Annotated in this window: 58 protein-coding genes, 7 tRNA genes, 1 pseudogene and 1 riboswitch; of the genes and pseudogenes, 9 read left to right on the top strand and 57 right to left on the bottom strand. The window is 32.0% G+C overall.

Annotation, left to right across the window (positions count from 1 at the left end; translation table 11 throughout):
• The 3 genes and pseudogenes from istA to B5G32_RS05145 all read right to left on the bottom strand — a co-directional run.
• A partial coding sequence (istA, locus tag B5G32_RS05155) for an IS21 family transposase (protein ID WP_087936045.1) occupies window positions 1–1,454 on the bottom strand: 1,454 nt, incomplete at its 3' end.
• A gap of 391 nt (window positions 1,455–1,845) precedes the next feature.
• Window positions 1,846–2,022 (bottom strand): hypothetical protein, encoded by a 177-nt coding sequence (locus B5G32_RS13795; RefSeq protein WP_158093977.1) that lies wholly within the window; start codon window positions 2,020–2,022, stop codon window positions 1,846–1,848.
• 657 nt (window positions 2,023–2,679) lie between these two features.
• Window positions 2,680–3,072 (bottom strand): annotated as a pseudogene (locus B5G32_RS05145) (ATP-binding protein); the annotation flags it as partial.
• A gap of 37 nt (window positions 3,073–3,109) precedes the next feature.
• On the opposite strand from B5G32_RS05145, the gene B5G32_RS05140 reads away from it, so the two are divergent.
• Together B5G32_RS05140 and B5G32_RS13790 are read left to right on the top strand one after the other, a co-directional pair.
• Window positions 3,110–3,505 (top strand): ATP-binding protein, encoded by a 396-nt coding sequence (locus tag B5G32_RS05140; RefSeq protein WP_087936044.1) that lies wholly within the window; start codon window positions 3,110–3,112, stop codon window positions 3,503–3,505.
• A gap of 409 nt (window positions 3,506–3,914) precedes the next feature.
• Complete coding sequence (locus B5G32_RS13790; protein ID WP_158093976.1) at window positions 3,915–4,082, top strand: hypothetical protein; 168 nt, start codon at window positions 3,915–3,917, stop codon at window positions 4,080–4,082.
• A 232-nt stretch (window positions 4,083–4,314) separates the two neighbouring features.
• On the opposite strand, the gene B5G32_RS05135 is transcribed toward B5G32_RS13790, so the two are convergent.
• From B5G32_RS05135 to nrdD, 4 genes are all read right to left on the bottom strand, one after another.
• Window positions 4,315–5,019 carry an endonuclease/exonuclease/phosphatase family protein gene (locus B5G32_RS05135; RefSeq protein ID WP_087936043.1) on the bottom strand — a complete coding sequence of 235 codons (705 nt, stop codon included), beginning with the start codon at window positions 5,017–5,019 and terminating at the stop codon, window positions 4,315–4,317.
• 32 nt (window positions 5,020–5,051) lie between these two features.
• A complete protein-coding gene (locus B5G32_RS05130; RefSeq protein ID WP_087246116.1) occupies window positions 5,052–5,366 on the bottom strand; it encodes a YolD-like family protein in 315 nt (104 codons plus the stop codon).
• The gene (locus tag B5G32_RS05125) at window positions 5,356–6,609 is read right to left on the bottom strand and encodes a Y-family DNA polymerase (protein ID WP_087246118.1); all 1,254 of its coding nucleotides are present in this window, start codon (window positions 6,607–6,609) and stop codon (window positions 5,356–5,358) included. Before B5G32_RS05125 ends, B5G32_RS05130 begins: the two co-directional genes overlap by 11 nt.
• A gap of 94 nt (window positions 6,610–6,703) precedes the next feature.
• A complete protein-coding gene (gene nrdD, locus B5G32_RS05120; RefSeq protein ID WP_422879803.1) occupies window positions 6,704–6,940 on the bottom strand; it encodes an anaerobic ribonucleoside-triphosphate reductase in 237 nt (78 codons plus the stop codon).
• A 177-nt stretch (window positions 6,941–7,117) separates the two neighbouring features.
• Here nrdD and B5G32_RS05115 point away from each other — a divergent pair, with 177 nt between their 5' ends.
• Window positions 7,118–7,564 (top strand): S-ribosylhomocysteine lyase, encoded by a 447-nt coding sequence (locus B5G32_RS05115; protein ID WP_087936042.1) that lies wholly within the window; start codon window positions 7,118–7,120, stop codon window positions 7,562–7,564.
• Between the two features lie 87 nt (window positions 7,565–7,651).
• On the opposite strand, the gene B5G32_RS05110 is transcribed toward B5G32_RS05115, so the two are convergent.
• The 20 genes from B5G32_RS05110 to B5G32_RS05010 form a co-directional block, all read right to left on the bottom strand.
• A complete protein-coding gene (locus tag B5G32_RS05110; protein WP_087936041.1) occupies window positions 7,652–8,611 on the bottom strand; it encodes a Gfo/Idh/MocA family protein in 960 nt (319 codons plus the stop codon).
• A 96-nt stretch (window positions 8,612–8,707) separates the two neighbouring features.
• A complete protein-coding gene (locus B5G32_RS05105) occupies window positions 8,708–9,064 on the bottom strand; it encodes a hypothetical protein (RefSeq protein WP_087936040.1) in 357 nt (118 codons plus the stop codon).
• A complete protein-coding gene (locus B5G32_RS05100; RefSeq protein ID WP_087246102.1) occupies window positions 9,061–9,567 on the bottom strand; it encodes a LytTR family DNA-binding domain-containing protein in 507 nt (168 codons plus the stop codon). The genes B5G32_RS05105 and B5G32_RS05100 overlap by 4 nt, the downstream gene beginning before the upstream one ends.
• Window positions 9,564–10,934, bottom strand: coding sequence for a UbiA family prenyltransferase (locus B5G32_RS05095; protein ID WP_087936039.1), 1,371 nt, complete (start codon window positions 10,932–10,934; stop codon window positions 9,564–9,566). The genes B5G32_RS05100 and B5G32_RS05095 overlap by 4 nt, the downstream gene beginning before the upstream one ends.
• 118 nt (window positions 10,935–11,052) lie before the next feature.
• A complete protein-coding gene (locus B5G32_RS05090) occupies window positions 11,053–12,087 on the bottom strand; it encodes an NAD-dependent epimerase/dehydratase family protein (protein WP_158093975.1) in 1,035 nt (344 codons plus the stop codon).
• Between the two features lie 185 nt (window positions 12,088–12,272).
• Entirely contained in the window at window positions 12,273–13,094 is an 822-nt protein-coding gene (locus B5G32_RS05085) for an Mrp/NBP35 family ATP-binding protein (RefSeq protein ID WP_087296764.1), read from the bottom strand.
• 55 nt (window positions 13,095–13,149) lie between these two features.
• Complete coding sequence (locus B5G32_RS05080) at window positions 13,150–14,010, bottom strand: YitT family protein (protein WP_087936047.1); 861 nt, start codon at window positions 14,008–14,010, stop codon at window positions 13,150–13,152.
• Window positions 14,011–14,100: 90 nt separating this feature from the next.
• Window positions 14,101–15,975, bottom strand: a complete 1,875-nt coding sequence (locus tag B5G32_RS05075; RefSeq protein ID WP_087936037.1) for a heavy metal translocating P-type ATPase — start codon at window positions 15,973–15,975, stop codon at window positions 14,101–14,103.
• An 82-nt stretch (window positions 15,976–16,057) separates the two neighbouring features.
• A complete protein-coding gene (locus B5G32_RS05070; protein ID WP_087244546.1) occupies window positions 16,058–16,276 on the bottom strand; it encodes a cation transporter in 219 nt (72 codons plus the stop codon).
• Between the two features lie 17 nt (window positions 16,277–16,293).
• A complete protein-coding gene (locus B5G32_RS05065; RefSeq protein WP_087303987.1) occupies window positions 16,294–16,641 on the bottom strand; it encodes an ArsR/SmtB family transcription factor in 348 nt (115 codons plus the stop codon).
• A gap of 685 nt (window positions 16,642–17,326) precedes the next feature.
• Complete coding sequence (locus B5G32_RS05055; protein WP_087936035.1) at window positions 17,327–17,506, bottom strand: hypothetical protein; 180 nt, start codon at window positions 17,504–17,506, stop codon at window positions 17,327–17,329.
• A 140-nt stretch (window positions 17,507–17,646) separates the two neighbouring features.
• Window positions 17,647–17,720: transfer RNA gene (locus B5G32_RS05050), tRNA-Gly, on the bottom strand.
• Between the two features lie 5 nt (window positions 17,721–17,725).
• Window positions 17,726–17,808, bottom strand: a tRNA-Leu gene (locus B5G32_RS05045).
• Window positions 17,809–17,814: 6 nt separating this feature from the next.
• Window positions 17,815–17,890, bottom strand: a tRNA-Lys gene (locus tag B5G32_RS05040).
• Between the two features lie 7 nt (window positions 17,891–17,897).
• Window positions 17,898–17,973, bottom strand: a tRNA-Thr gene (locus B5G32_RS05035).
• A gap of 9 nt (window positions 17,974–17,982) precedes the next feature.
• Window positions 17,983–18,058: transfer RNA gene (locus B5G32_RS05030), tRNA-Val, on the bottom strand.
• A 3-nt stretch (window positions 18,059–18,061) separates the two neighbouring features.
• Window positions 18,062–18,137, bottom strand: a tRNA-Glu gene (locus tag B5G32_RS05025).
• 7 nt (window positions 18,138–18,144) lie between these two features.
• Window positions 18,145–18,220: transfer RNA gene (locus B5G32_RS05020), tRNA-Asn, on the bottom strand.
• An 83-nt stretch (window positions 18,221–18,303) separates the two neighbouring features.
• Complete coding sequence (locus B5G32_RS05015) at window positions 18,304–18,645, bottom strand: tautomerase family protein (RefSeq protein ID WP_087296717.1); 342 nt, start codon at window positions 18,643–18,645, stop codon at window positions 18,304–18,306.
• 47 nt (window positions 18,646–18,692) lie between these two features.
• Window positions 18,693–19,892 (bottom strand): aminotransferase-like domain-containing protein, encoded by a 1,200-nt coding sequence (locus B5G32_RS05010; RefSeq protein WP_087936034.1) that lies wholly within the window; start codon window positions 19,890–19,892, stop codon window positions 18,693–18,695.
• A 102-nt stretch (window positions 19,893–19,994) separates the two neighbouring features.
• On the opposite strand from B5G32_RS05010, the gene B5G32_RS05005 reads away from it, so the two are divergent.
• A complete protein-coding gene (locus B5G32_RS05005) occupies window positions 19,995–20,333 on the top strand; it encodes a hypothetical protein (protein WP_087244540.1) in 339 nt (112 codons plus the stop codon).
• Between the two features lie 10 nt (window positions 20,334–20,343).
• Here the strand turns inward: B5G32_RS05005 and B5G32_RS05000 are convergent, their stop codons facing one another.
• The 14 genes from B5G32_RS05000 to gap form a co-directional block, all read right to left on the bottom strand.
• Window positions 20,344–21,216, bottom strand: coding sequence for a MerR family transcriptional regulator (locus B5G32_RS05000; RefSeq protein WP_087936033.1), 873 nt, complete (start codon window positions 21,214–21,216; stop codon window positions 20,344–20,346).
• 79 nt (window positions 21,217–21,295) lie between these two features.
• Entirely contained in the window at window positions 21,296–22,039 is a 744-nt protein-coding gene (locus B5G32_RS04995) for an amino acid ABC transporter ATP-binding protein (protein ID WP_087303992.1), read from the bottom strand.
• 8 nt (window positions 22,040–22,047) lie between these two features.
• Window positions 22,048–22,770 (bottom strand): amino acid ABC transporter permease, encoded by a 723-nt coding sequence (locus B5G32_RS04990; protein WP_087244536.1) that lies wholly within the window; start codon window positions 22,768–22,770, stop codon window positions 22,048–22,050.
• Window positions 22,771–22,773: 3 nt separating this feature from the next.
• Window positions 22,774–23,601, bottom strand: a complete 828-nt coding sequence (locus B5G32_RS04985; protein ID WP_087244535.1) for a transporter substrate-binding domain-containing protein — start codon at window positions 23,599–23,601, stop codon at window positions 22,774–22,776.
• A 64-nt stretch (window positions 23,602–23,665) separates the two neighbouring features.
• Window positions 23,666–23,835: riboswitch (Lysine riboswitch) on the bottom strand.
• Window positions 23,836–23,926: 91 nt separating this feature from the next.
• Window positions 23,927–24,988, bottom strand: coding sequence for a GTP pyrophosphokinase (locus tag B5G32_RS04980; protein ID WP_087244534.1), 1,062 nt, complete (start codon window positions 24,986–24,988; stop codon window positions 23,927–23,929).
• A gap of 89 nt (window positions 24,989–25,077) precedes the next feature.
• On the bottom strand, window positions 25,078–25,887 hold the full coding sequence (lgt, locus tag B5G32_RS04975; RefSeq protein WP_087244533.1) for a prolipoprotein diacylglyceryl transferase: 810 nt from the start codon (window positions 25,885–25,887) through the stop codon (window positions 25,078–25,080).
• Window positions 25,884–26,819: an HPr(Ser) kinase/phosphatase gene (gene hprK / locus B5G32_RS04970; protein ID WP_087244532.1), complete on the bottom strand. Its 936-nt coding sequence runs from the start codon at window positions 26,817–26,819 to the stop codon at window positions 25,884–25,886. The genes lgt and hprK overlap by 4 nt, the downstream gene beginning before the upstream one ends.
• Window positions 26,820–26,829: 10 nt before the next feature.
• Complete coding sequence (gene uvrA / locus B5G32_RS04965) at window positions 26,830–29,655, bottom strand: excinuclease ABC subunit UvrA (protein WP_087296710.1); 2,826 nt, start codon at window positions 29,653–29,655, stop codon at window positions 26,830–26,832.
• Window positions 29,642–30,985, bottom strand: a complete 1,344-nt coding sequence (locus B5G32_RS04960) for a CCA tRNA nucleotidyltransferase (protein WP_087244530.1) — start codon at window positions 30,983–30,985, stop codon at window positions 29,642–29,644. The genes uvrA and B5G32_RS04960 overlap by 14 nt, the downstream gene beginning before the upstream one ends.
• The gene (gene uvrB / locus B5G32_RS04955; protein WP_087244529.1) at window positions 30,985–32,958 is read right to left on the bottom strand and encodes an excinuclease ABC subunit UvrB; all 1,974 of its coding nucleotides are present in this window, start codon (window positions 32,956–32,958) and stop codon (window positions 30,985–30,987) included. The genes B5G32_RS04960 and uvrB overlap by 1 nt, the downstream gene beginning before the upstream one ends.
• A gap of 12 nt (window positions 32,959–32,970) precedes the next feature.
• A complete protein-coding gene (locus tag B5G32_RS04950; RefSeq protein ID WP_087936032.1) occupies window positions 32,971–34,404 on the bottom strand; it encodes a S41 family peptidase in 1,434 nt (477 codons plus the stop codon).
• 88 nt (window positions 34,405–34,492) lie between these two features.
• The gene (locus B5G32_RS04945; protein WP_087244527.1) at window positions 34,493–34,861 is read right to left on the bottom strand and encodes a metal-dependent transcriptional regulator; all 369 of its coding nucleotides are present in this window, start codon (window positions 34,859–34,861) and stop codon (window positions 34,493–34,495) included.
• Window positions 34,862–34,904: 43 nt separating this feature from the next.
• A complete protein-coding gene (locus B5G32_RS04940; RefSeq protein WP_087936031.1) occupies window positions 34,905–35,684 on the bottom strand; it encodes a ZIP family metal transporter in 780 nt (259 codons plus the stop codon).
• Window positions 35,685–35,846: 162 nt separating this feature from the next.
• Complete coding sequence (gap, locus tag B5G32_RS04935) at window positions 35,847–36,863, bottom strand: type I glyceraldehyde-3-phosphate dehydrogenase (protein WP_087244524.1); 1,017 nt, start codon at window positions 36,861–36,863, stop codon at window positions 35,847–35,849.
• Window positions 36,864–37,084: 221 nt separating this feature from the next.
• On the opposite strand from gap, the gene B5G32_RS04930 reads away from it, so the two are divergent.
• Window positions 37,085–37,681, top strand: coding sequence for an ATP-dependent Clp protease proteolytic subunit (locus B5G32_RS04930; protein WP_087936030.1), 597 nt, complete (start codon window positions 37,085–37,087; stop codon window positions 37,679–37,681).
• On the opposite strand, the gene B5G32_RS04925 is transcribed toward B5G32_RS04930, so the two are convergent.
• The 6 genes from B5G32_RS04925 to B5G32_RS04905 form a co-directional block, all read right to left on the bottom strand.
• On the bottom strand, window positions 37,663–38,070 hold the full coding sequence (locus tag B5G32_RS04925) for a hypothetical protein (RefSeq protein WP_087936029.1): 408 nt from the start codon (window positions 38,068–38,070) through the stop codon (window positions 37,663–37,665). The genes B5G32_RS04930 and B5G32_RS04925 overlap by 19 nt on opposite strands.
• A gap of 41 nt (window positions 38,071–38,111) precedes the next feature.
• Window positions 38,112–38,456, bottom strand: coding sequence for a hypothetical protein (locus B5G32_RS14125; RefSeq protein ID WP_239386196.1), 345 nt, complete (start codon window positions 38,454–38,456; stop codon window positions 38,112–38,114).
• Complete coding sequence (locus tag B5G32_RS14120) at window positions 38,435–38,656, bottom strand: NACHT domain-containing protein (RefSeq protein WP_239386195.1); 222 nt, start codon at window positions 38,654–38,656, stop codon at window positions 38,435–38,437. The genes B5G32_RS14125 and B5G32_RS14120 overlap by 22 nt, the downstream gene beginning before the upstream one ends.
• Complete coding sequence (locus B5G32_RS04915) at window positions 38,657–39,532, bottom strand: DMT family transporter (protein ID WP_087936028.1); 876 nt, start codon at window positions 39,530–39,532, stop codon at window positions 38,657–38,659.
• A complete protein-coding gene (locus B5G32_RS04910; RefSeq protein ID WP_087936027.1) occupies window positions 39,522–40,502 on the bottom strand; it encodes an asparaginase in 981 nt (326 codons plus the stop codon). Before B5G32_RS04910 ends, B5G32_RS04915 begins: the two co-directional genes overlap by 11 nt.
• A gap of 73 nt (window positions 40,503–40,575) precedes the next feature.
• The gene (locus tag B5G32_RS04905; RefSeq protein WP_087304003.1) at window positions 40,576–40,842 is read right to left on the bottom strand and encodes a DUF2624 family protein; all 267 of its coding nucleotides are present in this window, start codon (window positions 40,840–40,842) and stop codon (window positions 40,576–40,578) included.
• Between the two features lie 164 nt (window positions 40,843–41,006).
• Between B5G32_RS04905 and B5G32_RS04900 the strand changes: the two genes are divergently transcribed.
• The 4 genes from B5G32_RS04900 to B5G32_RS04885 all read left to right on the top strand — a co-directional run bounded on the left by B5G32_RS04900 (window position 41,007) and on the right by B5G32_RS04885 (window position 45,318).
• Window positions 41,007–41,546, top strand: a complete 540-nt coding sequence (locus B5G32_RS04900) for a TetR/AcrR family transcriptional regulator (RefSeq protein ID WP_087936026.1) — start codon at window positions 41,007–41,009, stop codon at window positions 41,544–41,546.
• An 8-nt stretch (window positions 41,547–41,554) separates the two neighbouring features.
• Window positions 41,555–42,889, top strand: a complete 1,335-nt coding sequence (locus B5G32_RS04895) for an MATE family efflux transporter (RefSeq protein ID WP_087304004.1) — start codon at window positions 41,555–41,557, stop codon at window positions 42,887–42,889.
• Window positions 42,890–43,019: 130 nt separating this feature from the next.
• Window positions 43,020–43,568 carry a LemA family protein gene (locus B5G32_RS04890; protein ID WP_087296701.1) on the top strand — a complete coding sequence of 183 codons (549 nt, stop codon included), beginning with the start codon at window positions 43,020–43,022 and terminating at the stop codon, window positions 43,566–43,568.
• Window position 43,569: 1 nt separating this feature from the next.
• On the top strand, window positions 43,570–45,318 hold the full coding sequence (locus B5G32_RS04885; RefSeq protein ID WP_087936025.1) for a DUF2207 family protein: 1,749 nt from the start codon (window positions 43,570–43,572) through the stop codon (window positions 45,316–45,318).
• 78 nt (window positions 45,319–45,396) lie between these two features.
• Here the strand turns inward: B5G32_RS04885 and B5G32_RS04880 are convergent, their stop codons facing one another.
• From B5G32_RS04880 to B5G32_RS04835, 10 genes are all read right to left on the bottom strand, one after another.
• On the bottom strand, window positions 45,397–45,867 hold the full coding sequence (locus tag B5G32_RS04880) for an immunoglobulin-like domain-containing protein (RefSeq protein WP_087936024.1): 471 nt from the start codon (window positions 45,865–45,867) through the stop codon (window positions 45,397–45,399).
• 9 nt (window positions 45,868–45,876) lie between these two features.
• Window positions 45,877–47,361, bottom strand: coding sequence for a glycerol kinase GlpK (gene glpK, locus B5G32_RS04875; RefSeq protein WP_087936023.1), 1,485 nt, complete (start codon window positions 47,359–47,361; stop codon window positions 45,877–45,879).
• A 102-nt stretch (window positions 47,362–47,463) separates the two neighbouring features.
• Window positions 47,464–47,991, bottom strand: a complete 528-nt coding sequence (locus B5G32_RS04870) for a VanZ family protein (protein WP_158093974.1) — start codon at window positions 47,989–47,991, stop codon at window positions 47,464–47,466.
• 468 nt (window positions 47,992–48,459) lie between these two features.
• Complete coding sequence (locus tag B5G32_RS04865) at window positions 48,460–48,855, bottom strand: DUF2178 domain-containing protein (protein WP_087936021.1); 396 nt, start codon at window positions 48,853–48,855, stop codon at window positions 48,460–48,462.
• Window positions 48,842–49,066 (bottom strand): helix-turn-helix transcriptional regulator, encoded by a 225-nt coding sequence (locus tag B5G32_RS04860; RefSeq protein WP_479684537.1) that lies wholly within the window; start codon window positions 49,064–49,066, stop codon window positions 48,842–48,844. Before B5G32_RS04860 ends, B5G32_RS04865 begins: the two co-directional genes overlap by 14 nt.
• A 200-nt stretch (window positions 49,067–49,266) precedes the next feature.
• Window positions 49,267–49,776, bottom strand: coding sequence for a Gx transporter family protein (locus B5G32_RS04855; RefSeq protein ID WP_087245814.1), 510 nt, complete (start codon window positions 49,774–49,776; stop codon window positions 49,267–49,269).
• Window positions 49,773–50,549, bottom strand: coding sequence for an HD domain-containing protein (locus B5G32_RS04850; protein WP_087936020.1), 777 nt, complete (start codon window positions 50,547–50,549; stop codon window positions 49,773–49,775). The genes B5G32_RS04855 and B5G32_RS04850 overlap by 4 nt, the downstream gene beginning before the upstream one ends.
• On the bottom strand, window positions 50,542–51,294 hold the full coding sequence (gene aroD, locus B5G32_RS04845; protein ID WP_087936019.1) for a type I 3-dehydroquinate dehydratase: 753 nt from the start codon (window positions 51,292–51,294) through the stop codon (window positions 50,542–50,544). Before aroD ends, B5G32_RS04850 begins: the two co-directional genes overlap by 8 nt.
• Entirely contained in the window at window positions 51,257–51,985 is a 729-nt protein-coding gene (locus tag B5G32_RS04840) for an alpha/beta fold hydrolase (RefSeq protein WP_087936018.1), read from the bottom strand. Before B5G32_RS04840 ends, aroD begins: the two co-directional genes overlap by 38 nt.
• Window positions 51,986–52,177: 192 nt before the next feature.
• A partial coding sequence (locus tag B5G32_RS04835; RefSeq protein WP_143746594.1) for a transposase occupies window positions 52,178–52,963 on the bottom strand: 786 nt, incomplete at its 5' end.

Genomic DNA, 52,963 nt, shown 5'->3' with positions numbered 1-52,963 from the left:
TCTATATCTTGACCAGATTCTAAAATCAATCTAATATTTTTAAATGAAGGTTGTGTAATGTGTTCAAGCGCCAACTGACATGCATTTTCCAACCTTTCCGCACTGTATTTATCTGAAAGTTTCAGTAATGATATACAACTTTTATAAGACTGCTCCTCAACCTTATATCTACTGATAAGTCTATGAATGACTTCGTAAGTGTTTTTTCCAATCCCTTTTGCCCATTTTTCAAATCTTTCTTTATTCCATTCAAATAGCTTATGGTTTTCGGGCATATGATCATTGTTGGTTGAATATTGATTGGCACGACCATGAAGTCTTGCATGACTGCATATGCGTGTTCCTTTATAATAAATCTCGACAATGCTATTTGTCTGTCTGACTTCGACTCTCTTACCAACATACTCATAAGGAACAGAGTAGTTCATCTTATTAACCTGAATGTGATAGTTCATCTGGACTGTTGCCATTTTCCATTCGCTCAGTTCAAATGGTTCAGGTGGTAAAGGCATCATGAATTCTTTTTCTTCCTCTTCATATACACTCTTGCGTGATCCTTGTCTTTTTTGGAACGGGTTGTTGTTAAATTTATCCAGTTCTATGGAAATCGCCTTATTAAGAGAATAAAAGCTGAAGAATTTTCTGTTGCGTAATCTGCCTATAATATAATTGGTGACATTACCAACAGTTCCTTCGACCGCAGCCTTGTCTTTAGGCTTTTTTACTCTTGCAGGTACAATAGATGTATCATAATAATCTGCCATTTCCTGATATACTTTATTGATCACAGGGTCTTCATACTTTTTATGATGAGTCACACCTGTTTTTAAATTATCAGGTACTAAAAGCCTAGTCACACCATCAAAATAATTATACATTTGAATATGACATTGAATCCATTCCTCCTGTTTCATACTTTTACACGCATAAACATATGTATACATACTGAATGGTAAAGTTGCAACAAAAAGATATGCTTTTGTGACTTCACCTGTTAATCGATCATATACATTCATGGTGCTGCCACACCAGTCCACCATGACTCTATCACCAGGTTTATGATTAATGTGCATGGTCAATTTATGCTTCTTAACATAGTCATTGTACAGCTTATTGAATTGAGTGCGATGATAATAGGGAAGTTTTGCATCGGTACATGACATAACATATTCTTCCCATAATCCTTTAAGAGTTGTACCAGGTTTTAAAAGTTCCTTATGGACATATTCAAAATCTGGTATCTGTTGAACAGGAACATACTTTTTTTCAGGGAACAAAAGTTCATCAAGAGAGCTATCATCCATTGTTTGAAACTGAACCCAGCTCAACCCAGTCTGATCGGCAGCTTTAAACACTTTACTAACAGTATTGCGTGACAAATGTAACGAGGAAGCAATCGATCTTTGGCTTTCGCCTTTAAATCTCCTTTCTAAAATTCTTTTGATTTCTTGCATAAAAAACACCTCCTATAAGTTTGCAAGGTAGATAAAAATATCTACAAATTAATATTACAACTTATAGAAGGTGTTTTCGATTATTTAATTTTATTATCAAGTGGCTCTCATAGCGAAATAGGTGGCTCCGAAAAACGGACAGGGTGGCTCTCAACAGTGATCAGCATGGCTCTGTTGCACCGAAATATTCACCTCAGTATAAAAAATGATACCGAGATATACTTTTAAAACGGCTTAAACACAGTATTTTTTATTAACCTTTATACATTGATATACTTTTATCAATAGCTATAGAGTATGCAGCTGTAGTTCAATGATAAAACCTCAAACTTTCAAACTGATTGAATGAGTTCAATTCTCATCACTTGCACCATATGTAAATTTAAAATCTTTATTTCTTTGTAAAAATAATAAAAACAAGACCTAAAAATGAAGTAATTGTCAATGCCATATTCATTTGTAAAAGCGTAATAACATCTTTTGGCACTATATAATTCAAACCAAGAGCAATAACATAAAAAATTAACACTAAATAGAATATAAATAATAATACTTCTTGAATTTTCAATATATCCCCCCTCATTCATTGCATACATAGTATTATAGCAGATGTCCAGGAAATCACAAGACTCTCAAATGATATCAATTCTATATTACTTATAAGAAATAAAAATAGTAACATATACTCAACAATGAGCTATTGTTACTATTTTTTATATAATTTATGAGAAATTTTTGTCTTCAAAAGGATCAAAGGTATTCAATAAGTTCTAAAATATACGTTAACAATTTATTTCCTTTTGACACATATTACAAACCAATAGATAGCAAATAATATGATAGCCTCCAATTGTGTACAAGTATATATAGCAATCAATGTAAAATTATCCAATTTTCAAGACAACCTGTTTGATTACATACAAAAGACTCTATAACCAACAAAAGAACCCACAATGACAATAGTGCATTTATGATACTAGAAAAAATCTATTTTCTTTTCTAGTGTAAAGTATTTTTATTATAACAAAAATTAGAATAAGCAATATAATTTCTAATAAAATATATAAAATTATTAAAATCAACCTTTATTTGAATATTTCACCTCTTTGACGACACCGTGTTAATACAGTGACGACAGTGTGTTAATCAAATTGACGACACTATATCTTCATCAAAAAAAGGAAGTTTGTTCTTTAGTATTTTTTGAACATTCTTCCCTTATTTTTTATTCAAATTCTCTTACCCTCATTGATTTACTTCCTTTAATATGAATGAAATATGAATTTGCTGTTATTCTATCTAATATTGCATCTGCTATTGCACTGCTTCCTAAGTTTTCATGCCATCCTTGTGGAATAAATTGTGAAGCAAATATTGTTGAATGAGTATTATATCTCAATTCTAATAATTCTAAGATATCTGATTGCTGTTCTGAAGTCGTCGGTGTTAATAGAAATTCATCAATAATGAGTAATTCTATCCTTGATAGTGCTCTTAATTTCTTTTTATAATTTTCTTTAGCTCTTGCTTGATCTAAATCATACAATAAATCAGGCAATCTTATATATTTTACATTTATTGCCTTTTTACATGCTTCATTTCCTAATGCCGAAATGTAATATGTCTTTCCCTAATGTAAAGCTTTACATTAGGGAATAACATGGCTCTCATGTGCATTAGCAAATGAAGCGGCAAAACAAAAATATAAAATATTTTACATTAGAATGCCTGAGCTATTAGAAAAGTATAATGAACTGAGGAATATGGGTAAAAGTCTATCACAAGTAGTTAAGAAATACGCAAAATACGATCTGCTTGTATTAGATGAATGGTTAATGTATGAAATGACTGATAAAGAAAAACAGTTTATATCTGAGCTTATGGAGGTAAGACATGATAAATGTTCAACAATTTTCTGCAGTCAGTATCCATCAGGAGACTGGTATGATAAATTGCATAAATCGACATTAACAGAGGCATTGCTTGATAGAATCATTCATAATAGAATAGATGTGTATATGGGTAATGAAAACTTTAGAATCAAAAAATAATTTTTTAAAAAGGTCAATCATGTTTGGACATGATTGACTATAATTGTGTATAAATATAAGTGGTGCACTTTATGCGATTGAGGTGGTGCAGATGTCTGCGACTACCAGTGCTTTTACATGCGAATAATCATTTGTATTTCATTATTCAATGATATATTTTGCATAATCATCATAAATACAAGTATTATAGATACTGTTATAAAAACAAATATCACCATTCTTTTTGACTTCATCAATATCTTTTCACCTCTAAAAAATTCAGTTTATCAACTATGATTATACTATAGCCATGCTATTCCCATCTTTCTAATATAGTTAAGTTAAAATTAATTTTATATAAACTTCTATTTTAACTATTGATTTATTGGTGAAAATTATATATGCTTTATTTAAGATTGAGGTGATAAAGATGAAAGAACATCATTACATTGTATTTGGTCTATGCTTTTTTATATTCATGTTAGGGAAACTTCTCATCACTTTTATTCCTGGAAATGAAATAGCCAATGCCATTTTATTTTCAACAGCTGTTATTGTAGCCGCTATGTATTATTTTCATAGAAAAGACCTTGATTAATCATGATATTTTATATGTTATCAAAACATAATTCATATCACATAAACTATAAATTCCAATAATCAAAACAACATAAAAAGTATATCTTTATATAAATAGAGATATACTTTTATTGTGCTTTCATATCCAGAAATATTTATAACTTTATTTTCATTTATTATAAAACATATTTCATATAACTATGACATAAAAATACTATTCACACATCAATCCTCTCATATTCTCATTTATTTCAAGATTTATCTTTCTTACAATTGAGAATCATAGCACAATGATCTGTAAAAGCTAATGTTCTCATATCAATAATGATATCTATCAAATGAATATCTGCTTTTGCTAATACATAATCTATATGTGTATTGCCTACAAATGTTCTATAGAAGTCACCTTGATGTGCCTTTTTCTTTTCACCTTTATAATCAATATAATAAGCTTTTTCTTCTTTTAAACCTTTTTCCCATAAATCAGAATATCCTTTGTCATTTATTAAATTGTCTATCACTTTCCAATTTTTAATCTGTGAATATTTTCTATGCGCATTAAAATCACCACATATAATATCACAGTCACTTTCTTGAATGATTGACAATAAAGAATCTATATCATCTTGTAAAGGCAAATGCAGACCAAATATAGACCAATCATCATTTTTTATTTTCACAAAACGATTATTATAATGAAAATGATCTATATTCACTTTTTGCCATGTATCGTCCTTACAAAGAGCAACTGTTAAATAAATTGTTTTTTTAATATTTTCAATTTCCTGATATAAATTAGGTGATATCTTATGTGTATAACATGTAACCTCATCAGCCAAAGATGATCTTACTTCCTGTAAAATCACAACATCTGCCTGATACTCTTTTAAAAACTCATTGAGACTTCCATCTATCAGATATCGAAACATATTCATATTTAATGTTATTATTTTCATATTTTATCACCCTAATATCATTATACAATAAATTAAAAAGAAATATCTCTAATATCATAAAATTCAATTCTTTGATCATCAATAAATAAGACTTTATGATATTCTGCATCTATTTTTGTAATCATTCCTTGTAATGTCTGATATTGCTGGTGTGTATAATAAACAATTTTCACAGACATACCTTTTTGAAGCTGTTGAAATAAACGATTCAGTCTTTCACATTCATCCTCCATTAATTCTTTTTTATAAACAGGTTGTCTTTCTTTTTCATGAAGATATTCTCTAAATCCACGTAAAGAATCAAATGGTTGAAATTCTACTGCATCATCATGATTTTTATTCTGCATTATGTCCTCCTATTAACTGATGTCGCTGTTTTGCAGTGGCTTTATCTAAAACATTCATCGCTTTCAAAACAGCATTCTTTCCATACTTATTTTTAATTTGAATAATAGATTGTTGTAACTGTCTTTCTTTCAGTACTTCTTCATAGTCAGTAAACAAATCATAGGCTTCATATCTTTCATCAATAACTTGACCAAAACCAATAGAAATCTTTCTAATCTTTTGACTTTTAAATGTTGTAGACTCAAATAAGTCAATAAACTCCTTAACCAACAGACGATAAGAATTTGTCACAACAGAAATTTTACGACTACCACCCGTAGACGGAAGTGAAGCATCAACATATCTAATATGTAAAGAAATATGATTGGTCACAAGTCCCTGTTCAACCAGTGTTAAAACATTATCCTCCACCATTTCTTTTAAAACCAGTAAAGCATCCTGATCACGATATTCTCCAAATAGAACCTGTCCATTGGATATAGAACGATGCTGTGGCTGATAATTTTTAATTTGTTGAATAGTTACAGGTTCTTTGCCCCAAGCATGACGAATTAAAAAACGTGCATTCACACCAAACTCTTTATACAAGATATCTTCAGGACAATGTGCTATTCCTTTCATATTGACAATGCCTAATTTATATAAACGCTTGGCGATTCCTCTGCCCACTTGCCAAAAATCTGTGAGTGGCGTATGTTCCCATAATGTCTTTTGATATATTTGTTCATCCAAATAAGCCATATGACTTTTGACATGCTTGGCGGTAATATCTAAAGCCACTTTAGCTAAATAAAGATTCGTACCAATACCACATGTAGCTGGAATTCCCGTTGTTCTATAAACATCATCTATAATCATCTGCGCTATTTCTTGAGCGTTTTTATGATAGAAATTCAGATATTCTGTGACATCTAAAAAAGCCTCATCAATAGAATACACATAAATATCTTCCTGACTTAAATATTTTAAATACAAGCCATAAATATTAGCTGAATATTCCATATAAAGTTTCATCCTTGGTTTAGCTACAATATAATGAATATGCTTAGGTATTTCAAATAAACGGCATCTGTTTTTCACTCCTAACTCTTTCATATGTGGAGAAACAGCTAAACAGATTGTACTCTTTCCTCTTGAAATATCCGCAACAACAAGATTGACTTTGTAAGGATCTAGCCCTCTTTCTACACATTCTACCGAAGCATAAAAGGTTTTAAAATCAATGCATAAATAATATCTCATACACAACTCACCACCTGACAAAGTTATTATACAAAATAAAAGTTGCATAATCAATGTATTTTACGCAACTTCTCTATACAATATTTTCCATTTTTTAAACTTGATGTTTCACACGATCATGTTCCTCGGCTCTTTTGGCATCATTAAAGCGATCCAATGTTCCTACCAAATAACCTGTAATACGTCGAATTCTTTGAATAGGTTCTGGCTGTAAACAATAGTGAAGATCAACAAATTCTCCATCTACTGTTAATGTTAGGGATGTTAAAGTTTCATGAGGATATTTCTGTTTGACATATTGGATATATTCCTTAATTTCATCTTCACTCATTTCACCATTCAAAACTTCAACATCAACATGATCAATAACTTCTTTCATACACATCACCTTCTCTTTATTTTATTATAGAAAATAAAATTCTAAAAAACAAATGAAATGAATGTTTCATCCTTGAAAAAATCAAAGAAACTATTATACAATAAGAATGAAAAAGTGAGGTATGAATATATGAAAAGAATTACAAGTTTTAGTGTTGACCATACTCAATTAAAAAAGGGTGTCTATATTTCAAGAATGGATGATCATCTGACAACTTATGATATCAGAATGTGCGAGCCTAATGTTGATGAGCCTTTAGATCCTAAAGCTGCTCATACAATTGAACATATAGGGGCAACACTTTTAAGAAATGGTATCTATAAAGATAAGATTATTTATTTTGGTCCTATGGGTTGTATGACTGGGTTTTATCTCATTACAAAGGATTTAGATTTTGAAACAGTTAAAACATTAGTCAGAACAACTTTTGAACAGATTGCGAGTTGGGATCAGGACATACCTGGTGCCAAAAAAGAAGAATGTGGAAATTATACTTATATGGATTTAACCAAAGCGAAACAAGCTGCTCTCTTTTTTATAAACAGTTCATGGGAACATGAATATCATTATCTTTAAAAACACAAAGAATCTAAAAGAATAAACATCATTCTTTTAGATTCTTTTATTTGATATCCTAACATCATTATCAAAATAACATACTTTTTAAGCATCTTTTTGAAAACTCTGTCGTATTTTTTCAATCATATCAATACAATCAATAGAATCTTGTAAACTCATACGTGGACTTTCTATGAGTTTTGCTTGTAAACAGCGATGAACTTCTTCTATTTCACCAAAGAAATCATCATTGATATAAGGTTTTTCAATCTGATGTGCTGTTCCAGTGTCATCAATAATTGTAGCCTGTATAGGACGATAAAAAGGCTGTGCTAAAATTGTTCCTTTGGTTCCTCTGATTTCTAAGATAGGATCTTTCTTTTCATCAAAAGCCATTTCCATCAAAGCTTTTTTTCCACTTTCAAAAGTGATTGTCACCTTTTCATGACTATCAACACCATAACGAAATTGTACCAGAGAATCAATTGTAGCAACTGGAGAGTGTATATAATCCAAAGTGCTGGCCACATTATAGCTGCCAACATCATTGAGAATACCTCCTTGTTCTTGATCAAACAAATAATGTCCTTCTAAATAATCCCTGTCATAACAAAAGCATGTTTCAACACTTAAGATTTCACCAATTTCTTTATTCTCTAAACAATCCTTAATATCTTGAATCAAAGGAATAAAACGTGTTTTCATGGCTTCCATAAAAAATGTTTGATTCTTGATTGCTTCCTGTTTTAAATCTTCCATTTGCCATTTATAAAGTGTCGCTGGTTTTTCGCAAAGAACAGCTTTATGATGTTGTAAAGCTTTTTTAGCCCAACGATAATGATCAATATGCCTCATTGCCAAATACACAGCATCTACATTTTCATCATTTAATAAATCTTCATAATCATGATAAACCTTAACATCCGGATGTTCTTTTAAAAATTCCTCACATTTGCTTTCTGTATAAGAAGCAGCTGCATATAATTGACCATTTGTACTCTTTTCTAAACTTTTTATAAAACGTTTGGCAATATTTCCTATTCCCAATATTCCCCATTGAATCATATAGCCTTACCTCCATACATTCATTATACACCTTCCCTATCTATTTTGGATATAATTTATACAAGAATAAAACTGATTCAAGGAGATTCTACATGCTTATAATGATTTATTCATTTGATAATAGCGCCAACCATCTCGACATATATAAAAGAGAAGAAACAGTATAATAGCACTATAATATAAAGATTGTAAATAAGCCACTAACATGATGGCAACAAGACATAGAAAAGCCATGACTTTTTGAATCTTAAAACGATGTATATAAACTTCTTTAAACATTTGCCAGGCTTCTAACAAAATCGTTAAGCAGGCTGATAAAATTAGACAATAAATCAGGCTCTTTTGAAAAGCAGAGGAATAGTTTGTATAAAGATATCCCTGTCCTAAGAGATTTCTTATAATAACCAGATAAATAAAGCTGATGCCATAATGAATGCCTATTCTCTCTTTCATAAAGTATCCCTCCTTAACGCTTCCATAAAATCCTTTACATAATAACGTGTCAATAACAGCTTTTTTTGACTTTTTAAAGTCAGAATATATCTTCTTTGAACCTCTGGTATAATACTTTCTATCTTATGAATATTGACCAAAGTTGATTTATTAATTCTCACAAAACCATAAGGTTTCAGTTTTTCCTCTAATTCATAAAGCTTCTGATAGATCTGATATTGAAGATGTTCACTATGGACAAAAGCTTCCTTAGAATAACCTTCAATAAAATCAATCTGTTGAGGTAAAAGTTTGTATTGTTTTTCATCAGCATAACAGAGAACATATTTTTGATGCAAACTCTGTAAATATAAAATCAAATCTTCTATATGTTCCATAGAAAAGTAATAACACATACCTTCATAATCAAAACCTTTTTCTACAATGACAATATCTAACTGCTGATATTCTCTTAGCATAGATTTTAAAGTATCAAGATGATCGGGTGCACATATGATTTTCATAGGACTTCCTCCAATTCACAGATGTAAGAATCAATAACCTGATTATTTTCATCTCGATATTTTATTTTTAGTTTTGATAAATGATCTAACGGCTGATGAATAAAACGTTTATTGAAGAAACGTTCATAACGATTTTGATCAAGAGCATTAGTATACATCAGAATCAAGTTTTCTTCTTGATTTTCATTGACTGTATAAAACAGGATATCTGTTATCTGATCTTGATTTTGTTTTAATGTTATCTGTGGTGGTGGATCAGTGATAACATTCATATCATATTTCAGGTTTTCCATACAGATATTTTCATCTTCATAACGATAACTATGAGATGAAACTTGTTCTAAAGTCGACATCTGCTGATAATAACACTCGCCATTTTGATTATAAAGTTTTAATACAAAATTAAAGGCATCTGTATAATCTTGAATATTTTGAATCTCACTATAACGATCATCTTGAACATGAACACCTACATAACCTGTAAATGGTGTCGTTTCTCCTTCTTCATATTCAACAGTCTGAAACGGTCCTGATGAAGAGACAATGACCTGATCATAATTCAAAATCTGATATTCAACTTGACTTAAGTCTTTGAATAAATCCTGACGAATATAGATTTCAATCGGTGTATAGGATACACTTTCTCTTCCCAAAAACAGTGTGCTCTGTTGTTCTTTTCGATAACCAAAAGGCAAGATTTTATAATCTTCTTCGTTCACTTTTAAATAGTATGATTCTTCATATAAAACTTCCTGTTGGATCTGTTTTGAAAAGCCATCTTTCATATAAACAATACCTAAAAGACTCACTAAAGAAAGAACAATAATGATTGCTTTTTGATGAAATGAATAGGATAAAGATTGAACATGGATTTGGATATAATCTTCTTCTAAAAAATGATTGATTTTGACCATATGATATAAAACCATAATCAAAACTATTTCTAAAACAACCATGAAAAAGATAACTATGGGCATAAACGATTCTTCATTTGTTTTCAAAATCAATTCACCCAACAATAAAGTGATCACATAAACTGTCAAATATATACGATAGCTATATCTATATTTTTTTAAAGCAGGATAATCAACAGCTATATGATCAATCCCTATATAGACAAATGCCAATGCTAGTAACCAAATCCACTGGTTGAAAAAATACAATTGAAACAGTTCCATTACAAAACTGACTATCCATAATCCTAAAGATATCAACAGTTCTCTTGATTTCACTCTTCTAAAAACAATGATAATTCCCACCATAATAATCATCATTGATAAAGCATCTGGAAAAAGTGCTATGCTATTGATTGAAAACGAAATACCTAGAAGCAACCAGAGACCTAAAGCTATGATACCGATTCCCATCCTACTCACCTCTTTCAATTATGATTATACATGATTGCATGAAAAAAAGGTTAAATATTCTCTCACATAGCCAAAAACATATCTCAGTTGCCAAATAAAAAAGGGATTGCGTTAATCCCTAAAAATGACCCTTGATTTCTTGAATAAATTTTTGATAAGAATCAATCACCTGATCACACCATTGATCAAATGTTTCATCTTTAACTTTCTTTTCTGGATACTGTTCCATATAGTCAAGATACATCTTCAACCCTTCCTGAATCATAATATGATTTTGAAAATCAGGAATATCTCTTTGAATTTTTGACATATCAAACAGACATGAATATTGCTTATCTCCTAGAATTGATGATTCAATATCATAAGTTTGAGAGAGTGCTAATGTATCACTGGCAATATGAATGATTTTTGGTTCTTTGTTTAATAATGCATATAAATCACGATAAATCATATCCCAGTTCACCACAACAGGATTAATATTATGATAAGCCTGACCAATTGTCTTTTCATTATTGATCAGTTGAATAAAATTATAAGCAAAATCCTGATTATGAGTACAATGCCATGTGCTCTTACCATCACCATGAACAATGACTGGCTTATCATTTAAAATACGATCAACCACACTCCAACAGCTTTTTCCTTTGGCACTTAAAGGAATACGATCATATCCATAAGTTTGTGAAGGACGAACAATCGTAATAGGAAAACCAAATTCTTCATAAGCTTTCATAAAGATTTGTTCACATTTTGTTTTCTCTCTTCCATATTCAGAATAGATATTATTTTGTTCATGTGATTCATGAATCATCACAGCTGTTTCATGATTATAAGTCACAACTGTAGATATAAAGATATATTGTTGAATCTTTCCTTTAAATAACTGAATTTGTTTAATAGCTTCTTCTGGCTTATAGATAATGAAGTTACAAACAATATCAAAAGAATAATCTTTTAAAATTTCTTCCATTTTTGCAGTATCATGAAAATCACAGATTATCTGATGAGCATGTTCAGGTAAAGACTTATGTCCACGATTCATAACGTATAATTCAATATCCTGATTTTGACTTAATGCTTCACATATAGGCAGAGATATTGTACCTGTTCCACCAATTAATAAAACTTTTAAAGGTTTCTTTGTAAGTATCATCTTATTCATCTCCATTTATTTTGATAATTTTATTATATCAATAAAATGAATCCTTGAAAATCCTTTTTAAAATTCTATGATTCATCATATTCTCTGACTTTTATCCCATCTTCTTTTTATCAAAAAGAGGTCTAATAACCTCAATAAACATCAAAAATCAGTTTATGACATGTTATAGACCTTTTTTAAAAGTTTTTCACTTTTTCTTCAAATTCATCTAACCAATCAGATGAATAGTTTTCAATCATTCCCATATCAGAAAGTTGTGTTAATTCACTATCTAAAGGTAATTGCCCCAATATCTTTAAATCATATTTATCTGCCACATCTTGTAGATGACTTTTTCCAAAGACAAAAATCTTCTTTCCACAATCAGGACATTGCACATAACTCATATTTTCCACAATACCTAAAATAGGAACATTCATTTTCTTTGCCATATTAACAGCTTTAGAAACAATCATGCTGACAAGTTCCTGTGGACTTGTCACAATCACAATACCATCTAGAGGTAAAGATTGGAAAATTGTCAAAGGGACATCTCCAGTTCCTGGAGGCATATCTACGAACATATAATCCACTTCGCCCCATCTGACATCACTCCAGAATTGTTTAATCATACCTGCTAAAATAGGTCCTCTCCATACAACAGGTTCTTCTGCATTTTCTAATAAAAGATTCGTTGACATGATTTCAATACCTTCTAAAGATTTAGCTGGAATAATTTCTTCTCCATTAGAATAAATCTGTGTACCTTCAACACCAAATGTTTTCGCAATTGATGGTCCTGTAATATCACCATCTAATACGGCACAGCGATATCCTTCACGCTGTTTTAAAACAGCCAACAAAGACGTAATAGATGATTTTCCTACACCACCTTTACCACTGACAATTCCAATCACTTTATGTATTTTTGAATTTTTATTCATTGGAGCTAAAAAACTTCTTTCTTCACAATCTTCCTGACATGATTGACAATCATGATTACAGTCTTGACTACTCATAATATAACCTCCACATTCCTTTCTATTATAACCTATCTGTCTTTCTTTTTCACTATTATGACTCAATATATTCCTTTTTAAAGGTAAATCCTCTTCCTTTCACTTCGTTCACCTTGCTGACAACCATAAAAGCATGTTCATCAATATTTAAAACCAGATAATTTAATTTCGGTAATTCACGGTTAGAAATGACTGTCATAATCACAGGATATTCATTTTTCATATAACCTGAAATAGATTTTAACATCGTTGTTCCGCGATCAAGTTCATGAATAATCATATCATTAATTTGTTCATATTCCTTAGACACAATCATCACTTCTGTCTGTGCTTTTCCAACGACCAGAACTTTGTCTAAAACAATGGTATATGTCGCCACCAAAACAATACCATAAAGAACCATTTCTCGATCGGTATAAAAGACCTGCATTAATAAAATCAAGAAATCAAAAGCATACATAGAAACGGATACCGGTATTCCTGTCTTTTTATTAATAATCAATGGTGGAATATCCATTCCCCCTGTGGAAGCATTACATTTAATAACAAGTCCAATCGCTACACCAATCATCACTCCACCAAGCAATGCAGCGAGTAATGGATCAGTTGTCATTTGGGTATAACCTATTGTTTTTTCAAAAACACTTAAAATCAATGGATAATAAAAAGTACTAATTAATGTTGTTAAGGCAAAAGTTTTACCTAAAATCAGTAACCCAAGTAAAAATATCAAAATATTAAAAATAGATAAAAATAAAGTCATAGGAATTCCTAATAAATGCTGTGCACCAATGGATAATCCTGTTGATCCACCTGTAATCAATCCATTAGGAACAATAAATAATAAAACAGCTAAAGCATATATCGTATTTCCAATAAGAATTCCTATAATATTTCTTATGAATTTATAATTCATCACATACACCCTTTCTTCACAAGACACTATTATATCACTTCAAAATCTAAAAAAAAAGATAACAGATGGACTTTCTGTTATCTTCCATTTTTATCGAATTCGTAAAGCTCTCGTCGCATTAATGACAGCAATGACCATCACACCAACATCCGCAAAGATAGCAAGCCACATATTCGCTATACCAAATGCTCCTAAAATTAAACAGATAAATTTAACAGCTAAAGCAAACACAATATTTTCTTTGACAATTCTTAATGTTTTTAATGAAATTTTCATAGCCAATGAAATCTTAGCCGGATCATCATCCATCAACACAATATCAGCTGCTTCAATCGCTGCATCACTACCTAAAGCGCCCATCGCAATCCCAATATCAACACGTGATAAAACTGGCGCATCATTAATACCATCACCAACAAAAGCTACTTTTTCTTTTTCACCTTTGTTTTGTAGTATTTCTTCAACTTTTTCAACCTTATCAGCTGGTAAAAGTTCACTATAAACACGATCAATACCAATCTCTTCAGCAACCTTTGTCGCAGTCTGTTTTGTATCTCCCGTTAACATAATCGTTTCTTTGATTCCTTGTGATTTTAAAGACTGAATCGCTGCTTTTGAGGTTTCTTTAATCACATCAGAAATCACAATACATCCTGCATATTGATTATCTATGGCCATATACACAACTGTTCCTTCAGGATGTTTTTCCGTAATATCTACACCTATCTTATTCATCAGTTTTTCATTACCAGCATAAACATCATGTCCATGAACAGTTCCACGAATACCATGTCCAGCAATTTCTTCAATATTATGCACAGCATCTCTATCCAATGATTGTCCATAAGCCTTTTGTAAACTTAAACTGATTGGATGACTTGAAGCCATTTCCACATGAGCTGCATAATACAATAACTGTTGCTGATCATAATTATCAGTTGGATCAATATGCGTTACTTCAAAAACCCCTTTTGTCAGTGTTCCCGTTTTGTCAAAAACAATATATTTGGCACTGGCAAGAGCTTCGAGATAATTTGAACCCTTCACCAAAATTCCTTTTGTTGAAGCACAACCAATGCCACCAAAGAAACTGAGTGGTATAGAAATAACCAAAGCACATGGACAACTGATAACGAGGAATGTTAACGCACGAATAATCCAATCAGCCCATGAGGCATCTTTCCCCATCAACATCAAAACAACAGGTGGAATTATCGCTAATGCCAATGCACTATAACAAACTGCTGGTGTATAGTATCTGGCAAACTTAGTAATAAAGTTTTCTGAACGTGACTTTTTCATACTTGAATTTTCTACCAAATCAAGAATTTTAGAAACTGTTGATTCACCAAATTCCTTTGTTGTTTTCACTTTAATTTCACCAGTCATATTAATAAAACCACTGATGACTTCATCGCCGCAATGTGCATCTCTTGGCACACTTTCCCCTGTCAAAGCACTCGTATTAAATGTTGTATTCCCTTCAACAATAATACCATCAATAGGCACTTTTTCACCAGGATTGACAATGATTTCACTACCTATTTCGACATCATCTGGATCAACTTTTTGAAGCTTACCATCTATCATCATATTAGCATAATCGGGACGAATATCCATTAATGCGGCAATATTACGACGACTTTTACCGACTGCAACACTTTGGAACAATTCGCCAATCTGATAAAACAGCATGACAGCGACACCTTCACGGAATTCACCTAAACACATAGCGCCTACAGTCGCAACAGCCATCAAAAAGTTTTCATCAAAAACCTGTCTTTTTAATATACCTTTTATCGCTTTTCTTAAAATATCATACCCAATAATCAGATAAGGTATTAGATAAAGTACCACTTCTACATATAAATTCACAGAAACATATGAAGTTAAAATCATGATTCCAATCATGAATCCTAAAGATAACAGAATTCTATAAAGAACTTTCTTTTGTTTTTTATTCATCATAACACTCCTATTCATTTTAATATATGTTCACTCATTCATATATCATCTAAATAAATATCCCTTTTTAAGGGAATTTATTCTATAAATAAATTTCACAGTCATCTTCTACGACTTTACAATTCTTATAAGCTTTTTGCATGACTTCATCAATATTAACTCCATCTTCAAATTCAACTTTTAGTTTTAAAGTCATAAAACTTAAAGTTGCATCTTTCACACCTTCTGTTTTTTTAACAGCTTCTTCCATTTTAGCTGCACAGTTTGCACAATCTACATCAACTTTATATGTCTTTTTCATCTTCTTTTTCCCCTTTCTTATTCTTCTACATGTTCCATACCCATAGACATGATTGTTCTAACATGATCATCATCTAATGAGTAAAAAATAACCTTTCCTTCACGTCTGAATTTAATCAATTTACTATCTTTGAGAACTCTCAACTGATGACTCACTGCTGATTGACTCATTCCTAAAACTAATGCGATATCTCCTACACATAATTCACTTTCAAACAATGCATAGAGAATCTTGATACGTGTTGTATCCCCAAAAACTTTAAATAAATCAGCTAATTCATATAAATATTCATCATCCGGCTGTTTATCTTGAACTCGCTTGACAATATCTTCATGAACTTCTAAATTTTCTTGATTCAATCCCATAACATCATCCTTTCAATGAACATATGAACATTTCTTCATATATAAATATATTACTATTATTCTTCTTTGTCAATAAAAACTTTACATAAATTTGATAGATTTGATTCTTCTCTTTCTGTTAGTATCATAGTAGATAAAATATTAAGAATGGAGTGAAGTTTTATGCTAAAAAAATTAAAAACCGGGCTCATATGTTTAATAATAGGAGAAATCATATCTTGGATTGTTTCTTTTGTTACTTTACCATCTTTTATTCATGGTTTTCTATTAGGTCTATCAGTTGGTTTAAAACTCATTAGTATCATTTTCATATTTATCATCATTATCAATTACCCTAAAGAAAGCAAACAATAACACAAATCATGTTATTTCTTCATTTCGTTTCCCATTCTTCATAAAGAATCTCATTTTTCAAAAAACTATAAATATGAAACATAAAAGAAGTCAAAGATAGAGACTTGTTAATATCTTGACTTCTTTATTGCTGAATACTATGAATCGTTCAAAAATAAGAAACGTCTTTTCATAAATGTGCTACTAATCAGTGAATCATTTTTACGCCCTTTTCCAAACAATCTTTTTATCTAATAGCATTATAAGCAAAATAAGATCCATTATAAAAAGATTCCAATATATATTTTGCATTCTATTTTATTTTTGAGTTCTCTTAACATCTTAAGTTGTTTTAATTAGAATGATAAGACGAATTATCAGAAACTTTTATAAGTGAACTACTATAAGACTGGAGTCTATCCAAATAATTTAATGGAAATTGTTTTAATAACATATACCTTTTCAGATTCTTTTTTAACATTTCAATAGTATCGCTTCTTTTTAACTTCAAATTTTTTACTGAAACATCCATATATCAATCCTCCTTTTGAATTTAGGCACAAAAAAACTATGTTGATTACAACATAGCTTATAGCCGAACCACTGTTATTGAGTTTGCCAAAATAGATATTTAGTTGATATACTCTACATTTTTTTACTCTATTAATAAAATGGAGCGGGTGATGGGAATCGAACCCACGTAGTCAGCTTGGAAGGCTGAAGTTCTACCATTGAACTACACCCGCTTGTCTGGTGCGGATGACAGGACTTGAACCTGCACGCCGAAGCACTAGATCCTAAGTCTAGCGTGTCTGCCAGTTTCACCACATCCGCATAAAATGGTGACCCGCAGGCGACTCGAACGCCTGACCCTCTGATTAAAAGTCAGATGCTCTACCTACTGAGCTAGCGGGTCAAAAACATGGTGCCGGCTAAAGGACTTGAACCCTCAACCTACTGATTACAAGTCAGTTGCTCTACCAATTGAGCTAAGCCGGCATAAAAAAATGGTGGAGGTTAACGGGCTCGAACCGCTGACCCTCTGCTTGTAAGGCAGATGCTCTCCCAACTGAGCTAAACCTCCATATGGTGACCTGTACGGGATTCGAACCCGTGAATGCATGCGTGAAAGGCATGTGAGTTAACCGTTTCTCCAACAGGCCTCAAAAATGGCGCTTGAAGTAGGACTCGAACCTACGACCGATCGGTTAACAGCCGATTGCTCTACCAACTGAGCTATTCAAGCATTTTCGATTGCCTAAATATATTATCATATCATTTCATGTAATGCAAGTCTTTTTTTAAAAAAAATAGAAGTCATTTTGACTTCTATAAATATTCTCCATTTTTACCCCAATTTTCAAATTCTTCAATAGAAAGATATTGCTGTTCCACAGGTATTTTGGTAATACGTTCAACTTCTTTCAACAGTTTTTCAGCAAACTCTTTTTTATATTGATAATCTGTTGTATGAAAAAGCTGACAAGATATTTTCATACATTCCATTTCCTGTCCTCTAAAATACATGACTTGATTATCTTCAATATGAATCATTAAGTTTTCTTCTTTTTTATTAGGTAAAATAGAAATTAATTGACCAGCACTTTCTTTTAATGCTTTTTCTTGATTTAATGTTAATGTTTTTGTTGTTGTAAATGTTATATACGGCATACTATTTTTCCTCCCATTTATCCATTATATATAAACAGCTTTAAAAATTATGACGAAATAGATAACATTTCATATGTTATTTCACCTAAAATCTTAACTCCTTCTTTGATCTTTTCATTGGTTGGTGTTGAATAATTCATTCTAAAACTATGACATTCTTTCGTATCATCATCTAAGAATGCATTTCCTGGTACAACTGCCACATTCTTTTCCAAAGCTTTTTTCACAAATGTCAACATATCAACACTTTCAGGCAATGTCACCCAGATAAACATTCCACCTGTTGGTATTGTATATTGAACATCCGGATGAAAATGTTTTTTCATTTCATCAAGCATTAAGTGACATTTTTGTTTATAAATCATTCGAATACGTTCAATATGTGCATCCATATCATAATTTTGAAGATATCGTGCCATAACTTTTTGAGCCCAAAGATTAGAATGAACATCACTGGCCTGTTTGGCAACTGTCATTTTTTGAATAATCGCTTTTGGTGCTATACAACAAGCCACACGCATTCCAGGCGCAATAATTTTAGAAAGACTTGCTGCATAAATAACCAATCCATCTTCATCCAATGATTTTATAGAAGGAATAGCTTCACCTTCAAATCTTAAATCTCCATAAGGATTATCTTCTAAAATAAGAACACCATTGTCTTTAGCTAATTTTAAAATTTCTTTTCTGACTTCCAATGACATTGTCATTCCTGTTGGATTTTGAAAATTAGGTATCAGATACATAAATTTTGGTTTTGGCTCCATTTGTAAAGCCTGTTTTAAAGACTCTAAATCTAATTGTCCATTTTTATATTCAATACCTCTTAAAACAGCACCTAATGATTTAAAAGCATTTAAAGCTCCTAAAAAACTAGGATTTTCACAAATCACAACGTCACCTTCATTACATAATATTTTAGCCACAAATTCCATAATCTGTTGTGATCCAGAAGTAATTATCATTTGATCATCAGCTTTCATAACCTGTTCATGACGATTAAAAAAGTGTGTCGCTGCCTGAATCAATTCCTGATCTCCTTCAGTAATTCCATACTGTAAAACACTAATAGGCTCATTAGTCAATATATCTGCAGATATTTTTTCAATTTCTTCAACTGGAAATGCTTCTGCTGATGGATTTCCTCCAGCAAAACTAATCATCTTTGGATCAGATGTTGCCTTTAATATTTCTCTAATTGCAGATGCCTTTACATTTGACATACGTTTTGCAAATTGATATTCCATCATAAAACCCCCTTATCTTATTGTTTATTATAAACCAATTTCATGAGAATAACTAGATATTTATCTCAACTAGCGATATAATAGATATAGGTGGTGATAGAAATGCAAGTTATTGTCGTTGTTTTAAATAAACTTGACTGTTTAGATGATTTGCTTGCAAACTTAAAAAGAGCTGGGGTACGTGGTGGAACAATCATTGAATCTACTGGTATGATAAAGACAATAGATGATTCTGATGAAAGCTATCTTTTAGGATCATTACGTTTGTTCTTAGAAAATCCCCGCCCTGAAAGCCGCACTATCTTTTTTATCGTAGAAGATGGTCAGGTAGATTTAGTCAGAAAAACAGTTGATGAATCAGTTGGTGGCATTGATAATCCAAATACAGGTATTGTTTTTGGATTACCTCTTACATTTGCAGATGGTCTTATAAAAAAATAAAGTTTCGGCTTTATTTTTTTATTAACCGAAACTTAGAATCATAATAAAGATGAAGTTCCTGACAAACTCTTTGATTGAAATCCATGAGTTGTTGATAATATTGATGATACTCATCTGATAGTTCACACATGGCTGGTATCAAAATATCATAATACCCACTATCTCTTAATCTGATCTTCATCTGACGATTTGGATAACTCAGTATACGATACCACCATTTTTGTTGTAACTCATAGTTTTTGATAACCATTTGCTTAATAGATTCATATGCATCTTCTTGATTCATCAATTGATTTTTATATACATTGACATCATGCCATACTTGTTTGAGCTGCTTTTGATTTGTTTTAGAAATCCACATCAAAAAGCGATACGTCCATGGAATTTTGATATGAAAATGATCCCAAAAATCAATAATACGATCATAAGCATTCTGTTGTTTTTGTGTACGAATATGAATATGAAGATAAGGTAGAAAATGCTCATAGAACATATCAAAGAATGGCTGAGGAATATTGTCAGACATGATTTGACATATATCATCCAATGAAAAAGAGTCATCTGTATTGTCACTTTCAATAAAATGATATAACTGTTTTAAACTTTCTTGTTGATAAGAAAGTTCTTTTTGTCTTTGTTTATAAATCTGTTGAAGATATTCTTTTTTCTTATCAATATCTAAATCTAGTAAATAACGGATATCTGCAATAGAGATAGACCAGCTACGATACAACATAATTTCGTTTAATCTTTGAACATCTTCGTCACTGAACTCACGATATCCATTTTGATTTTTATAAACATGAAGTAACTGTTGTTTTTCATAATAATAAATGGCTTTTTTTGTCACATGACATTGACTGCAAACTTCCTGTATTTTCATATCTCATTTCATCTCCCATTTTCATCATAAACTATCCCCTTAGGTCAATGTCAACAAAAAAAGTATCATTTCTGATACTTTATCCATTTGCTTTTAAATAACGTTTTAAAAATGTTCGTGTACGTTCTTCTTGAGGATGTTCGAAGATTTGTTCAGGTGTCCCTTCTTCTGCAATCACACCCTGATCCATGAAAACAACACGTGTTGATACATCTTTCGCAAATTCCATTTCATGAGTGACAACAATCATTGTCAAACCTTCATCAGCGAGTTCTTTCATAATATTCAAAACATCGCCAACCATTTCTGGATCCAATGCACTTGTTGGTTCATCAAAAAGCAAAACTTCAGGACTCATACATAACGCTCTTGCGATAGCAACCCTTTGTTTTTGCCCACCTGATAATTGTACACTGCTTTTATTTGCAAAAGCACTCATACCCACTTTTTCTAAATATTTGAAAGCCATTTGTTTTGCTTCTTCTTTATTTCTTTTTAAAACCTTGATTTGTCCAATCATACAGTTTTCTAATACTGTTAAATTGTTGAATAGATTAAATCCCTGAAACACCATACCAACTTTAGAACGATATTGATTCACATTGAAGTGACGATCTAAAATATCCTGATCATGATATAAAATATGTCCATCATCTAATCTTTCTAATAAGTTAATACAACGTAATAATGTTGATTTTCCACTTCCACTTGAACCAATAATTGTCACAACTTCACCTTTATGTATATCAAAATTGATATCATGCAAAACTTCTAATTGCTTAAATCTCTTTTTTAAATGTTGTACTTGAATAATTGTATCCATAATATCTCCTAACTGCAAAAGTCCTTGCTTTGTTTTTCAGAATTCAATCTTTTTTCGATATAATTTAAAATAAAGGTACTGATTGTTGTTAAAAATAAATAAATGATTGCAGCAACCAAGAAACATTCAATATATTTCATATTTGATCCTGCCACAGATGTCGTCTGAAAATATAATTCTGTTACAGAAATAACATTCAGCATAGAACTGTCTTTGATATTAACAATCAACTGGTTCCCAATTGATGGAAATGTATTTTTAATAGCTTGTGGAAAAATCACTGATATAAGTGTCTGGCTTGTTGTCATTCCTAAACTCTTTGCAGCTTCACTCTGTCCTGCATCAACAGATTGAATACCTGCACGAATGATTTCAGCCATATATGCTCCTGTATTAATAGAGATAATAAACAATCCAGCAACTAAAGGAGTCCAATTGAAAGCAGGCTTTAATAAATAATATAAAAACATAGCCTGTACCATCATAGGTGTTCCTCTAAATACCCAGATATAAAAACCTGTAATCCATTTTCCTAAGCGTTTGAATAGACGACTGACTGATGAATCATAATCATTGATTTCAATAGCTCTTATACCACCTACAACTAACCCTATAAGAAAACCACAAACAGTTCCTACAACAGCATATAATAAAGTAATTTGAATACCGTAACTGAACAGAGACATATTTTCAACAAATATTTCCCATGCTTTTGCAAAATCAATACTCATAAATTATTCTCCTGCTGGCTGTCTATCAACAGCTTCAGTCATCAGTTGTTTTCTTTCATCTACCGTAATCTTATCTAAAGATGCCTGTACCTGTTTAAAGAATTCACTATCTCTTGTTCCTTCTTTTAAACCAATAGATACTGTTGTATCACATTCAAAACCTTTTCCTTCATCAAAATGTACAATTGTTAAATCTTTATTGGCTGCAACAACACCTTCAGCAACAGCCATTTCTGCAGTGATTCCATCAACATCTCCCTGTTGTAAAGCAACAACCATTTCAGGATAAGTGGCTTTTGCTGTAGCATGATGAACACCTTTGATCTGATCAATAACATCATCATAGTTTGTTCCTTTTTGCCCAACAACATTTTTACCACTGAATTGTTGGATATCTGTAAACTTTGCTTCTTCACCATCTTTACGTACAATCATAATCATACCTTCGCTATCGTAATATGGTGTTGTAAAATCAATACCTTCTTCTCTTGTTTCATTCGCTGTCATTCCAGCAATAATGGCATCAATTTCACCAGATTCCAAAGCCACTGTTAATCCATCCCATGATATTTTCTTAATCACAAGTTCTTTTCCTAAATCATCCGCAATTCTTTTGGCAATCTGTACATCATATCCATCTGCATATCCAGCATTACCTAATGATACTGTTGTATCACTTTCCTGACTTGTCTGCCAGTTAAATGGTGCATAAGAACATTCCATTCCCACAACAAACTGATCTTTATTGGCTGATGCCTGTTCACCACCACCACATCCAAATAAAGTCATTGCCATAGCCATAGCCACTAAAACTTTTCCTAATTTTTTCATATAAACCCTCTCTTTCTATATACACATAAAATAAAAGCCGTGCTATTAACACGACTTTAATGACCATATTAATAGCGCCTCTTCATTTTCATGAAGGAGTGTTATGAGTATTTCCCATAACCCCAAGATAGAGATTTGCCAATATCTATCTTTCGGCAATGATTACCTTTCCCATTCTTCTTCGTTTGCCAACTCCAAATGGTACTCTGATACACTGCTGCCTCTAATTCTTTTATTTTACGTTCTTTATGCTATACTCTTTTTCATGTCTTGTCAACTTTTTTCACATTTTTTCACAAAAAAATATGAATTCCTGCTGATTTTTTTAAGATACAGTCATCTGTTTTTCTTCAATAATTCCTTTTAACGTCTGTAATCGTTCAATACTTTCTTTGGTAAAGATATCTTCTGGATCTGCTGATCCTTCATTTGCTAACATAACAAGTGAAATCCAAACCAAAACATTATAAATATTAATCTTTTGATTTTCTTTATTGTTTTCAATACGTTCACGTGAAATCCATTCAATCTCTTTCATATGATTTTCTACAAAATCATCCAATTCATTAATATACGTATATCCCATATAATGGAATCTTTGAACCAGTCGAGATTGTGAAATCAGTTCTGAATCTCTTTCAAACTGAAATTGAAATTCTGTATGCAATTTTTCTAAAATATTATTAATGCGTGGTGATGTATTGACATATTGTGCCAATGAATTGGCATTGATATCTGTTTTTAAAACTTTTTCAATATGCACAATACCCTTATTATATTCATCGACTTCTCTTGCAATCTGTACAAATTCTTCATCTAACAATTCTAATGATGCTGAAAGACGTGTTAATCGTCTACGAATATCCTTAGGAATTTCATACTGTGATTTGTATCCTAGCCCATGTTCTATTTCTGCCCATGAATGTTGTAATGTCGTACGAATCTGTAATTCAAAAATAATATCTTTATACGCAGAATACTCAATCAATTGACATCTTTCATCATTAAATTTAATTAACAGATGCAAAGAATTATAACCAAAGTCAATACGATCATCATAATTTTTCTTTCTTTTATCATTATATTCTACAATATCAAAATTTTCTTTTACACAATCATAAATACGATCAACATCATTTTCAAATAAAGTAATAATACGACAAGCCACAACATCTGTAATTTGACGAATGTCCGTATATTTATTCTTATATGTGATTTTTTTCATTAATGCGCCTTCGCTTTTAATCCTAATCGCCATATTAGAAATACGAAAATGATGGGTATCAATAATACGTGTAAAAATATCTTCAATATCATGTTTCAAAGAACGATAAACGTCCTGATTATCATGATATTGTTTAATAATTTTCTTTGCAGAGTTATGCATAAAATCACCTCATATTTTCATTATACGCTCCTTATATGAAATATTCATGAACAAAACACATAAGAAAAAAATGTGGCTATATACCACATTTAACTCATATCAATGTAATGGACTTCTTTTCCTTTTAAATGAACATAAATGATTCCAATAAGACCAGCTATAATAAAAGCAATTGAAATCAATTGAGCCATACGAATTGGTCCAAACATAAGACTATCTGTACGTAATCCTTCAACTGGGAAACGCACTAAACCATAGAATAGGAAATAACTAAAGAATTGAACACCCTGGTGTTTTTGAAATCTTCTAATCACAAACACAATAAGCAAAAAAGCCATTATATTTCCCATTGATTCATATAAAAATGTAGGATGATGATATACCCCATTCATATACATATTATCAATAATGAATTGTGGAAGATGCAAAGACTGTAAAAATGATAAGCTAACTTCTCCTCCATATGCTTCATGATTGAAAAAGTTTCCCCATCTTCCAAGCGCCTGGGCAATCAATACGCCAGGCATAATGGCATCACCAGCCAGTAATAATGGAATATCATGCTTTTTAAAGAAATAATAACTATAAATCAGTCCTGCAAAGATTCCACCTTGAATAGCTAAACCGCCATGCCAAATAGCAAAAATCTCTAATGGTTGAGAAGCATACATTTCATCAAAGGTAAAAATAACATACCAGATTCTAGCACCGACAATACCAATCAATAAGACTGCAAAGAAATAATCGGATAAAATATCTTTAGAATACCCTAATTGTTTAAAACGGTATTGCCCTAAAAAATATGCAATACATGCACCTGTGAGAATACAAACCGCATACCACTGAATATGGATTGGTCCAATAGTGACAAAAGTTGAAAAATCTTCAAAGAATGTCATGATGATTTACTCTTAATATTGTCAAGAATACGATTGACAAATTCCTTGCTTGAATCAAATCCAGAATCTTTAAGTTGCATATTCATCACAGCTGCTTCTATAATAGCAGACATACTTCTTCCACCAGTCACAGGCACGACAATCTTAGGAATTTGGATACCCAAGATTTCTTCCATAACGTCATCTTCTTCCATACCAATTCTTGTATATTCACGTGATGGAAGCCAACGTTCCAACTGAATAATTAAATCAACATGATCTTTTGGTAATACTGAGGCGACCCCAAACATCTTAGAAACATCAATAACCCCAATACCTCTGATTTCTAATAAATTGCGTAAAACTTCAGGAGCACGACCTACAATTCCCTGACCAATATGATAAAGTTCAATAGCATCATCAGCAATCAAAAAATGCCCACGTTTAATTAACTCTAAAGCAATCTCTGATTTTCCAATACCACTATCACCACGAATCACAACACCTTTACCATAAATATTTAAAAAGACTCCATGCATCAATGTTTCTGCTGCTAAAGCTTCATCAAGTGTTCCAGTTAAATCTATAGAAACACGACCTGTGGCCTGTGTTGTTTCAAAAATTGGAAAATTTCTCTTGATTGCAATATTTTTCAAAATTTCTGGACATGAATATCCTTTCGCAATAATAATACAAGGTGTTTCATCATTGGCTAATTTAGAAAAACATGCAAGTTGTGATTCTTTGCTCATTTCTTTAACGAAAGAAATTTCTTTTTCTCCAAATAATATAATTCTTCTAAAATCTGTATGTTTAAAAAATCCTGCCAATTCAAATCCTGGTCGATTCATTTCTGGCACAAAGACTTCTCTTTCCAAAGCTGATTCATCACCTGATATCTGATGAAATAAAGCTGGTTTCAATAAATCTTTGATTTTCACTGACTTTCCCATGTATTTCCTCCTACTCTAAGACCATTTTCAAGAAACGTCCTGTATGACTTTTTTGACATGCTGCGACTTTTTCTGGCGTTCCTGATACTACAATTGTACCACCATTGTCGCCACCTTCCAATCCTAAATCAATAATGTGATCAGCAACTTTAATCACATCAAGATTATGTTCAATCACAATCACAGTATCACCCTGTTCAACAATACGATTTAAAACTTCAATCAGACGTGCTACATCATGACTATGTAAACCAGTCGTTGGTTCATCTAAAATATATACTGTTTTTCCTGTTGCTTTCTTTTGTAATTCACTGGCAAGCTTCACACGCTGCGCTTCTCCACCAGATAATGTTGTGGCGCTTTGACCAAGTTTTATATAACCAAGTCCTACATCATAAATCGTTTGAAGCTTAGAACGAATACGTGGTAAATTATCAAAGAATGTTAAAGAATCTTCAATGGTCATCTCTAAGACATCATAGATAGTCTTATCTTTATAAGTCACCTGTAATGTTTCTTCATTGTAGCGTTTACCACCACATTCTTCACAAGGTACATAAACATCAGGTAAAAAATGCATACTGATACGTTTGACACCATCACCTTGACACGCTTCACAACGTCCACCCTTGACATTAAATGAAAAACGTCCTTTATCATATCCACGCATTTTTGCTTCAGGTGTTTTCGCAAACAATTCACGAATATCATCAAAGACACCTGTATAAGTCACAGGATTAGAACGTGGTGTACGTCCAATCGGATCTTGTGAGACTTCAATGACTTTATCTACATTTTCTAAACCAAGAATTTCTTTATGTTTTCCTGGTTTTTCTTTAGAATGATAAAGTTTTGCACGCATGGCTTTACATAAAATTTCATTCACCAATGTTGATTTTCCACTTCCTGATACACCCGTTACACAGATAAATTTTCCAAGTGGAAATTTAACATTAATATTTTTTAAGTTATTTTCCTTAGCACCTTTTACTTCAATATATAGTCCATTCCCTTTGCGTCGCTTTGATGGAACTGGAATCTTATATTCTCCTGAAAGATATTTTCCAGTGATAGAATGGGGATTCTTCATGACTTCTTCAGGTGTTCCTGCTGCGACAACCTGACCACCATGAACCCCGGCACCTGGCCCAATATCAATAATATAATCAGAAGCACGCATCGTATCTTCATCATGTTCTACAACAATCACACTATTGCCTAAATCACGCATATTACATAACGTTTTAATTAATTTTTCATTATCGCGTTGATGCAAACCAATAGATGGTTCATCTAATACATAAAGAACCCCTGTTAAACGTGAACCAATTTGTGTTGCTAAACGGATACGTTGTGCTTCTCCTCCAGACAAACCACCAGCACGTCTTGATAATGTCAGATAACCTAATCCTACATCATTCAAGAATGTTAAACGATCTTTAATTTCCTTAATAATCAGACGTGCAATATTTGTTTCTGTTTCATTCAGTTTTAAATTCTGTACAAAATCAAGTGCTTTTTCAATAGACATATCAGTAAATTCACTGATATTTAATCCACCCACCTGTACACTTAAAACTTGTTCATTCAATCTTTTTCCCTGACATGTTGGACATGTATGTTCAGCCATAAATGAAGCATACCATTCTTTTGACCATGAAGAAGTTGTTTCTTCATAACGTCTTTGAATCAGTGTTTTCACACCTTCGATTGGTTTTGTCGTTTGAGAAACATTTCCTGAACTTGACTGTAATGTATATGTAATAGGTTTATCAGAACCATATAAAATAATATCTAATTCTTTCTTACTAAAATCTTTAAGCGGTTTATCTAAGTCAATATGATATTCTCGACATAAAACAAGAAATCTCTGCCATTCAATACGATCAGTTCCTACTGATGTTTTGAAATAACGAATTCCTCCCTGATTAATACTTAATGACCAGTCAGGAATCAATAAATCATTATCAACTTCATTTTTCACACCAATCCCTTTACAATCTGGACAGGCACCCAATGGGTTATTAAAAGAAAATAAACGTGGTTCTAATTTAGGAACACTAAATCCACAATATGGACAAGCTAAATGTTGAGAAAAAAGCTTTTCTGTTTTTTCATTCAAGTTTTCAACAATAACTTCCCCACCTGTTAATTTTAATCCTGTTTCCAAAGAATCCGCTAAACGTGAGCGATATCCTTCCTTTTTAATAATTCTATCCACTACAACATCAATATTATGTTTTTTATTTTTATCCAAAACAATATCTTCATCTAAAAGACGCATTTCACCATCCACTTTGACACGTAAAAAACCATCTTTCGCTAATTGTTCAAATAAATCCTTATGTGTTCCTTTTTGATTACGACACATTCTTGCTAGAACCTGTAATTTTGTTCCATCTTCATATTGATCAATTGTATCAACCATTTGTTTAATTGTCTGTGATTCAATCAACACATGATGGGTTGGACAATAGGCATGTCCAACTCTGGCATACAACAATCTTAAATAATCAAAAATTTCAGTCACTGTTCCAACTGTTGATCGAGGATTATTTGATGTTGTCTTTTGATCAATCGCAATCGCCGGTGATAAACCATCAATACTATCCACATCAGGCTTTTCCACACCACCTAGAAATTGTCTGGCATAAGCACTTAATGATTCAACATAGCGTCTTTGTCCTTCCGCATAAATCGTATCAAATGCCAGTGATGTTTTTCCACTCCCAGATAATCCTGTCATAATGACAAGCTGATCTCGAGGAATTTCTACATTTATATTTTTTAAATTATTAACTCTTGCGCCTTTGATAATAATTTTATCTTTGTTCATACTTCCTCAAACTCCTTAATATCTTTTCCTTACTCAAACCTTGCAACTGCAAATCATAGGCTTCATCTAACATCTGCTTAAATAAATGTGTTGAAGTCAAACCATTTGCTAATAAATCATCACCACGAATCAGTGGCAATGGCGCTTGAACACCTAAACGTTTTTGCTTATCTTGAATATATAACCAAAACTCATCATATTGTTCCTGAGCTACTTTTCCCCTTCCTAACTTATCACAACAGCTTATATAAATCAAATCATTCATAGAAACTTTTCCATCAATCTTCTTTAAAAGTCTTAAATAAGATAAATCCTTTGCATGATGACGTGACATATTCATTAAATGCATATGATACATAATCATTGTGGAAATATATTGTCTTTCTTTTTTAGATGTGATGATTGGAACATTTTGAAACACCTGCACACCTGCTTCATTATGTTTAGGCGCATGTCCTTCTTTGGTTGTTACCAAAGGTTTTCCTATATCATGAAGTAAACATGCCCACATAAACCATAGAGGATGATCCGTTTTCTTTTTCACATGACTGGCTACATCTATAACCAGCATCGTGTGCGTGAAAACATCATCTTCAGGATGAAAATCTAAACGCTGATGCGTTGTTGTCAGAGCCTGTAAATAAGGTGGTAAAGCTCCTATATCTTTTAAAAACATAAATCCTAATGATGGTTGTGGTGCCATCAGGATTTGACAATACTCCTGATAAATTCTTTCATATGATAAATGATCCAGCATATGTGACTGTGCCATAGAACGACATAGATTCAAAGTCTTCTCTTCAACTTGAAATTCAAATTGGGCGACAAAACGTGCCACTCTTAAAACACGCAAAGGATCTTCCATGAAATGTTCAGGATCCACACAACGAATGATATGCTGATCAATATCTGATAAACCACCACATAAATCAATGACACGTTGTTCTAAGTAATCATACATGAGTGCATTCATTGTCAGATCACGCCTCAAAACAGCTTTTTCTAATGGTAAATCAGGATCAATCATCACTTCAAAATCCTGATGCTTGTGACCAGTTTTTGTTTCCTGTCGAGGTAAGGCAAAGTCATAATGAGGAAGCTCTTCTAACTGAACAATCGCAAAAGATTTTCCAAATGTATGAACATGACCATATTTTTGTAAAATAGCACACAGTTTTTCATAACTTAAATGATATACTTCTACATCTACATCATGCTGATCATAACGTCCTAAGATTTCATCACGAACAGATCCACCGACAATATAAACTTTTCCACCATGAGCAATCATATCATCAAAAATCTCTTGAGCCAAAGCATCTATTTTCATTACTTTTCACCTTTAAGTTCCATAATAATATCTCTTAATTCCATAGCTCTTTCAAAATCAAGCACTTTCGCAGCTTCTTTCATTTCTTTTTCTAGATCTGCAATCAGTTTCTTCTTTGCTTTTTGAGGTGCTTTTTTACCTTTTTGTAATAATGAAGAAGCTTCTTCCATTGTTTCTTTACCTTGAATTAAATCATGAATTTCTTTATGAATAGTCTGTGGAATAATATGATGTTCTTTATTATAGGCTTCTTGAATTTCACGACGACGATTTGTTTCATCAATCGCTTTTTGCATAGATTCTGTTATATGATCACCATACATAATCACTTTTCCATTCGCATTTCTGGCCGCACGTCCAATCGTCTGAATTAATGAGCGTTCACTTCTTAAGAACCCTTCTTTATCCGCATCTAAAATACAAACTAGAGAAACTTCAGGTAAATCCAACCCTTCTCTTAACAGGTTAATTCCCACCAGTACATCATATTTTCCAAGTCTTAAATCTCTTAAAATTTCAGTACGTTCTAATGTTTTTGTATCTGAATGTAAATAAGCGACTTTTAACCCTACTTCTTTTAAATAAGCACTAAGATCTTCAGCCATACGTTTTGTAAGTGTTGTAATTAAAACTCTCTCTTTTTTATCAATACGTTCATGAATTTCATCAATCAGATCATCAATCTGATTTTTTGTTGGACGAACATCAATAATAGGATCCAACAAACCTGTTGGACGAATAATCTGTTCTGCATATTCACCATGTGTTTTTTCTAATTCGTAGTCACCTGGCGTTGCCGAAACATAAATCACCTGATTAATAATCTTTTCAAACTCTTCAAAACGCAATGGTCGATTATCCAAGGCACTTGGTAAACGGAAACCATATTCAACCAATGTTTCTTTACGGCTGCGATCCCCATTAAACATACCTCTGACCTGTGGTAACATCACATGACTTTCATCAACAATCATTAAAAAGTCATCTGGAAAATAATCAATTAAAGTATAAGGACGTTGTCCTGCTTTTCGCCCATCAATATGACGTGAATAATTTTCAATTCCTGGGCACATCCCTACTTCTCTTAACATTTCAATATCATGACGTGTACGCTGATCTAGACGTTCATATTCCAGTGGTTTCATAGCATCCTTAAAATATTGTAAACGGTCTTGAAGTTCTTCGGAAATCGTATCACAGGCATGTAACATTTGTTCCTTTTTTGTGACATAGCCATAAGCCGGATAAATCGTATATGTTTTATAACGACTCAAGACTTTACCAGTCAAAGGATCTACCTCACTGATTCCTTCCACTTCATCACCAAAAAGCTCTATACGAATCAGCCAGCTTTCTGTATGTCCAGGTACAATTTCAATGACATCACCACGTACCCTGAATGTCCCTTTTGACTGTTCGATATCATTTCTTTGGTATTGACGATCTACAAGATAAGTTAAGAGTTCGCGACGATCAATTTCCTGACCAACACGTAATGAGAAAATCATTTCTTTATATTGTTCAGGATTTCCTAAACCATAAATAGAAGCCACTGATGCAACGACAATCGTATCTCTTCTTTCTAATAAAGAATTCATGGCTGCTGAACGCAACATTTCTATTTCATAATTTGTTTTTGCATTTTTATCTATGTATGTATCACTTTTTGGAATATAAGCTTCTGGCTGATAAAAATCGAAGTTAGAAACAAAATATTCCACACGATTTTCAGGAAAAAATTCTTTTAATTCTGAATATAATTGTCCAGCTAAAGTTTTATTATGGGCTAATACCAGTGTTGGTTTATTCACCTGAGCAATAACATTAGAAACAGTAAATGTTTTTCCTGTTCCCGTTCCTCCCAGTAAAACCTGTTCCTTTTTTCCAGCACGTATTCCATCAACCAGCTGTTGAATAGCTGCTGGTTGATCACCCATTGGTGAATATTTGGAAACTAATTTAAATTGTTCCATTTTAGCACCTCCCTATTGAATCAATTGATTCACTTTTTGTAGATAAACATCCTCTTTTTCTTGATACAAATGATATGTTAAAGCACTTAAAAGAATTAAACGATCATTTTGAGAATAAATACCATCCTGTTTTAAAGCATAATCTTTTTCAAATGCTTCTAAGGCTGTTGTTGTCTGATGTGAAAAATATCCATCCTGACGATCTAATGAATAACCTAATTCTTGAAGCATTTCCTGCATATATTGAATATTATCATCAACATCATCATATTGATAAGATTGTTTCATTTCACCTACATGAAAATCATGGATATTGGTTTCATCAATGACATAATCTGGTTCTAATCCTGTACCATTGATCCATGTTCCATGAGGAGTTAACCATTTTTCATGAGTGTATTTCAATACAGATGAATTAGAAAGAGTCACTTGTGTTTGTGCAACACCTTTACCATAAGTCGTTTCACCAATCAATTGATAATCTAAATTCTCTTTCAAACCTGCACTTAAAACTTCTGAAGCACTGGCAGTTTGCTGATTCACTAAAATATAGCCATGTTCAAATACATATTTTTCCCGACTGGTTGCTTTATATTCTTCCGTTTTGCCATCTTTATCCTGAAGGGAAAATAATGTTTGTCCTTCTGGTACAAATAAATCAAGAATCTCTTGGGCGGCATTCAAATAACCTCCACTATTATCTCTTAAATCAATAATAATGTGGTTGATTTTTTGTGATTTCATATCTTGCAGCTTCGTTTCAATAACTTCATGAATATTTTCACCAAAAGTCACAATTCTTAAATAACCAACTTTCTGTTGGTTTACAGTCATAATAGAAGACGCAATTGATGTATCCACATTTTGACGTGTTGCTGATAGATTTTGACTTTTTCCATCTCTTAATAGACGTAAAGCAACTTGACTCTGACTTTCACCCTGTATCATTTCTTTAACTTTATCTGATGTATATCCAGCGATTGAAGTTCCTTCAATGTGCGTAATAATATCTCCTTTTTGTATACCCGCTTTTTGAGCTGGCGTATTTTGATATACATCCAACACAATAGCACCATCATCTACCATTGTATACGTAATCCCAATACCTTCAAAAGTCCCATTAATAGACGTGCCTAATTCCTGTGACTGTTCCAATGATAAATATGAAGAATAAGGATCTCCTAATGCTAAAACCATTCCATTTAGCATACGTTCCTGTAAACTTGTATCATTATCACTTGTATCTAAAAAATCATTTTCAATAATTTGCGCAATTTCATTATAGACATCATTATCATCACCATAATGATTGGACTGGAAGTCATGAATAAAATAACCACCAACACCTCCAATCACCAGACATAAAATACAAGCCATCATATAGATAGGTCCTTTTTTTAATCTTGTTTTCTTTTTTTGATCATATTCAAACTGAAAATCGTCCATACATACACCTCGTTTTTTTATTCTATCATAGATGACAATTATTTTTAACTCATAAACCCTTTTTTTCTACAAACAAAGAAAAGCAATCCTAAGACTGCTTCTTTAAAAAGTTTTGAATACATTGTTGTGTTTCGTCACTAATAATATGTTCAATACGACAAGCATCTTCTTCGGCCTGTTTAACACTCACACCAATAGAAACAAGGAACTCTGTTAAAATCTGATGACGACCATACACTTTTTCTGCAATACGACGTCCTTCATCAGTAAAATCAATATATCCCTTATCATCTACAACAATCAATTGAGATTCTTTTAAAAGTTTAATTGCACGTGATACACTTGGTTTAGAAAAATCCATAGTATGTGCAATATCAATAGAACGAACATATTCATTTTGATTCTTTAAGATTAATATCGTTTCTAAATACATTTCACCTGATTCATGCAAGTCCATTTTTGTCACCTCATATCAATTTATATCATTATATCACACTTCACTATCCCAATGCTACATCTAATATCATCATGATGACAAAACCAATCGCAAAGCCAATCGTCGCAATATTTGAATGTGTCCCTTGCGAACCTTCAGGAATCAGCTCTTCTACAACGACATATGCCATTGCGCCAGCGGCAAACGATAAAAGATAAGGCAAAATCGGTACAAAAAACTGTGACAGGACAATCGTTAATATAGCACCCATAGGTTCAACAACCCCAGATAACATCCCATACAAAAAAGCTTTTCCTTTAGACACTCCTTCACTTTTTAACGGCATAGAAATAATAGCCCCTTCTGGAAAATTCTGTATTGCAATACCCAATGATAAGGCAATAGCCCCAGCAATAGAAACATCACTATTGCCCATCAAGGCTCCTGCAAAAACAACTCCAACTGCCATCCCTTCAGGGAAGTTATGCATTGTGACTGCTAAAATTAACATTGTTGTACGTTGCAAGTGCGATTTCCTTCCTTCTACCTGATGATCCAAATGCATATGTGGAATAGTACGATCTAAAAATAATAGAAAGAAAATTCCCAATAAAAAACCAACTGCCGCAGGTATAAAAGACAATTTTCCTAAACTTGCTGACATATCTAAAGCTGGAATCAAAAGTGACCAGACTGAAGCCGCAATCATCACTCCAGAAGCAAATCCCAGCAGAACTTTTTGAACACGATTATCCATTTTTTGTTTCATAAAGAAAACACAGGCTGCACCTAATGTTGTCCCAATAAATGGTATCATAATACCAATCAAAACAGATGTATTCATGTTTTAACACCTCTTTTCTTTAGGCATTATCTTACTATATATCATTTTATCTTTCAAAATATATGATAAAAAATATCTGTCATACATTTGACACAAGAATCAAATCGTCTTTTGACATAAAAAAATCTTGGGAATACAATGTACTCCCAAGAAGTTTCTAAATTATTTAGTTAATTCAGCGAAATATTTAATAGTTCTAACCATGTTAGAAGTATAAGAATTTTCGTTGTCATACCAAGCAACAGTTTGAACTTCAGTAGTTCCGTTATCTAATGCTTTAACCATAGTTTGAGTTGCATCAAATAATGAACCATAAGTCATTCCAATAATATCTGAAGATACTAATTGTTCTTCAGTGTATCCAAATGATGGAGTTACAGCTGCTTTCATAGCTTCGTTAACTTGTTCTACAGTAACTTCACCTTCAACAACTGAAGTTAAGATAGTTGTAGATCCTGTAGGAACAGGTACACGTTGAGCTGAACCGATTAATTTTCCATTTAATTCAGGGATAACTAAACCGATAGCTTTTGCAGCTCCAGTTGAGTTAGGCACGATATTAACTGCAGCAGCACGTGCTCTTCTTAAGTCACCTTTTCTATGAGGTCCATCTAATACCATTTGGTCACCAGTATAAGCATGTACTGTTAACATGATACCAGATTTGATTGGTGCTAATTTGTTTAATGCGTTAGCCATAGGTGCTAAACAGTTAGTTGTACAAGATGCAGCTGAAATAATTGTATCATCAGCAGTTAATGTTCCTTCGTTTACACCAAATACAACAGTTGGTAAATCATTTCCAGCTGGTGCAGAAATAACAACTTTTTTAGCTCCTGCATCAATATGAGCTTGAGATTTAGCTTTAGAAGTATAGAAACCTGTACATTCTAATACTACATCTACTCCTAATTCTCCCCAAGGTAATTTAGAAGCATCTGCTTCTTTGTAGATTTCGATTTCTTTTCCATCTACTACGATTGAAGATTCTTTAGCTTCTACTGTATCAGCTAAAGCATATTTACCTTGAGCTGAATCATATTTTAATAAGTGTGCTAACATTTTAGGATCTGTTAAGTCGTTGATTGCAACAACTTCATATCCTTCAGCTCCAAACATTTGTCTAAATGCTAGACGTCCAATACGTCCAAAACCGTTAATTGCTACTTTTACTGCCATTTTTATGACATCCTCCTTACTAATAATTTATGTCTATATTATAGTCCACAAACCCAAAGAAATCAATAAAAGTTGTGCGCTTTATATAATTTTTTTCACAAGAATGAAAATCTTTTCTCGTTTTTTAACTTCGCTTAACTCAATATTAACGCAAGAAAAAATCAATTTTCTATGAATAATCCAACACAAATTTCTCTATAATGAATTATGGAGGTACACTTATGCATTTTATACCCACTGTGATATTAAAAAAGAATTCTAAAGAATATGCTTATGATATTTTCTCAAGATTATTAGAAGATCGCATTATTATGCTCTGTGGTGAAATTAATGATGAGATGGCAAGCTCCATTGTCAGTCAGCTTCTCTATCTTGAATCATTGGACAGTCAGGCTGATATTGATATGTATATTCATTCTCCAGGCGGCAGTGTTTCCGCTGGTTTGGCTATCTTCGATACGATGAATTTTGTAAAATGTGATGTCTCAACCATCAGTATTGGTCTTTCAGCCAGTATGGGTGCTTTTTTATTAGCTGCTGGAAAAAAAGGAAAACGCTATGCATTAGAAAATAGTGAAATTATGATTCATCAGCCTCTAGGTGGAGCACAAGGTCAAGCCAGTGATATTGAAATTTCTACCCGTCATATATTAAAACAAAAAGAAAAGCTCAATCGCTTATTAGCTCAAATGACCAATCAACCCTTACGTCGTATTAAAAAAGATACTGATCGTGACTATTTTATGAGTGCCTATGATGCATTAGATTATGGGTTGATTGATGAAGTATTAAAAAACAATCAAGGTGAAACACTTTGATTGTTTTTTAGTATAACTTGTAATTGTCCATCTTCTAGATTTAAACTTTCAATAGGTAAATCAATCTCATATTGAATCTGGTTATCTTTCCAAATGATATGTGAGTCTTGTAAAAAAGACTTCAGAAAACTCATAATAGGAAACTGTAAAAATAAATATTCAACCTTGCCTTGAATATTTTCAAATACAAAGTGCTGATTTTCATATTTCAAATTGAACTCACACAAAACATCAACATGATATTGATTATACAAAACAACTGATGTCAACAAGAGATGATCTTCTTTTATTTTCAAATTCATTTCCTGTAAAACAACATCATACTTTTTTAAAACTGACTGTAAAATAAAGGATAATCCTATTTGCACTTCTGCTTCATTTAAAATCACTATATCACCCATATATTATATGTATAGCGTGATCAAATATGTCATCGTTCTAAAACAGGGTACTTTTCAAAAATATCAAAAGCATCAAAATATTGATTTTCCATCGGAATCCAGCGATGAATAAACTGATCTATTTTTTCAGGATTCCTTTTGAATAAACGTTCTTTTTGCGTAAGTGGCGAAATCTTTAAAACAATTCCATGCGTATAATAACGTTGTAAAGAAGGATGTAATGCATAGCTACCCTCAATAATGTTAAAGGGTGAATACGGTATTTCCTGAACTGTTTGAAATGACATCGTCTGACAGTCAAAAGGCTGATAAAAAACAGTTTGTTGTAAAGATAAAGGTTTTAAGACCGTTTCTAAAAAGCGTTCATAATGCACATTACCACAGGTTGCTGTAACCTTTGTGGTGTACGCATTTCTAATGGCAAAAAGAAATCATCCATATGAAAAACATGCGCATGCCATTTTTCTTGTAAACTTTGAGCTAAAGTTGTTTTACCACTGCCACTCATCCCATCAATAGCAAGTAAAAATGATGATTGCTTAGATAAATCATCCATCAGTTCATCCATTCTCATTTAAGATTCTCCTTCTTGATTTTGACTTTTCACTAAGATAAAAGTCGATAATAAAACAAGTATACATCCTATTACTTTCAATAATGTTAATCCTTCATTCAACCATAAAACACCAACAACAATACTTGTGATAGGCTCTAAAGTTGATAAAATAGCTGTTAAAGATGCCCCTAAACAATAAATACCTTTTTGCAGTAAAACAACACCAATTAAAGATGTCAGCACAGCCACAACAGCTGATAAAATATATGCTTCTATTGGCATGATATGGATACGTCCTAGTACCATGGCTAAAACCAGTATCACAATCGTATTCATAACGACCAGATAAAAATTAAAAACATAGGGACTCATATAACGAATCGAAGAATGATCCATACCCACCATATAATAAGCAAAGAAAACACCTGATAAAATCGCTAATAAAGCGCCTAATAAAGAAGATGCAGATGAATCCATAAAACAGAAAATACCTAGGATGGCTAAAACAAGACATAAAATCTGTTGCTTGTTGAGTTTTTGCTGATAAAACAAAAAATTCATACAGCATACAAACAATGGATATAAAAAGTGTAGAACCGTTGCACTTCCTACTCCTATATATTCATAAGATGAATACAATAAGACAATTGTCAATGTATTTCCAAAAAAGCCTACTTTGAAAACATCTAAAAGCTGCTGACGATTCAATCGTAATGATTTTCCCTGATAAAGAACAATAAATAAAAATAACGGCAAGACAAATAAATGCCTTAAAAAAGCCAATTGTATACCATTATTCCCCATTGCATATGTCATTTTCCCAATAGCTGGTGTTACTCCAAAAAGAATAGTAGCAATCATTGTAAAAATAATACCTTTGCGTTTAGTATTCATTAAAAAACTCCTTAATTCTTTGACGATCATGTGTATATGTTAATGCCAGCATTAATAAAACTCTGGCTTTTTGTGGTGTTAAAGTATTTCCTGGTATACAACAATGATGAGGATCAAACACTTCATCATCAAAAACAATACCTTGTGTCACTCTTGAACAACGGACAAAAATAATGCCCTGTTTTGATAAATCTTCAATCGCATGTAACCAGTCCTGACTATAATTCCCACTTCCTGATCCTGTTAATATAATTCCTTGATGATTTAAAGCTAAAGAATAGAGAATTTCATGACTTGCACCCGCATAAAAATAAGCAATTCCTACTGCTGGTAAGTCATTATAATTTTGGCTAGAAAAAAGAGATTGAAGAGTATGTTTTTTAAATGTTTTTGAAAAGAAATGAACTTCATGGTCTTGCATATAACCCAAACATCCAAATGCCTTTTGTTCAAAAGCATCTACCTTAAAATTATTGACTTTTTGGATATCTCTACCCGAATATATCGTACTCGAAAAAAGCCCCATGACACCCTGATTATAGGCTTCATCATTAGCTGCCAGACAAACAGCCTGATATAAATTATAAGGCCCATCAGCACTGGTTGCTGTGGCAGGACGCATAGCCCCTGTCACAACAACTGGTTTAGATGTATGTAATGTCAAATTCAAAAAATAAGCCGTTTCATCTAAAGTATCTGTTCCATGAGTCACCACAATACCATCAATATCATCACGTTCAACCAGTTCATTAATCTGACGTGACAACATAATCCATCTTTGTGGTGTCATCTCATTACTATCTACATTCATTAATTGATATTCTTTAATATGTGCAACTTGATTTAACATAGGAATAGATTCAATAATTTCATTAACATCCATTTCTCCTGCATGGTAGGCTACAGCTTTTCCTATCTGTCCTCTCCCAGCAATCGTTCCACCAGTTGCGACAATTGCAATTGTTTTCATATATTCTCTCACCCACAGGACATTCTATCATTTTATGATTGATGAAACAATAAAAAAACCACCTGTTTGGTGGCTATTCTATCTCTTGAAGTAAATAATTCTCATCTAAAAGTGGTTTAAAATTCAAACAAGTTTCACGACTTGTTTTTTGAGATATTTCTGACAATAAGATAGGTGTATACTCATCATTTAAGACTGTGTGAGGATTATCTTGAATGAGATGTAAAATAATCTTTAAATCTCCATCTCCAATTACAATATCATGACGATGACAAAGATTCTGTAAAATCTTTAAAGTCATCTGTTGTAGACGATGGTTCAAGCGATAAAAATTCATCATAAGCTCTCCTCCTTTTTGAGTATATTGTGAAATTCTTATATACTTTTCTTATTTAAATATATTATAATAGATTTAAAATATGTATACAATGTACACATATTCATGATTTATACAATATTAGACACATTGGTTCAAACTGTCCAATATTGAAGGAGGGGATTTGAATGAGAACTGAATATCGTAACGCAACACGTTCAAAATTATTAATAAAAAAAGCTTTTATTGATCTTTTAAAAGAAAAACCTGCCAGCAAAGTGACAGTCACTGATATTATTCACAAAGCCAATATTAGTCGTGGGACATTCTATGCCCATTATTTAGATACAAAGGATTTACTAGAGAGTTTTCAGCGTGAATTCATTGAACAGATTTTATATTTTACACGTAAAAATCATAAGCTGACATTAGTTGAACAGCTCAATACATTATTAATGAAAATTTTAGATATTTTAAAGAATGACTATGAAACATACTGTATTTTATCTAATCAGGATTTTACATTTGAATTTTATAATGAAATGAGAGATGCAATGATTCAAGAATTACAACAGGAGTTTTCTCTTTCTCCAGAAACCAAAAGAAGACTTCATATATTCATTGGTGGCTTTATGATATTATTAAGAGAATGGCTTCAAAATGAAAATTTTGAATCTATGGAAGAATATGCCCATACAATGTCTGATCTCATTCTTCATAATTTATAGGGGTTTTTATGAATAATCAGTTAACACATGGTTCTATTACCAAATCATTAATTTTCTTTGCCATACCGATGATTATTGGGAATCTTCTTCAACAGTTCTATAATGTCGCAGATACCTTCATTGTTGGACAATTTCTTGGTTCCAATGCTTTAGCTGCTGTAGGATCCTCTTTTACTTTAATGACCTTTTTAACATCTGTTATTCTAGGGTTATGTATGGGAAGTGGAATCTTATTTTCAATGTATTATGGTGGTCAACAAATAGATAAAATGAAAACTTCTTTTTTTATTTCTTTTATTGGCATTATGATTTTTACAGTCATTCTAGAAATATTATGTCTCATTTTTATTCATCCTATTTTACATTTTATGAATATTCCCCAAGATATCTATCAACAAAGTTATGATTACTTATTTATCATCTTTATCGGTTTCTTTTTTACTTTTCTTTATAATTATTTTGCTTCTTTATTAAGAGCATTAGGAAATTCTAAAGTGCCTCTTTATTTTCTTGCGATTGCAACCATCATCAATATTATTTTAGACGTTTATTTCATTGTCTCTTTTCATATGGGAGTCAGTGGTGCTGCCCTTGCGACAATTATTGCGCAAGCGGTGAGTGGTTTTGGTATTATGATTTATGTTTTCATCAAACAAAAAGATTTATTACCAACACGTCAACACTGCTATTTTGATAAAGACATTATCAAAAAGATTAAAGATTATTCATTATTAACATGCATCCAGCAATCTGTTATGAACTTTGGTATTTTAATGATTCAGGGATTAGTCAATAGTTTTGGTGTCATCACAATGTCTGCTTTTGCGGCAGCTGTGAAGATTGACTCTTTTGCCTATATGCCTGTTCAGGATTTTGGCAATGCCTTTTCAACCTTCATCGCTCAAAACCAAGGTGCCAACCTACCAGAACGTATCCACAAAGGGCTTAAATCAGCTATCCTGATTTCTGGTATTTTCTGTATTTTCATTTCTTTAATTGTCTATATTTTTGCACCTACACTCATGCTGATTTTCATTCATCCTGAAGAAGTTGAAATTATTCGTCAAGGTGTTGAATACTTGCAGATTGAAGGTATGTGTTATTTAGGAATTGGATGCTTATTTTTACTCTATGGCTATTACCGTGGTGTTGGAAAGCCTGGCATTTCTGTTGTTTTAACAATTGCCTCTTTAGGAACAAGAGTCGTTTTAGCATATATCTTTGCGCCAATATTAGGTACTGTTGCAATATGGTGGGCTATTCCTATTGGCTGGTTCTTAGCTGATACTATTGGTATTATTTATGGTATAAAAAAAGAAAACTGGACAAAACCAAGTAGATAAGATCAAACACTTATCTACTTTTTTGAAATAAATATTCCATAAAACAATTCTATTTATCTGATGATTTAACAAAAAATTTACAATTTTCATCAAAGAATAGTATATAATGTTGTTATAGGAGGAAAGGATTATGATATTAATAATAGTAGGTATTCTCATTGTTGTTTTGGTATTATATGTGATTGTCTCATATAATGCCTTAGTGAGAGAAAAAAATAAAGTGAAAACAAATTGGGCACAAATTGATGTTGTCTTAAAAAGACGTGCTGATTTGATTCCTAATTTAGTTGAAACTGTCAAAGGTTATGCCAAACATGAAAAGGAAACTTTGGATAGTGTCATGCAAGCCAGAAACACATATATGAACGCTTCTATTCCAAGTGAACAAATGGAAGCAGCGGGAGAATTGACACAGGCCTTAAATAAGATTATGGCAATTAGTGAAGCTTATCCTGATTTAAAGGCGAACACAAACTTTGTCAGTTTACAAAACGAATTGACACAAACTGAAGATAAAATCAGTTTTGCTAGACAATTCTATAATGATTCCGTTTATAGTTATACAAATAAGTTAGAGATGTTCCCTTCTAGCATAATTGCCAGTCTATTTCATTTTGAAAGATTTGATTACTTTGAAATTAATGAAAATGATAAAGAGATTCCTGAGGTGAAATTTTAATATGAAAAAGAAAATATGTCTGATATTTTCTTTACTACTCATTCTCATACCATCGTTATCTTCTTTGGTTTATGGAGCTGATACCCATTTAAATGACATCTCTATCCATACAACTTTAAATAATGATGGAAGTGCACATGTGCAGGAAATTTGGGATATCAATATTGAAGAGGGAACAGAAATTTATAAAGTTTTTGATAATATGGGAGATTCTCATATATCGAATTTTAATGTTGTTGATGATCAAGGCAAGCGTTATCAAAATATTGGTGAATGGGATGTCGATCTTGACAAAGAAGATAAAGATGGCAAATGTGGGATGATTCAAGATGGTGATCGTTATGAACTCTGCTTTGGTATTGGCGAATATGGACGAAGAACTTATACATTTGAATATGATATAGCCAATTTTGTTCAACAATATCAGGATACTCAAGGGTTTAACTATGCTTTCTTTTCAGAAATGGAGTTAGAACCTCAACATGTCAAGATTACCGTTTCATCTTCACATGATTTCAACAAAAGCAATGCGAAAATCTGGGCCTTTGGATATCAGGGTGTTGTCTATTTTGATCATGGTGATGTCATTATGGAAACACAAAGTGCTATACCTGAAGGTGCTAAGATGCAATTATTGATGCAAATTGATAATGAAACATTTACAAACGCTCATGTGAATGATCAATCTTTTCAAAAGATATTAGAAGATGCGATTGATGGCAGTGAATATGAAGACGAATTTTATGATCAGGGAGATTATTACAACTCTTTTATGTATAAAGATAATACTGCGATGATTATCGCTATTGTCTTTGCAGTGATAGGATTGATTGGTGCAGTTGTCGTCATATTGATTGTTGCTTATACAAGAGGTCGTGTTGATTTTCAATTCAACGATCATATTCCATTAAATCATGAACCACCAATGTTTAGAGACATTCCTTGTCAAAAAGATTTATTTCAATTCTATTACTATGCTAAAAAATTAGGTTTGATTACTGATCAAGATCGTGATGGCCTGATTGCTGCTATTCTATTAAGATGGATTAAAGAAAACTATATTGAATTTCAAAAAGAAGAAGTCAAACAATTCCTCTTCTTTAAAAAAGAAGGCTATTCAGTAGATTTAAATAACGATATTCCTATTACACATCCATTAGAGAAAAAGTTATTTCAATTTTTTAGACAGGCAGCTGGTTCTAATCAGGTCTTAGAAACAGATGAGTTTGAATCGTGGTGCAAAGAAAATTATGAAAAAATTGATGAATGGTTTGAAAGCATTGATGAATATATTGAAAATGAGCTAAGAGAACAACATTTATTAACATTAGAAACAACATATACATCATTTTTAAAAATCAGATTCTCACATAGCACTGATACTTATGATGCATCTATCAGAGAAGAAATGGAACATATCATAGGTTTAAAAACTTTCTTAGAGGAAATGAGCCTGATTGATGAAAAAGAAGTCATTGAAGTCAAGTTATGGGAAGAATATCTCATTTTTGCTTCTATTTTACAGATTGCCGATAAAGTTCAGGAACAATTAGGAAGATTATGTCCAACCTTCAATGAACAATCACAATTAGATACAATCTATACAATGCATATGGTTCATATGTTCTCACACAACAGTATGAAAGCTTCACATGATGCTTCTATAGCTGCAAGTGGTGGTGGCGGTTCATCATCATTTACAGGAGGCGGAGGTGGCTTCTCTGGTGGTGGCGGAGGCGGTGTCCGCTAAAATGAAAACATGACTTTGAAAGTCATGTTTTTTTATTTTCTAGTCATAAATGTGTACTTTAACGTCTAGCGTAAACTTCTATTCAATCACAAACTCAGCATAATAAGCTTTTTCATCATAGTCACTGCCACCACGAAAATCCTGGATTTCCTTACCAATGCGATATTCTCCTTGTGGTAATGTCCCATAAAGGTCATTCCATTGAATATCCCATTGTGTTAAGTTTTGCATTTTAATGGTATAAGACAAATCTTGCCAAATAGGTTTTTCTGGTGTTGAAAGTTCCTGCCACTTTCCATCTACCTTTTCTTCAATCCAGTATTTTTCACCTGTTTGAAGTTCACCTGTGATCTCTCCACCATTTTGGCTACAAATCAATGTTAAGCCTGTATTGCTGACATCTGTCGAAGACAAAGCAATTCCCCAGCTATCATCAGTTTGAATCAATTCAACAGTTGACTGATCGTTTTTAGCTATTTCATCGGCTTGCTGACATCCCATCAATAAACATGTTAATAAAGTCAAAGCCACAATTCTTTTTGATTTCATAAAACCCTCCTACTTAAATACACATGTCGCTGCAATCGCTTTTTGCCACTGCTTATAATATTGTAAAGCTTCTTGTTGATTCATGACTGGATGATATACTTGAGCAAAGTGATGATTTTTCTTGATATCATCCTGACTTTTATAAAAACCTATAGCTAAACCAGCTAAATACGCTGCTCCAAGAGCTGTTGTTTCTTTAACTTGTGGCTGTAATATATCAATATGAAGCATATCACTTTGAAACTGCATTAAAAATGCATTACTTGTTGCTCCACCATCTACTGATAGACTTTTTAAAGAAATATGTGCTTCCTGTTTCATCACTTCGATCACATCGCAACTTTGAAAAGCGATAGACTCTAAAGCTGCACGCACAATATGATTTCTTGAAGTTCCTCGTGTTAAGCCAAAGATTGTTCCTCTGACATCATTTTCCCAATAGGGCGTGCCTAACCCAACAAATGCTGGGATGAGATACACACCTTCATTATTCTTTAAAGATTGAGCCATAGCTTCTGTTTCTCCAACATTTTGTATTAAATGAAGACCATCTCTTAACCATTGCATAACACTTCCACCAATGAAAACAGACCCTTCTAAAGCATAAGTGATTTCTCCATGAAGTCCCCATGCAATTGTTGTCAATAAACCATTATTTGATGTTACAGGCATATGACCAGTATTCATTAAAATAAAGCATCCTGTTCCATAAGTATTTTTGATATCTCCTGATTGAAAACAAGTATGCCCAAATAATGATGCCTGTTGATCACCTGCAACTCCACAGATAGGTGCTCTAAAATGCAATCCACTCATTTGCGTTTCATCACTGTATCCATATATACATGAAGATTCTTTCACTTCTGGTAACATACTTCTAGGAATATCAAATAACGCTAATAAATCATCTTCCCATTTTAAATCATGAATATTATATAACATTGTTCTTGAAGCATTGGTATAATCTGTCGCATGTACTTTTCCACCAGTCAATTTCCAGATCAGCCATGTATCAATCGTTCCAAATAATAACTGATCCTTATGTTCATAATCAATATGATCCAATATCCATTTGATTTTGCTGGCACTAAAATACGGATTAATAATTAATCCTGTTTTTTCTTGAATCATAGGACTATAACCTTTTTCAATCAATTCATCACAAATATCCTGTGATTGACGTGATTGCCAGACAATGGCATGATAAACAGGTTCTCCTGTTGTTTTATCCCATACGACCGTTGTTTCTCTTTGATTGGTTATTCCAATAGCTTTAATCTGTGAAGACTGAATATTATCAATCGTAAACAATGCCTGAACCACTTCTACGACCGAGTTCCATATCTCTTTAGCATCGTGTTCTACCCATCCTGGATGAGGAAAATATTGTTTAAATTCTCTTTGTTGCATATGACATAAATGTCCATGTTGATCAAATAAAATAGCTCTGGTACTTGTCGTTCCCTGATCAATTGCTAAAATATATTCTTCCATAAATACCCTCCTCACTCTATTATAACAAGTCTGTAAATAAAAAACGACTGATTCCATATCAACCGTTTCAAATTTACTAATTCCATATCAATATTTTTTTATTTAATTGACATCTCCCATTTTTACACAATGAAGTATTTTAGTTACAAATGGTTTGAATAATAAATATAAGATATATCCAATCATACCTCCTGTCACATTTGTTATTATATCAGTTATATCAGATGATCTTACACCATTTATAAATGGTTGTAAGATTTCTATACCTAAACTTAATAGAAAAGTATAAAAAATAACGTTCAATAAATTTATCTTTTGCTCTCTTACTAATGGTAATAAAAATCCAAAAGGAATGGTCATAACTATATTTAATACTACCTGTCTTATAAAATCACCTCTTCCATTTGTTACATCAACAAACGGAACTAAGTTCATCAATTCATAAGGATGATTAAATATAAATGGTAAAGATACTAATATAGGCATTAAAGTCAAATATAATACAAAAGATAAGTATATATACATTATCGTATTTATAAATAATACATCTTTTCCTTGTACTTCCCATTTTCTATAGAACATAAAAATATATATGAAAAACAAAACAATAAAATCAAATAGTTCTCTCATGTACATCTCCTTTATATCTCATCCATTTGAGCATAATCTTTTGTTGATTTCCAATAATTTATTTCCACTGATTTTAATTTATATTAAACATGTATTTACAAATTTTATGAGTTCATTCATGCATTATGCTATTTACCTTTCTAAAACTATACATCTATTAACAGAACTTTATTTTTTTCATTTATAGCTTCTTCCCTTTTTTATTACTAGCTAAATAACATTTTCAACTTGAAGTGACTGAATATATTTTACTTTAATTATACTTCTCCACAAACGAACTCACAATGAAAAGTCATCTAAATAATTACATTTCTAAAACGCAAAAAACTGATACAAAGATTAACTCATTTACTAATCTAATGATATCAAAAGGAAGTGAAATCAACTCAATTCCTTGTAGTTATCTATCTTTTTATGTGAAAATTGATTACTTTTCCAATCTATCATAGTTTTTAAATTAGTTTCTAATTACATTTTTTTCTCAAGCATAGTACTGATAGTAATTAAAATGATAGGCTGAACTGTAATAATTGTTCCAGTGATAATTGCTGGAATGACATAATCTAAGCAAATAAATATGACAGTTGCTAAACCCAATAATACAGTATTAACCATGTTTGTCACATTTCCTGCTTTCTCTTTAATCAAAATATTACGTTCGTCCATAACGCTAATTTTGTAATCAGTATCATTTTTCATCATTTTATTATGTAAAATTTGAACATGAGAAATACCAAAAACCGCACTAAATAAAATTGCAAGACCAATATCTACCATTTTTGAAAAATCAGTAAAAAGAATGATAAGAATTAACAATAATGAAATCATATAACCAACATACCAAATCTTCTTATTCTTTTTCATTTTCAATCTCCTCCTCATAAATGAAAATATCTTCAATGCTCATATGAAAATATCGCGCAATTTTAAAGGCTAATATGATTGATGGATTATATCGTCCATTCTCTAAAGAACCTATTGTTTGCCTAGAAACTTCAACAGCAATTGCCAAATCTTCTTGCTTTATGCCTTTTTCCTTTCTTAATTCTTCTATTCTATTTTTCAGAACAATCACCCCATTACGGAAAGTTTACTTTCCATTCTTCTTATTTTATTTTAAAATATACAATGATTTATGTCAAGTAAGCTTTCCATTTATTTATTTCTTTTTACCTTCTCCTTTCATCATTTTATTTTTCTAGGTGTCATATTTCAAGTGATTATAGTCTTATACATAATTATAAATGAAATCTAATGATATAAAAAAAGAACAATCTATTGAAATTGTTCCTTTTTAACACGTTTTAAAATCTCAATCGCAACAAGTCCTGTTAAAATTCCTGTTGGAATAGATGTGATAAGTAATGGTAAAACATAAACCATGATACCCGCAAATGAAAATATAAAAGCAACAACAGCAACTTGTCCAATATTATGAAAGATAGCTGACACAATAGATGTAGAAACCATTGGTAGTTTTACAAATTTATAAATAATAGCTAAAGCTAAACTGCTTAAAAAAACACCACCACAACTAATAAAGAATGGATTCTGCATAAAAATACCTGTTAATAAACTAGAAACCAGAACTCTAAATATATTCACAATAAACATTTCTTTAATACCATAAAGATGAATAACGACTAAAGAAATAATATTAGCTAGCCCCAGCTTTGCACCAACTGGCAAAGGAACAGGAATTGCTGCTTCTACTGTATGTAAGACAATCGCAATCGCACTTAACAGGGCTAAATAAACCATTTTTCTTGTTTTTTTATGATTCATACTGCACTCCTTTTTTGTATATAATCTAAAGCAATCTGCTTTAAAGTTTGATATTGTTTATTCACTTTAAAATCTACAGGATTTAAACGTTGAAATGAACGTTCAACCCAATGGTTGTCTTGAATATATTGAATACTTTCTTGAAAATACAAATCAAAAATAAAAGCAATATAAGATAACCACATATCAATATGTGTGTGTCGATCAGGCGCATAAATCAACTGTTGATGTGAAAACTGTTGATAAATTTTTTCAGAAATCTGCTCGTGATTCACCTCATCTAAAGATACATATAATATATTCTCTATTTTTTCTTCTTCTTTTACTCTAAAATTATCTAGTTTATCTGCATCTCTAATTAAATGAATAAATAATAATGTTTTCTCATCAAAACCATCTTCTACCTGATAACGATTATGCTGTTCAATAGCGTGCTTAATAATATCATCATATTGATCATCTTCAATAAACTCCCTAATAAGCCCCTCATCAAACAGCAACTGAGTAGAAAATAAGGCATGATCAATTGTTTTATGATCAGCAAAGCTTTGATATCTCATCCATTGTTCAAAACGTCCAATATCATGAAGCAAAGCAATGAGTGAAGCTAAATCACTATCTTCTTTTGACAAATGGAGCTTATGACACAAATATTCACTACACTCCATAACTTTATAAGTATGAATGATTTTTAAACGAATAGATGGAATTGTGGAATCATAATGACTGATATATTTTTGAAAAGCCTTTTGAACCTTTAGTAAATCAATCATGATGAATCACCTCCAAAAGTTTCTGTAAATCTTCTACCGCCATTTGACCAGGGGCAGATGCTTGATTCACACTGGCAAATGTCATGGCAGAACCTGTTAATTCTCCGACAATTCTTGAAATTTTCCCGATTGATCCCATAGACATTGTGACAATAGGTCGAGAAAGTCTGTGTGACATCTCCATTGTTATATTTAATAAGTCGATCACATCTTGATAACGATGTGGCATAACAGCTATTTTACATAGATCTGCACCGAGAATTTCCATATTCTCTAAATATTGTTTCATTTCCTGAATCTTTGGTGTCTGTTCAAAATCATGATATGACATCAGAACTTTCACATGATTTTGATGTGCTATATCAACCATTTGACAAACCAATACATTGCCACTCATCAATTCTACATCAATCATATCAATACATTGACTTTGACATGCTGTTTTGATAAGTGCAAGATATGCTTCATCACTTAATTGGATTTGTCCCCCTTCTCTAGCAGAACGATATGTCAATAACAGTGGTTTTTCAGTTTGATTTCTAATTTGCATCAGTAAATCCTGGACTTTTTGTAAGTCATGAATATCCTGATAAAAATCAATACGTAATTCAATGATATCAAATAAGTATGATTGTAAAAACTGAATCTGTTTCAATATAGAAGATGTTGTTGTTTCTACAACAGGAATACAAACTTTAGGTTTTCCTTCACCTATCTTCAATTGTCGAACTTGACATACACTCATAATTCTCCTCCTGATGACATGCTTCTAGAAACAAAGAAATTTCTTTTACTGTTTCCTGAAATGCATCTCTTAATAAAAAATGATTGCCATGTTGAATAATTTTCACAATTCCATAAGGTAATGACTCCCCTATATGGTTTGTATCTTTTGCATCAATCATATCAAATTCTCCTGCTAAAACCAAAACAGGAACATGAATCTGTTGAAGTTGTTTATACTCAATTTGAGGCTGTGTTAACATTAATTTATATAATCGAAATGTTAATCTGGCTTTCTTTTGATAAATAGAAAAAATAGCTAGACATATCATTTGTAAATAAAAAGTCAAACGATAAAATCTTTTGATATAACGCGGTTTGGTATTCGCACCAATAGATATAATATGCTTTAAACGTGAATCCTGCATTCCTAACATAAGTGAAACAATACCACCATCACTAAATCCTATCACATCGTATGCAGCAATGTTTAATTCATCCATAACAGCCATAACATCTTGACACATCTGCTGGTATGAGAGTTCCCCTGCATGAACACTTCGCCCATGATAGCGAGAATCTATACATATACATTGATATTGTTTTGATAAGAGATTGACTGCCTGATCAAAAATATGATGATCTTCGCCATTACCATGTAAAAATACTACAGGAAATCCCTGTCCAGTCACTTGATAATAAATGTCTTTCATTTTGGTTCACCTTTTTCATTATAATCATTTTTCCTGTTTGAGTAAAACACTTTCTTTTTAAATATATAAAATCCTGAAAACTCTATTTCAATAACCTCATTAATAAAAAACAAATCACTTCAATGTGATTTGCTTCAGGCTGTTGACAAAGTGGTAGAATTTTTTATTAAATCTACCACTTCTTTTTATTTTTTATGCAAATTGATAAATTTGTACTATTTTCCTTATATGTCTTTCTTTTTTGTTCGGTGAGGTCATATTTATGAGACCTCTCCTTTTTTTCATTCTCGCCAATTTGCCTAAATTATGGCAGCCAAAAATAATCAACGATTCCTGTTGATTTTTCTTTAGTCCTCTTATTCTCGTAAACCTTAATCCATGCTTTTCTTTGCAGTCTGCATAGACTCTTTCTATTGTCTCTTTTCTTAACGGGTATATGTCCTTCCATTCTGGTGTATATCTGATTTCATCCGCCAATTCTCTATATTCCTCCCATACGTGTCTTGTGATGACCTTCTGGTGATTCTTGCTCTGTGTACACTGCTCTAAGAATGGACATCCTTCACAATCCTTTGGATTTGATTTGTATTCCCTGTATCCTGATTTGTTTGTTGTGGTATATTTCAAGTCCTTATTATTTGGACATATATAAATATCTAGCTTTTCATCATAGACATATTCATATTTCTTGAAGAATCCTTTTTTTGTCATAGGTCTTTTATATGGCAGATAAGGTCTGATTCCATCCTCTATGATTTCTCGACATATTGCAGGTGTTATGAATCCTGCATCCAGACTGATGTTATGTATTGAATCTCCATAGGTATTCAGTAGCTCTCTATACGCATCATGAAAAACAACACTATCGTGCTGATTGCCTGGTGCTACTGTATTATGCAGTACAAATCCATGTCTATCACAGAATGTCAGATTTGTATATGCAAAGCATTTCTGTTTTTCTCCCTTATGGAAGCATCC

The organism is Massilimicrobiota sp. An80 (assembly GCF_002159255.1).
GTDB classification, from domain to species: domain Bacteria; phylum Bacillota_I; class Bacilli_A; order Erysipelotrichales; family Coprobacillaceae; genus Allocoprobacillus; species Allocoprobacillus merdigallinarum.
This window is presented reverse-complemented; position numbering and strand designations above follow the sequence as displayed.

Excerpts from the sequence above, each read along its gene's own strand:
- B5G32_RS04990 (WP_087244536.1), bottom strand. The coding sequence starts at position 22,770 with ATGAGTATTGATTTTGCAAAAGCATGGGAAATATTTGTTGAAAATATG.
- B5G32_RS05115 (WP_087936042.1), top strand. The coding sequence starts at position 7,118 with ATGAAAAGAATTACAAGTTTTAGTGTTGACCATACTCAATTAAAAAAG.
- B5G32_RS04980 (WP_087244534.1), bottom strand. The coding sequence starts at position 24,988 with ATGCATAACTCTGCAAAGAAAATTATTAAACAATATCATGATAATCAG.
- uvrA (WP_087296710.1), bottom strand. The coding sequence starts at position 29,655 with ATGAACAAAGATAAAATTATTATCAAAGGCGCAAGAGTTAATAATTTA.
- B5G32_RS05005 (WP_087244540.1), top strand. The coding sequence starts at position 19,995 with ATGCAAGTTATTGTCGTTGTTTTAAATAAACTTGACTGTTTAGATGAT.
- B5G32_RS04840 (WP_087936018.1), bottom strand. The coding sequence starts at position 51,985 with ATGAAAGACATTTATTATCAAGTGACTGGACAGGGATTTCCTGTAGTA.
- B5G32_RS04900 (WP_087936026.1), top strand. The coding sequence starts at position 41,007 with ATGAGAACTGAATATCGTAACGCAACACGTTCAAAATTATTAATAAAA.
- glpK (WP_087936023.1), bottom strand. The coding sequence starts at position 47,361 with ATGGAAGAATATATTTTAGCAATTGATCAGGGAACGACAAGTACCAGA.
- B5G32_RS05075 (WP_087936037.1), bottom strand. The coding sequence starts at position 15,975 with ATGAATAAAAAACAAAAGAAAGTTCTTTATAGAATTCTGTTATCTTTA.
- B5G32_RS04870 (WP_158093974.1), bottom strand. The coding sequence starts at position 47,991 with ATGAGAGAACTATTTGATTTTATTGTTTTGTTTTTCATATATATTTTT.
- B5G32_RS04850 (WP_087936020.1), bottom strand. The coding sequence starts at position 50,549 with ATGATTGATTTACTAAAGGTTCAAAAGGCTTTTCAAAAATATATCAGT.
- B5G32_RS05100 (WP_087246102.1), bottom strand. The coding sequence starts at position 9,567 with ATGAAAATCATATGTGCACCCGATCATCTTGATACTTTAAAATCTATG.
- B5G32_RS04945 (WP_087244527.1), bottom strand. The coding sequence starts at position 34,861 with ATGGACTTGCATGAATCAGGTGAAATGTATTTAGAAACGATATTAATC.
- B5G32_RS04995 (WP_087303992.1), bottom strand. The coding sequence starts at position 22,039 with ATGGATACAATTATTCAAGTACAACATTTAAAAAAGAGATTTAAGCAA.
- B5G32_RS05130 (WP_087246116.1), bottom strand. The coding sequence starts at position 5,366 with ATGCAGAATAAAAATCATGATGATGCAGTAGAATTTCAACCATTTGAT.
- B5G32_RS05110 (WP_087936041.1), bottom strand. The coding sequence starts at position 8,611 with ATGATTCAATGGGGAATATTGGGAATAGGAAATATTGCCAAACGTTTT.
- B5G32_RS04890 (WP_087296701.1), top strand. The coding sequence starts at position 43,020 with ATGATATTAATAATAGTAGGTATTCTCATTGTTGTTTTGGTATTATAT.
- B5G32_RS04940 (WP_087936031.1), bottom strand. The coding sequence starts at position 35,684 with ATGAATACATCTGTTTTGATTGGTATTATGATACCATTTATTGGGACA.
- B5G32_RS04960 (WP_087244530.1), bottom strand. The coding sequence starts at position 30,985 with ATGAAAATAGATGCTTTGGCTCAAGAGATTTTTGATGATATGATTGCT.
- B5G32_RS05080 (WP_087936047.1), bottom strand. The coding sequence starts at position 14,010 with ATGAATTATAAATTCATAAGAAATATTATAGGAATTCTTATTGGAAAT.
- B5G32_RS05090 (WP_158093975.1), bottom strand. The coding sequence starts at position 12,087 with ATGATACTTACAAAGAAACCTTTAAAAGTTTTATTAATTGGTGGAACA.
- B5G32_RS04985 (WP_087244535.1), bottom strand. The coding sequence starts at position 23,601 with ATGAAAAAATTAGGAAAAGTTTTAGTGGCTATGGCTATGGCAATGACT.
- B5G32_RS04855 (WP_087245814.1), bottom strand. The coding sequence starts at position 49,776 with ATGAATCATAAAAAAACAAGAAAAATGGTTTATTTAGCCCTGTTAAGT.
- B5G32_RS04895 (WP_087304004.1), top strand. The coding sequence starts at position 41,555 with ATGAATAATCAGTTAACACATGGTTCTATTACCAAATCATTAATTTTC.
- B5G32_RS05065 (WP_087303987.1), bottom strand. The coding sequence starts at position 16,641 with ATGGGATTGAATCAAGAAAATTTAGAAGTTCATGAAGATATTGTCAAG.
- lgt (WP_087244533.1), bottom strand. The coding sequence starts at position 25,887 with ATGACATTCTTTGAAGATTTTTCAACTTTTGTCACTATTGGACCAATC.
- B5G32_RS05125 (WP_087246118.1), bottom strand. The coding sequence starts at position 6,609 with ATGAGATATTATTTATGCATTGATTTTAAAACCTTTTATGCTTCGGTA.
- B5G32_RS14120 (WP_239386195.1), bottom strand. The coding sequence starts at position 38,656 with ATGAGAATGGATGAACTGATGGATGATTTATCTAAGCAATCATCATTT.
- B5G32_RS05095 (WP_087936039.1), bottom strand. The coding sequence starts at position 10,934 with ATGGGAATCGGTATCATAGCTTTAGGTCTCTGGTTGCTTCTAGGTATT.
- B5G32_RS05135 (WP_087936043.1), bottom strand. The coding sequence starts at position 5,019 with ATGAAAATAATAACATTAAATATGAATATGTTTCGATATCTGATAGAT.
- nrdD (WP_422879803.1), bottom strand. The coding sequence starts at position 6,940 with ATGAGTGAAGATGAAATTAAGGAATATATCCAATATGTCAAACAGAAA.
- gap (WP_087244524.1), bottom strand. The coding sequence starts at position 36,863 with ATGGCAGTAAAAGTAGCAATTAACGGTTTTGGACGTATTGGACGTCTA.
- B5G32_RS04880 (WP_087936024.1), bottom strand. The coding sequence starts at position 45,867 with ATGAAATCAAAAAGAATTGTGGCTTTGACTTTATTAACATGTTTATTG.
- B5G32_RS04865 (WP_087936021.1), bottom strand. The coding sequence starts at position 48,855 with ATGAAAAAGAATAAGAAGATTTGGTATGTTGGTTATATGATTTCATTA.
- B5G32_RS05070 (WP_087244546.1), bottom strand. The coding sequence starts at position 16,276 with ATGAAAAAGACATATAAAGTTGATGTAGATTGTGCAAACTGTGCAGCT.
- B5G32_RS04910 (WP_087936027.1), bottom strand. The coding sequence starts at position 40,502 with ATGAAAACAATTGCAATTGTCGCAACTGGTGGAACGATTGCTGGGAGA.
- hprK (WP_087244532.1), bottom strand. The coding sequence starts at position 26,819 with ATGGGAAAGTCAGTGAAAATCAAAGATTTATTGAAACCAGCTTTATTT.
- B5G32_RS04885 (WP_087936025.1), top strand. The coding sequence starts at position 43,570 with ATGAAAAAGAAAATATGTCTGATATTTTCTTTACTACTCATTCTCATA.
- B5G32_RS04950 (WP_087936032.1), bottom strand. The coding sequence starts at position 34,404 with ATGGACGATTTTCAGTTTGAATATGATCAAAAAAAGAAAACAAGATTA.
- B5G32_RS05000 (WP_087936033.1), bottom strand. The coding sequence starts at position 21,216 with ATGAAAATACAGGAAGTTTGCAGTCAATGTCATGTGACAAAAAAAGCC.
- B5G32_RS05055 (WP_087936035.1), bottom strand. The coding sequence starts at position 17,506 with ATGGATGTTTCAGTAAAAAATTTGAAGTTAAAAAGAAGCGATACTATT.
- B5G32_RS05085 (WP_087296764.1), bottom strand. The coding sequence starts at position 13,094 with ATGAGTAGTCAAGACTGTAATCATGATTGTCAATCATGTCAGGAAGAT.
- B5G32_RS13790 (WP_158093976.1), top strand. The coding sequence starts at position 3,915 with ATGAAAGAACATCATTACATTGTATTTGGTCTATGCTTTTTTATATTC.
- B5G32_RS04930 (WP_087936030.1), top strand. The coding sequence starts at position 37,085 with ATGCATTTTATACCCACTGTGATATTAAAAAAGAATTCTAAAGAATAT.
- uvrB (WP_087244529.1), bottom strand. The coding sequence starts at position 32,958 with ATGGAACAATTTAAATTAGTTTCCAAATATTCACCAATGGGTGATCAA.
- B5G32_RS05015 (WP_087296717.1), bottom strand. The coding sequence starts at position 18,645 with ATGCCGTATATAACATTTACAACAACAAAAACATTAACATTAAATCAA.
- B5G32_RS04915 (WP_087936028.1), bottom strand. The coding sequence starts at position 39,532 with ATGAATACTAAACGCAAAGGTATTATTTTTACAATGATTGCTACTATT.
- B5G32_RS04905 (WP_087304003.1), bottom strand. The coding sequence starts at position 40,842 with ATGATGAATTTTTATCGCTTGAACCATCGTCTACAACAGATGACTTTA.
- B5G32_RS05010 (WP_087936034.1), bottom strand. The coding sequence starts at position 19,892 with ATGGAATATCAATTTGCAAAACGTATGTCAAATGTAAAGGCATCTGCA.
- aroD (WP_087936019.1), bottom strand. The coding sequence starts at position 51,294 with ATGAGTGTATGTCAAGTTCGACAATTGAAGATAGGTGAAGGAAAACCT.
- B5G32_RS05105 (WP_087936040.1), bottom strand. The coding sequence starts at position 9,064 with ATGAAAGAGAGAATAGGCATTCATTATGGCATCAGCTTTATTTATCTG.